Raw genomic sequence first — 55,409 nt, 5'->3', positions numbered from 1 at the left:
TCCTTGAACGCATTCTTGCCGATCCAGCGTGCGGTCTTGTCGTCTGAGGTGGCGAGCCTTTCGGCCAGGGCCAGCGCCGGGCCGTGACACGTCAGGCTGCGTTTGCCGATCTGCCTGAGCGCCCAATTGACGGCCTTTTTGACGAAATTGCGCGGATCGGTGGCGTGGGCTTCGATCAGTGGCAGCAGGGCGATGAAATCTGCGTCGTCGCGTTTCTTCAGGTGCACTGCGCCCCAGGCGATCATGGCGAAGGCCGTGCGCCGGTTAAATTCGCGTTCATCGGCGGCGAATTCGGGCACAAGTGTTTCAAGATGGCCGGCGTCGACAAACAGGTCAGCTGCGTGGTCAACGATCTCCCAGGAGTTGAACTCTTCCGCCATCTGCCAGGCCTGCGACGGGCTGACCCGCATGGGCTCTTCTGTAAACAACGCGAGCAGCCGCGCCTCCCGCCAACCGGTTTGCCACAGTTCTTGAGCCCGCACGTGATTGCGTCCAAGGGTCCGGGCAAACGGCCTCAACATGGTATTGCCGACGCCAAACGCCTTTTGCGTACTGATCGCGAAGCGCGCCATGCCGGCCCGGTTTTCAGCCGAGCCGTGTTCTTCGAGCCAGGTCAGAATGTCGGTCACCGCAAACCCCGCATTTACGGGGGGCTTGCGAGCCTTCGTCTGACGTGTTGCCATACTATTTTTCCAGGCGCGCCAGCAACGCGGAGGTGTCCCAGCGGTTGCCGCCCATGGCCTGCACATCGGCGTAGAACTGGTCGACCAGTGCTGTTACCGGCAGGGTCGCGCCGTTGCGCTTGGCTTCATTGAGCACGATGTCGAGATCCTTGCGCATCCAGTCGATGGCGAAGCCATGTTCGTACTCGCCGGCATTCATGGTCTTGTGGCGGTTTTCCATCTGCCAGGAACCGGCGGCTCCCTTGGAGATCACCTCGACCACCTTCTCGATGTCGAGACCGGCCTTCTTGGCGAAATGAATGCCCTCGGAGAGGCCCTGAACCAGGCCTGCGATGCAGATCTGGTTGATCATCTTGGTCAGCTGCCCGCTGCCCACCGGGCCCATCAGGCCAACCATGCGGGCATAGGCGTCGATCACCGGCTGCGCCTTGGCGAAGGTTGCCTCGTCGCCGCCGACCATGACCGTGAGGACGCCGTTTTCCGCGCCTGCCTGACCGCCCGAGACCGGGGCGTCGAGAAAGCCGCAGCCCTTTTTTGCGCAGGCTTCGGCCAGTTCGCGCGCGACTTCGGCAGATGCGGTGGTGTTGTCGATCAGGATCGCACCCTCTTTCATGCCGTCAAGAGCGCCATTGGCGCCGAGCGTAACGGCGCGAAGGTCATCATCATTGCCCACGCAGGTGAAGACGAAATCTGCGCCTGTGGCAGCCTCTGATGGCAGGGCGCAGGCGGTGCCGCCAAATTCCGCGGCCCATTTCTCGGCCTTGGCCGTGGTGCGGTTGTAGACGCGCACATCATGGCCGCCCTTGGTCTTGAGGTAGCCTGCCATTGGGTAGCCCATTACACCCAGACCGATAAATGCTACTGTCGCCATTTCGCCTATCCTTTTGTCACAAATGCGCTTTACGCCTAACCTGCCGACACGTTACGTAAGGCAGTTCGCGTGTACTGGGGAGGGACATAAACCAATGATGCGCATCCTCAAAGGCCTTATCAAGCTCATTCTCGTCGTGACGCCCTTGTTGGTGATGGCAATTGGCGGTGGAATGCTGTGGTTGTCGCGCTCTCAGGCGCCTGTGGATGGCGAGATGCAGATTGCCGGTCTGAGCGCAGAGGTGAGCATTGCACGCGACGGCAATGGCGTTCCCCACATCAAGGCTGCGACGCGGGCCGATGTGGCCGCGGGGCTCGGATTCGTGCATGCGCAGGAGCGTCTGTGGCAGATGGAAGTCAGCCGCATGGCCGGGCAGGGGCGGCTTTCGGAGATGTTCGGTGCGGCCACCATCGACACCGATATCTGGCTCAGAACCATGGGCATCCATGAAGCCGCGGTTGCGTCACTTGCGGTGATGGATGAGGACACCATGGCAATGCTTGAGGGCTATGCGCGCGGCATCAATGCCTGGATGACGCGCAACCCGCAGGCCTTTTCCTCGAGGCTCCCGCCCGAATATGTGATTCTCGGCTACGAACCCGAACCCTGGTCGCCGGAGCATACGCTGACCGCGATCAAGATGATGTCGATCTCGCTCGCGGCCAATCTGGATGAGGAAGCATTGCGGCTCGGTTTTTACCGGATGGGATTCAGTGAAGCGGAGATGCTCGACCTCTTGCCCTATGTTGATGCGGACAATCCTCCGCCAATGCCCGATCTGCGGATACTTCTGGGGCTCGACAGCGGCGAAATCGGTGCAGATGTGACGACTGCCGCCGTGTCCCGGTTTGGCGAGGTCGAAGCACTGCTTGGCACCGGAGCCTCCAACAACTGGGTGCTTTCGGGGGAGCGTACCGCCTCGGGTCAGCCCATTGTCGCCAATGACCCGCATCTTCTGCTGTCAGCGCCCTCGATCTGGTATCTCGCCCATCTCGAAGTGACCAAAGAGTTCGACGAGCCGCGCCGGCTGATCGGGGTGTCGCTTCCGGGCACGCCCTATGTGCTTCTGGGGCGCGGCAATGACATCGCCTGGGGGTTCACCAACACGGCCACCGACGCACAGGATGTGTTTGTCGAACGCATCAATCCTGACAATCCGGATCAGTATCTTGCACCCACGGGCTGGGTTCAGTTCGGCCAGAAAGAGGAGACGATCAAGGTCAAGGGCGGCGATGCGCGCGTCTTTACGCGGCGCTGGACCCGCCATGGTCCGGTGCTGCCGGCCGGGTTCAAGCATTTTGACAAGCTGTTGCCTGAAAACACGGTTGCAGCACTGCAATGGACCGCTCTGGCGAATGATGACACGACGGCACTTGTCGGCCCGAGGCTCTATGCCATGCAGACGGTCGAGGATTTCCAGAACGGTTTTGACGCCTTTCTGACCCCGATGCAGTCCATGGTGGTGGCGGACCGTTCGGGCAATATCGGGTTTGTGGCGGCTGGCCGGGTCCCGCAACGCGATCCGGCCAACCGGCTTATGGGCAGGGCACCCGCGCCGGGCTGGAACGCGATCTACGACTGGCGTGGATATGCGCCCTATGCCGCATTGCCGCGCCAGACCAATCCCGAAAGCGGTGTGATCGCCACCGCCAACACCAAGATCGTCGGTCCGGATTATCCGTTGCACCTGACCTTTGACTGGGAGGAGGCCTACCGTCAGCAACGGATTGACAGCCTGTTGGCGGAGCCTGGCGAACTCCACAGCATGGCGGCGTCTCACCGGATGCAGGCTGATATCTATTCGCCCGCCTTTGCCGGGCTCAATCCGCGCATGCTGGCACTTCTCGATCAGTCGGCCTTGAGCGCTGAGGAGCAGGGCCTCGCCGCCCAGCTTGCAGACTGGGACGGCATGATGGCGCGCGAGCAGGCCGAGCCGTTGATTTTCATGGCCTGGCTGCGCGCGGCGATGATTGCCACTTTCGAGGACGATCTCGGGATCACTTTCAAGAACTGGATGCGGGCGCGCGGCAAGGTGATGGAGCGGCTCGTCGATGGCCAGACCGCGCGCAATTGGTGCGATGTAACGGACACCTCGGATGAAGAAAGCTGCAGCGAGATCTTCACCCGGTCCTTCTCTTCGGCAATTGCGGATCTGAAAACGCGCTATGGCGATGATGCCTCCAAATGGCGCTGGGGCACAGCACACTATGCCAAGGGCGGGCACCGGCCATTCGGCGAGGTGGGCCTGCTCAGGCGGTTCTTCAATGTCGAAGTGGAGAGCAGTGGCGGACCGTTCACGCTCGACCGCGGCTATACCCAATTTTACAATGACGACGATCCCTACGCCAACACCAATGCCTCGAGCTACCGCGGGATTTTCGATCTCAGTGATCTCGACCGCTCGACCTACATTCAGACCACCGGGCAATCGGGGAATGTGTTCTCCGGCCACTACAGCGACTTTGCCGGGCTTTGGGCCAATGTGCAGTCGATCGAAATTCCCTCAACTGGCGTCGAGGAGCCGGATGGTCTCTGGACGCTCAGTCCGGGGGAATGAGCCGAAGGGGTGTTGGGTAAGAGATGTTTGCAGGGTGCCGGTTCGCAGAATGAGCGGCTTGTTGCCTGTTGAAACCCCTGCATCGCTGCCAAATTTATTCTCATCAAATCAGGATCAGGCCGCTTGACCCAGTCTTTCAAAGCCACAGCCATCGGACTGGCAGCACTTCTGGTGGTGCTGCTGTCGGTGGTCATGCTGGAACGGCCCCGGGCCGGGTTGGAGATTTCGGATTTCAGTGTCGGGACCACACCGGTCACGCTCTATCAGAAGCCCGATTCCGAAGGGCCGGTAGTCGTGGTGGCGCACGGTTTTGCAGGCTCGCGGCAGATCATGCAGGCCTATTCGCTGCATCTGGCCCAGTCGGGCTACCGGGTGTTGGCATTTGATCTGGAAGGCCATGGCCGCAATCCGAAGCCGATGTCGGGCGACGTCACCAGCGTGGATGGCACCACGGCGCTGCTTGTTGCGGAAACCCGTGCGGTTATCGACGCGGCGCGTGGTTTGCCTCGCGCCGGGCCGGTGTCGCTTTTGGGGCATTCGATGGCCACCGACATCATCATCCGTGCAGCGATTGCCGAACGGGAGCAGGGCAGCCCCGTGGCCGCTGTGGTGGCGATCTCGATGTTCTCCGAAGCCGTCAGCGCCAATGAACCCATGCGGCTGCTCGCCATTTCAGGGGAATGGGAAAGCCGGCTCAGACAGGCCGCTCTTGACGCCGTGCATCTGATTGATCCCCAAGCAGGTGAGGGTCAACTGGTGACCTCGGGCGATGTGGCGCGGCTTGCAGTGGTTGCACCCCGGGTGGAACATGTCGGGGTGTTGTTCAGCCCGACTGCGATTGATGCCGCAACAGACTGGCTGGATCAGACCTATGACCGTCAAAGCGGCGCTGGTGCCGGCGCCATGGGGCTCTGGATCCTGGCGCTTCTTGGCGGCATTGTTGCCGGCTTCTATCCACTGGCGGCCCGGTTGCCACAAGCACCGCCGGTGGCCGATTTGCCGGTTCAACGGTTTCTGATGGCCACGATTGCGCCGGCGGTGGTGGCGCCTTTGCTGATCACGCCATTTTACACCAACTTCATGCCTGTGCTGGTGGCGGACTACCTGATGATCCACCTGGCCGTGTTTGGCGTCCTGCAGCTGGCCCTTTCAGGTCACTGGCGATCGATGAAGACCGGCCTGCCGCTGGTCGCTGCAGGGGCGCTCGCTGTTTGGGGAATTCTGGTGTTCGGCCTGGCGCTTGACCGCTACGCGGCGAGTTTCTGGCCGACCGCCGAACGGTTGCCGGTTATCGCCATTCTGGCGCTCGGCACGATTCCGTTCATGCTTGGCGACAGTGTCGTTACCGGTGCCGGACGTGGGGCATTGTGGCGGCGTGTGTTTGCGCGGCTGATCCTGTTTGCTTCACTCATCGCGGCTGCCATGCTTGACCCGGAGCAACTGACCTTCGTGGTGATCGTGCTGCCTGTGTTCGTGCTGTTCTTTGTTGTGCACGGGCTGATGGGACGTTGGGTCGCGCGCCGGTCGGGTGCTCTGGCCGCCGGGATTGGCCTGGGGCTTTGCCTGGCCTGGTCGCTGGGCGTCAGCTTTCCGCTGTTCGCCCGGGGATAAGGCTGGCCCGGTCGGGCTACTCCAAAAGTGAAATGACCTGACAGAGGCATTGGGAAACTGCCGTCTGTCAGGTTGCTTCGAGTGCCTGGAGGTCACTCAGTAGCTGTAGGTTCCGCCTGTCTGGATGGCGCGGCGAAGCGACGTTTCCGGCCAGGTGGATGCGCCGCCGCGGGCCTCGATTTCAGCCAGTTGAACGCGGGCTTTTTCAATCTTGCCGGATGCGACAAGACCCTGTCCCATGTAGGAGCGCGCAAGCAGGTTGTCCGGATCTGCCGTCAGAGCGGCCTGGTAATACTGCATTCCGAGGTCCATGCGGCCAGTCTTGCGATAGATGAAGCCGTAATAGGTCAGCACGCGGCTTTCGCTCTGGTCGGACATCGCGGAAAGCACATAGAGCGCGTCGTCATATCGTCCTGCATAGGCCAGTTCGCGCACGGCGCCATAACGCGTGTCGTCGCCGAGATGGCTTTCCTTGGCATCGACACATTTCCTTCTCCACTTGCTCCATACCTGATTTTTTTCGCAGGTTTTGGTGGTTTTGGTCGGCGGTGGCGGCGAGTCGTCTTCGGACCCGGCAGCGAATGCGGCCATGGGGAAGAGGAGGGCGGTGATGAGGATGAGTGTGCGCATTGTGAGGCTCCATTGTTGTGCGGTGTCGGATGTCTTACGCAGCAGCATCGCAGATTATTCACGCCGTTCACGCTTTTGTGACGAAAATTCACGTTACGGCGATGTTCTTTCAGAAATATGTCAAAATTTTCATGAGCTTACCAGAGGCCTCCATTTTTTTGGGAATAATCAGATCACCACAGGCGTAACCCTTTGGAGAACGTCGCTTATTGCCGTTCCGAACAATTCGCTCAAAAGGAATATCCCGTGAAGGTCTCAACATTTGCCACCATCGCAGTTCTGGTAGCCGGGTGCACCGGAGCCTATGCTGCTGCCCATATGAACCTCACCGCAAAGAACGGCATGACGCTTTACACCTTCGACAAAGACATGGTGGGCGCATCACTCTGCTATGATGAGTGTGCCGTCCAATGGCCTCCTTTTGTTGCGGAAAATGGTACTGACATGCCGGGTTTGAGCGCCATCGAACGCAGGGATGGACGCAAACAGTGGGCCAAGGACGGCAAGCCGCTGTATTTCTGGATTGGTGACACGGAGCCAGGCGAGGCCAATGGCGACGGTGCCGGTGGCGTTTGGCACATTGCGCGTCCTTGATTCAACATTGGCAGCCAGCGAGCATTATGCCTCGTGGGCCTCCACGGCGGCATTCCGCTCGGTGGAAAGGCGGATTGCAACAGCAACAGAAATGTTCGATACACGGAGGCTGACAGAATGCGCCAGCCTTCGAAGCGAATCTGGCTGGAACAGCCGCCATTGGACCAGCCGGGACTGCAAACCGGCTGACAAGTACGAGACAAGTGTGACCACTTCAGAGACGTTCAAAACCGAGATGATCGGGCTTTTGCCACGGCTGCGACGGTTTGCTCTGAGCTTGAGCCGGTCGGCTCCCGATGCTGATGATCTGGTGCAGGATGCCTGCACCACGGCGCTGCAGAAATGGCACCAGTACGACCCGGCCCAACCGCTGGACCGCTGGATGTTCCGCATCATCCGCAACCTGTGGATCAGCGAGCTGCGCAAACGCAAGGTTCGCGACGGGCAGGGGCAGGTTCCTGCCGAGGAGGCGACGGAACTTCAGACCGGAGATGCCGATGAGGCGCTGAACGCAAAGCAGGTGCAGGCCAGGGTGAACGCGCTGCCGGGCGATCTGGCCCGGCCCCTGATGCTGGTCTGTGCGGAGGGGTACAGCTACCGTGAAGTGTCGGAGCTTCTGGAGATACCGGTGGGAACCGTTATGAGCCGCATTCATCGTGCGCGAAAGTTGCTTGCGTCCGGACTAGGCCATGAGGAGGGCATCGCGACATGACTGATCTCTCGATGAAGTTGAGCGCCTATCTGGATGGCGAGCTCGAAGCTGCAGACGCGGAGATGATTGAAGCCTTGCTCGTCTCCGATCCGGCCGTGCAGACGGAGCTGGATGCGCTGCTGGCCGCCGATGCAATGGCTCTGGAACAGTTCGATGCACAGCTGAGCGAGCCGGTTCCGCTGGCGCTTGCGCAGAAGATCAGGTCATCCCCCGTCGGCATGGCGCCCGCGCGCCCGGCCTCGCGCCCTATCTGGGCTGCAATTGCTGCTGGTCTTGTCCTTTTCATCTTTGGCGGGATGGGCGGTTTTTTTGTGAAGGACCGGGTTTCTCCCAGTGGCGCCATGGTCGCAGATGCCGGCTGGTTGAGCGACATTGCTGACTATCACGCGGTCTATTCCGCCCAGAAACGTCATCTCGTCGAGGTCTCTGCCGATGAGTCTGATCACATCGTCAAATGGCTTGGCGGAACTGTTGGCGTTGACTTCTCGATTCCCGACCTGACCAGCTTCGGCCTGAGCTTTGAGGGTGGCCGGCTTCTGGTTGCCAATGGCAAGCCTGTTGCCCAACTGATGTATGTGGACTCTGAAGGCACGGTGATTGCGCTGTGCCTGCAAAGCGGCACCAGCGGCAATGCAGAGTCGGCCCCCGAGTTCAAGGAACAGACCATCAAGGGGTTCGACTTTGTCTCGTGGACCGATGACAACGCCAAATATGTCGTTATCGGCCCTGGCGGCAAACCCGGCCTTGTGGACATCGCAGCCTTGTCGGCCCGCGAGGTCTGAGCCGGTTGGTGTTTTGTGCTGTGAGGCCTGCTACTGGCTGCCAAGCGCGCAGGCGAGATCATCAATGCTGTGCTGGGTCACCAGCCCAAGGGTTCCGAAATTGTAGGTTGCTTCCACAATCTTGGGGTTCTTCTCCACCACCGGATAGATGATTTTCATGAAGGTCCGCAGCAAGGAAAGCACCTCACCCCTTTCGCCGATGCGGTAGATCCGCATACCGATCTTGGTCTGATCCCGGTCGGGCACATCATAAAATCCGGTGACGCTGGATCCGTTGAAGGAATAGACGCGCTTTATGCGGCTGTTGGCGTAACCCGCCTGTTGCGCCAGTCCGCCGCCCAGCGAGTGTCCGGCGGCGATGAACTCCGGCTCTCCCAGTGCCTGCAATTCGGGATGGTCGCTCAGGACGTTGTTCACGACGTGACTTGCCAGGCTGCGCGTGAGATCATACTGATCCCAGCCGGAACTGAGATGTTGGGTGATCCAGCGGGCATTGCTCCACCAGTCGCCCCATGTGTGCGTGCCGCGAAACACCAGCGCGATCTGGACTTTTTCGGGCCCCGCCGAACGATACCAGACACCGTAGACCAATTGACCATCCCAACGTGCCTGATCGCGATCATTGCCGTCGGGCCTGGCCGGATCTGTGTCAGAGGGTGGCAGCAGTGTCCAATCAGAGAGGATCTCGCCGAGATTGCACGCCGATTGTTCCGTCTTGGCGTCGCCGTTGTGGGGCAGCCGATAGACTTCGGCGCTCATCGCGGCGAAATATTTTGCGTCGTAGAGTTCCGAGGCCGTCGTGCCGTTCTTCAAATCGTCAACGGATTCGAGCAAACCGGCGATCCGCGAATACCCCTTTTCGAGGGTGAGGATGTTGTAGGTTCTCACGCCCAGCAACCACAAAATGGCGACGAGCAGAAAGGCGCTCTGATACGGATGGTTCTGGATGGCGGCTAAAATCGCGCGAAATAGACCCAAGATATGCCCTCCCAAGCACGACAACCTGAGGTGTTGAAGCCTTGCCAACTTGAGTGCTATCCTGACCGAATTCGTTGACAGATGTCAAAGCAGGCGCAAATCCCGTGTCGTGATAGCGCGTCACGCGGTCGATAAAGCATCAAAGCCGGGGTTGCGGTGCCAGGATCAGCGATCGCGTGACCGGCCGCTCTGTTTTGCAACGGAGTGCCATTTTCACATCTCGCTGCAGCACCGCAGCGTCTTTTTTGCACCAAGGAACAAGAATGACTGATCAACCGAAGATCGCTTTTCATGACGGACACTCAATCCCGCAGCTCGGGTTCGGCATCTGGCAGATCCCGCAGGACGACACTGCAGCAGCGGTCGAAAGCGCCATCAAGACCGGTTATCGGCTGATCGATGGGGCTTTCATCTATGGCAATGAAGCCGGTCTTGGTGAGGGGCTGAAAAGCTCCGGCGTGCAGCGCGACGATATCTTTGTCACCACCAAGATCTGGAACCGCGATCAGGGCCGGGACAAGGCGCGGGCCTCGGTCGAGCGCAGCCTCAAGAGCATCGATGTCGATCAGCTTGACCTGGTGCTGATCCACTGGCCGGTGCCGGGCCTGGATCTTTATGTCGAGACCTGGAAGGCGCTGATCGAGATGCGCGATGAGGGGCTGATGCGCTCGATCGGCGTGTCGAACTTCAATGCTGATCATCTGGCGCGGATCATCGAGGAGACGGGCGAGGTGCCTGTGCTTAACCAGATCGAAATCAATCCGCTGCTGCAGCAGCCGGAACTGCGGGCGGTCTGTGCCAAGCACAAGATCGTGCCACAGGCCTGGACGCCCCTGGGCAATGCCCGCTCATTTGAGGCCAAGCCAATTCAGGCGGCTGCGGCGCGCACCGGCAAGAGCCCGGCACAGGTGATCCTGCGCTGGCACATGCAGCTCGGTCATGCGGCGATCGCGCGCTCGGTCAATCCGGGCCGCCAGTCCGAGAACCTCAATGTGTTCGATTTCACGCTCACCGACGACGAGATGAAGGCCATCGCCACACTCGATGTGGGCCTGCGCAACGGACCCGATCCGTCAGTGTTCAAGATGATGTAGGCCGGGGCGTTTGACCCGGGTTGGAACCCTGCGGAAATAGCTCAAACTTTGCGCGCAACAAACAGGTGCCCGGCAATCGGCAGGCCCTGTTCGTGGCGGACGGTGATGTCGCCGGCTTCGAGTGTCTCGAAGCCTGCTGCATCAAGCGCTCCGCGCACATAGGCTTGCGTGTGGGCAAAGCGCTGGAAACGGCCGACGGTGTAGGGCCGGCCCTCGAAGTCGGCGTCGGGCAGGGTCTCGCTGGAGAAGCAGAACAGCGCTTTGGGCAGGGCGTTTTTCGCCGCCGCCTCAAACAGCGGCTCGAGCGCGCCGAGATAGGGCAGTACATCGGTGGCGGCGATGAGGTCGAACGGGTCGTCGTCATTGTCTTCGAGGTAGTCGACGGCGTCGGCGACATAAAGCGTGTCGTAGAGGCCTTTCTCATGGGCGATCTCGACCATGTTCTCGGCCAGGTCGAGGCCGGTGGCGTCATCGACCATGTCTTCCAGCGCGCCGCCGGTAAGGCCCGTACCGCAGCCCAGATCAAGCATGCGTTCGAAGCTGGTTTCGGCCAAATCGATCAGCCGTTGTCTCAGCAGCAGCGGCACATGGTAGCCGAGATCCTCGACCAGCACCTTGTCGAACACGTCGGCATGCTGGTCGAACAGGGTGGCAACATAGGCTTCGGGCGCGCGCACCGGAACATCGCCGCGTTTCATCGATGCGAGCCTGACCGCAGCGCCGCCATGATCGTCGGGATCAAGCGCCAACACCTCTGCATAAGCTGCTGCTGCGAGATCAAAATCGCCGGATTTCTCCAGCGATAGCGCACGGTTATAGGCTTCCGCCAGAGCATCATCGTCGGTCTTGGCCATTGCAGGCTCCCAATCAGGTTTTGCGGTCTTCTTATACGATGCTGCTGTCTGGACAAGCGGCTATCAGGCGTTCGGCTTGTTCCAGATCGCCCGGCGTATTGATGTTGAAAAACGGATCCAGCCCGTCAATGACCGGGAAACCGGTTTCGGTGGTTTCGATCTGGCGCAGATAGGCAGCCATGCTCAGATCGCCGGTCTTGGAGAGATAGGCTTCAAGGCCCTTAGCCAGATCCACCGGCCAGAGTGCGACCACTGGCTGGCGGCGTCCCTTGGAGCTGGCGATCCGCGCTGCACCATCTGTATTCTCGACACTGGTGAGGCGGGTTGCAAGGTCGGCCGGCAGGAACGGTGTGTCGGCAGGCACGCTCAGCAGATGGCTGCCGCCGCGCTCGCCCGCTGCCACCATCAGCGCGTGAAGGCCTGCAAGCGGTCCGCGAAAACCGTCAATGCGGTCGGCGATCACATCAAACCCGAATTGATCAAAGCGCTCTGCTTCGCCATTGGCATTTATGATCACTTCGCCGGCCTGCGGCGTCATGCGGCGGATCACATGCGCAATCAACGGTTTGCCATCTAGTTCGGCAAAAGGCTTGTCGATGCCTTCCATGCGGCGGCCGCGTCCGCCGGCAAGAATGCCGCCGATGATGTTCATGGCGCTTCGCCGGGCGTTGGCTTGTCTGAGCCTGCAAGACTGCGTTCCACCTTGATCACGTAGAGGGTGGCCAGAATGCCGATGATGCAGGAGAGCAGCATGACCGTGATCAAGGGGTAAGGGCCGGATTCTGCGGACAGAATGGCGCCTGCCAGAGCCGACAGCGCAGCCCCGCCGCCGATCATCATGGCCCCGCCCAGACCCGAAGCCGAGCCGGCAAGATGCGGGCGCACACTGACAATTCCGGCATTGGCGCTGGGCAGCGTGATGCCATTGCCCAGGCCGACAAAGAAAATCGGACCGAAAAACGACATGGGATGCCAAAGGCCAACCAGGAAAAGGATCAGTGACAGGCTCATGCCTGCCGTGGCGACAATGCATCCGGTCACCATCATCCGGTTGATCCCGACCTGGCGCGAGAAGCGGCCGGACATGTAGTTGCCTGCCATGTAACCCAGTGCCATGAAAATGAAATAGAAGCCCAGCTGGCTTGGTTTCATGCCGAGGATTTCGGTCGCCACGAAGGGGCCGCCGCCGAGAAACGAGAAGAACGCGCCCGATGCGAAGGTGGCGGTGAGGGTGTAGCCCCAGAACCGGCGTGAGCGCAGGAGTTCCGGATAGGCCCCAAACTGCTTTAGCATGCTGGAGGAACGGTTGTGGTTGGTTTCCCCCAGATCCATCCAGCTCAGCACAAAAACGCCGAGGCCGAAAACCAGGAGCAACGCAAAGGTGGATTGCCAGCCGAACACCTCATCGATTATGCCGCCGAGCGCTGGTCCGATCATCGGCGCAAGCGTCATGCCCATGGTCACATAGCCGATCATCGATGCGGCTTCGTCTGTGTCGACCATGTCGCGCACAATCGCGCGCGAAAGCACCATGCCCGAGGCGACACTTGCTTGCACCATACGAATGGCCAGGAAGCTCTCGACGGTCGGAGCAAGTGGAGCGAGGGCAGTGGCGACGAGGAAAATGCCAAGTCCGGTCAGCAATACCGGCCGCCGGCCGTAACGGTCCGAGAGCGGGCCAATGAGCAGTTGCAGCAGGCCTGTGAACGCGAGGTAGCCGGATACGGCCAGCTGCACCAATGCATAATCGGCTGCGTAGTAGCTGGCGATTCCCGGCAGCGACGGAAGCAGCAGGTTCATGGTCAACGCACTCAGCCCGGCGATCATCACCAGCGTGATGATGTGCGGGGGCGTTGTGCGATTGAGGAAAGTGGTCGGTTTCATTGTTGGTGTTGTGTGCCGTTGAGCGCCCGGATGCAAATGGTTTAAGGCCGGTTTGCAAGTTTGAAGATCGGTAATCTGGTGCCGAGTTTGTGCGGTTACATGGTTCTGATTGCCGATCTTAAGAATAAAGTTTAGTTTTACTTAATTTTTGGGGGCAATAATCCGTAGTCTCGGGATTCAGTGGAGGGCAAGTTATGCCCGATTTTCAATTATTGGACAGATGTCCGTTTTGCGATGCCATATGGGGCGATTGTGAGCATGCACGGTTGTTTGAGGAATGGGAAGCCGAAGCCGCGGAACGCGAGGCGGCGGCGACCCGGCTGGTTGACGAAACGGAGGTTTGTCCCAAGGGACTCAAACCCCAAACAGGGCGGCGCAGGAGTGCGCAGTGACGATGTTCGCATTGAGGGGGCTTTCGTTCGAACGGGCAACACGGGCATCTTGCCTCACGGGGAGTGACGCACTGCTGCTCGGCTTGCGGGTTTGGCTTTGCTGCGAACCCGTTCGCGGTAGAGCGTGAAGAGGCCTGAACCGATAACAATCGTACCGCCCACTATCATGAAGATGTCCGGTATCTCGCCAAACAGCAGGTACCCCATGAGGACAGCCCAGAGCAATCCGGTGTAACGGAAAGGGGCAATAAACGAGATTTCGCCTTCGCGCATTGCCATGATGATGAACTGATAGCCGACCAGCAACAGGCAGGCGGCGACCGCAATCATGCTCATCTGGGTGGCATTTACGGGTGCCCAGCCCCCCATTGGCACTATCAGCACAAGCCCGGCCAGGGCCACCGCGGCCGAGGTAACGGTTGAAATCAGCAACGAAGGGATCGTTGCATCGATCTTGCGGGTGGCAATGTCGCGCGTTGCGGCGAGCAGGACCGTTCCCAAGATCATCAGAGAATAGGGCGAAAAGCCCTCAAAGCCGGGACGGATGATGATCAACACCCCGGCAAAGCCGATCAGGATGGCCAGCCAGCGCCGCCAGCCGACGGGCTCCGACAGGAACATCGCCGCCCCCATGGTGACGGCCAGTGGCAGCGCCTGAAGAATGGCCGATGCGTTTGCGATCGGCACCTGGGCAAGGCCGATCAGGAAGGTAATGGTGCCGCCGACCTCGCCGAACACCCTGAGCGCGACCCATTTGTCCTTGAGCAGCCGCAACGGGCGAAGGGCACGTTTTTGCCGCGCGAGCAGATAGATCAGCACCGTGGCGATAGTGCCCCGCAAGAACATCACCTGGGCGACGCTCATCTCATTGGTGAGCAGCTTGACGATCGAATCATTGAGCGTGAAGCCGGCCATGGACAGCGCCATAAACAATGCGCCGCGGATGTTTGGTGTCATTGGCATAAATGTGTCCGGCTGAAAGGTGTCGGCAATCCGCTCCGACGGAATCGCCGATTGTCTGTCGCAAGGTAGCAGGCGTTTGCCTTCTCACACAGTCGTTCAACACAGGTTATCGATCAGCAATTTTGATCAGTCCGCGCCCGGTTCACCAGAATCAGGACGCGGTCAATGTCTTGCAGCCTAGCCGCCGGTGACGCTCATGTGGCGCGAGACGGCGGGCTGCCGGGTGGTGCGATCAATGACGAAATCATGGCCCTTGGGCTTGCGGCCGATGGCCTCGTCGATTGCGGCGGACAACAACTCGTTGCCTTCGGACGCTCTGAGCGGCGCGCGCAGATCGGCGGCGTCGTCCTGCCCTAGGCACATGTAGAGAGTGCCGGTGCAGGTCAGCCGCACCCGGTTGCAGCTTTCGCAGAAATTGTGGGTCATGGGCGTGATGAAGCCGAGCTTGCCGCCGGTCTCTGCCACATTGACATAGCGTGCGGGTCCGCCGGTGCGGAACGGGATGTCCTCAAGGGTAAACTGGCGTTCAATGTTCGCGCGGAGCAGCGACAGCGGCATGTACTGATCGGTGCGGTCTTCATCGATCTCGCCCATCGGCATGGTCTCGATCACGGTCATGTCCATGCCCTGGCCATGCGCCCATTTCATCATGTCTGGGATCTCAGTATCGTTGAAACCCTTGAGCGCCACGGCATTGATCTTGATCTTGAGCCCTGCAGCCTGCGCTGCAGCGACGCCATCTAGCACCTTGGCTAGCTCGCCCCAGCGGGTGATCTGGCGGAATTTGTCCGGGTCGAGTGTATCAATGGAGACATTGATGCGGCGTACGCCGCAATCATAAAGCTCGGATGCAAAGCGGGTCAGCTGGGAGCCATTGGTGGTCAGCGTCACCTCGTCCATGCGCCCCGCATCGATATGCCGGCTGAGGCCGCGGATCAATTGCATGATGTTCTTGCGCACCAGCGGCTCGCCGCCGGTCAGCCGGATCTTGCGCACGCCCTTTTCGACAAAGACCGTGCACAGCCGGTCAAGCTCCTCAAGTGTCAGCAGATCCTTCTTGGGCAGGAAGGTCATGTTTTCGGCCATGCAATAGGTGCAGCGGAAATCACAGCGATCCGTGACGGAAACGCGCAGATAGCTGACCGCCCGGCCGAACGGGTCGATCATGCCTTGGTTTCCGGGCAGACCCGGCGCGTTGTCAGCGGCATTGCTCATCTGCAAGTGTCCTTTGCGTGTCGGCGTCAATGTCGTCATCCATTGTCGCCACGTCAAGTCACGGCAGCGTCAACGTTCAAACCAATTCCGCCATCGCCGCTTGTGCGCTCCGCCAAGGCCGCCTATGTCACCCTCAGCAGCGATGGGCAAACAACAAGCAAGGGCCGTATCGATGGTTGAGCATGAAAAGGCCTGGCCTGAGGAGCTTCGGGTGTCGGCGGATCGCAAAACGCTGAGCGTGAGATTTACCGATGGGCGGGCCTATGGCCTTGAAGCGGAGCTCCTGCGGGTCCGTTCACCGTCTGCCGAGGTTCAGGGCCATTCGCCCGAGCAGCGGGTCACCGTGGGCGGCAAATCCGAGGTGACGATCACCAAAGTGCTGCCGGTCGGCAATTACGCGGTCCGGCTGACCTTCGATGACGGCCATGATACCGGCATCTTCACCTGGAAGTTCCTGTCGGAAACCGGAGCCGACAAGGACGCCCGCTGGGCCGAGTACATTGCCGAACTTGCGGACAAAGGCCTCTCGCGAACCTCTTGATCAGCTGCTCTCGTCGCTCTTGAGTTCTCTTGATTGATCCGCTGCATTCGTCAGTTCGGGCTCGTTTGCAGCGCCGTCGGCGAGGGTGAGTTCCCGGATCATCCGCGTCATGACGCCGCCGACCAGATTGCATTCTTCCAGCGTGGCGGTCTTCATTGTGCGTTCAATCAGCGCTGACTGGATCGTGATGGCCTGTTCGGTCAGCTCGATGCCTTCCGGTGTTAATTCGAGCCTGAGGACCCGCCGGTCGCGCGGATCGCTGCGCCTGACAAGCAGGCCGCGCTTTTCCATCTGTGGCAACAGCATCGACAGGTTGGAGCGGCCCACCAGCAGCTTGTCTGCAAGGTCTTGCTGGGAAATGCCCGGGGTGCGGTAGAGATTGATGAGAATGTCGAGATGCGGCGGCTTGATGTCGAGCGGCTGAAGCTCGCGCGACAGCGTCTGACCCATCACGTGGCAGGCGCGGGCAACGGCAATCCAGTTGCGAAATCGGGGGTTGTCCCAGGGCAGGGCTTGCTTTTTGTTCATACTTGTACAATTCTGTTCATCATTGAACCATTCAGGATTTCCACTATGGCATCTCTCATTGAAAAAATCACCCGTGCGGCGTTTCGCGCGATGAGTGTGACGTCGCCGGAAAGGGCAGGTGAGCTGGCGTTTCGGGTGTTCACCCGGACTGCGTCCATCAAGCCGCAGAGCGAAAAGGAGCGAACCGCGCTCTTGAAGGCCCAGGCGCGGATGGCCGAGTCGGAAACGGTTCGTCTGATGATTCCCGGAAGCGTCGTGGCAACCCATGTGTTCCGGCCCGAACCCGGTCAGGCAACAGGTGGCCGGGTTCTGATTGTGCATGGCTACCGGTCGCGCAGCGACCACATGGTGGCGATGGCTGATGCGCTGGTTGCCAAGGGACAGACCGTCGTCTGTCTTGATCTTCCTGGTCACGGCGCTTCGAGCGGGCGGGTGCTGCATTTGCCCAAGGCGGTTGAGGCGATTGATGCCGCCTGGCGGCAGCATGGGCCGTTCGATGCCTTTGTCGGCCATTCCTTCGGCGGGCCGTCGGTGATGGCCGCCGCAGCCGGTGCGATTCTGCACGTGCCGCAACGTCTGCCTGGCCGGATCGTGACCATCGCAGCCCCCTCCAACATGGAGGATGTGTTTCGCTGGGCAGGGGACTTGATGGGCCTTGGGCCCGCAGCCCAGAACGCGTTCGAGCGGCAGGTTCTGCGGGTTGCCGGACGGCCATTGTCAGAATTCCGGGTGGACCGTCTGTTCCATGATATTCGCGTTCCCATCCTCGCCATTCATGCGGAAGATGACAAGGAAGTGGCGTTCTCCAATGCGGAAGCGATTGCCGCTCTGGGTCCGCATGTTCACCTCATGCGCGCCAATGGCTTCGGCCATCGCCGGATCGTTTCAGCACCGCCGGTGATCAACGCCGTGGCCGCTTATGTCGATCAGCAGCAAGATCAGGCCGAGATACTGGATTTGCCTCTTTCCTGCGCCAGCCAAAACAATAGGATGGTGGTGACCAGGACTGAAGGGAAGCGGAGACTCGCATGACAACCATTACCTCGATTGCCGAGCTTGAGGCGATCTATGGCGAATGCTCCGAAGCGTCGTTGGTAAAGGTTGCCGACCGGCTGACCGAGGGCTACCGCAAGCTTGTCGAAGCGTCGCCACTGGTTGCGCTGGCCACCGTCGGACCTGAAGGACTTGACTGTTCGCCGCGTGGTGATCCCGGACAGGTGATGGTGATCGGTGATGACCGTACATTGATTGTTCCCGACAGGCGCGGCAACAACCGCATCGATTCCCTGCGCAACATCGTCCGCGACAACCGGGTCGCGCTGTTGTTCCTGATTCCGGGCTCCAACAGCACACTCAGAGTGAACGGCAAAGCTGTTGTTTCCGTCGAACCTGCGCTGCTTGCGAGCCTGGCGATGGAAGGCAAGCCGCCGCGCTCGGCGATTGTGATCACCATCGGAGAGATCTACTTCCAGTGTGCGCGGGCCTTGATGCGCGCGAAACTCTGGGATGCAGATGCCTGGCCTGATGTCTCACAGCTTCCCAGTCCCGGCCAGCTAATGCAGGAGCTCAAGCAAGGTTTTGATGGAGCGACCTATGATCAGGAATGGCCTGAACGTGCCAAAACCAGCATGTGGTGACAAAAAAACCGGCACGAAGGCCGGTTTTTTCAATTCAATGGGATTGCTCAGGGGTCAGTTGCGCACGACCACGCGTGTGCCGACTTTGACCTGATCATAGAGGTGTTCAACGTCTTCGTTGGCCATGCGGATGCAGCCGGATGACATTGCCTGGCCGATGGTCCAGGGCTGATTGGTGCCGTGGATGCGGTAAATTGTCGATCCGATGTACATTGCACGAGCGCCGAGCGGATTGTCCGGGCCACCTGGCATATATGCGGGAAGCACGCGGCCTTCCTGACGCTTGACCCGGTCACGCATGACCTGTGGCGGAGTCCAGCCCGGCCATTCGGCCTTGCGGGTGATCTTGTTCTTGCCCTGCCAGGTGAAGCCTTCGCGGCCAACGCCGATGCCATAAGCCATGGCCTTGCCCGGCTTGGTCACGTGATAAAGGCGTCGATCGGAGGTGTCGATGATGATGGTACCGACCGGGTGATTTTCCTTGAAGGAGATCATCTTGCGCTTGATCGGTGATTTATCCGACCGCCGGTACTTGTTGTAGTTGTCCGATGGCGGGAAAAGAATCTGGAGCAAGGATTTGCCGTTGTTGGCGGACTGTCCGGTAGGCTGGGCCTGGACGGTTGCCGGAACCATCAAGCAAAGTGCCAGGAATGCGAGGGTGATCAGGCGTGTCATGAAAGTGTCCCGAAGCTGAAGTTGACGTAAAATTCGGCCCGACGCCCGAGTGCCAAAGCTGTTCGACCGTCCACGACAATCGGTAACTGCTTCGCGGTCGCGTGTCCAGCATTATGGCAAGATTGCGGCGATCATTACCTGCGGTAGCTGGATTTGATTACCACACGTCAACAATATAATTGCAGATCACTTGGTGTAGAGGTTCCAGCTCTTCTCGAATTGCTCGTTCAGTTCTGGCTTATAGACCATGTAGCGGTTGCGGCCGGTGTTCTTGGCAGCATAGAGGGCTATATCCGCCTTGTTGTAGAGCTCTTCGGCGCCGCTCGCTTCGCTGGCCATGCAAATGCCAAGTGAAAGCGTGATCGGGCCGTAATCCAGTCCGGTCTTCTGGTTCTTGAGCGGCGTTGTTTCAATCTTGCGGCGAAGCCGTTCCGCAATCCCGATCGTCGCCTCCTGGCTGGTGCCTTCAAGAATGATTGCGAACTCCTCGCCGCCGGTGCGAGCCAGAAACACGTCCTTGCGCACGGCACTCTTCATCACCGCTGCGACGATGCCGAGAACCCTGTCGCCAACCGGGTGGCCATAGGCATCGTTGAATTTCTTGAAGTGATCGACATCGGCGACGATGAGAGCGTGGTACATCGCAGCGCGCTTGTCGATGTAGAGGTTCGACAGTGTTTCGTCGAACGCCCGGCGGTTTGCCAGCCGGGTGAGGGGATCGGTGTTGGCGATCCGCTTGTACTCGTCGAGCTCGAGCTTGACCTGTTCCATTTCGCGGGCGCGCTCGACCATGTGTTCCACGACGACCTTGCCCTTTTCCATGGTGTCGCCGGTGGCGTTCGAGAGCACACCCAGAACGCTGGTCAGGAATTCGGAACTGGAGGCAGTCTTCGCCGAAATCCGTTTGGATGTTTCGCCGAGCAGTTTTGAATAGCTCTCAAGCGATGACTGCTCCTGTTTGAGCAGCCGGAGCATTGCCGTGACCTCGTCGGTCATCTTGTCGTGGGCGCCTTCAACCACAGTCTGGCGATGGTGATGGGGGAAGTGCTTCTTGCCCAGAAGGTCCAGCTCATCCTGACCAGGAAACCGGCTCAGCGATTCAAATTCCCTTGTCAGCGACTGATTTGACGCGTTGAGCGCTTCGTAGACAAGTTCATAATTTCGGGGCAGGCCTGTAATGCCGCGGCGGCGCATGGTCGCCAGCACCAATGTGGCGGTGTCCATGTTCTGGACCTTGCTTGCTGCTCCTGCCGACATTTTTCGTCCCCAAACCTGGTAATATAGAACCCTTGAGGCTCACTATTACTGTACAATTGTTCGAGAAATGTTAACTGCCAGTAGATAATTAGAATGTGATGATAAGGCCGCAAAAGGCCGATCCGGGCGCTGCTGAACCGGCGCCGCGGCCCTGCCGTTATCCCAGGTTCAGCTCCTTGAAGAAGTCGTTTCCTTTGTCGTCGATCACGATAAATGCGGGGAAGTTTTCGACTTCGATCCGCCAGATCGCTTCCATGCCCAATTCCTCGTATTCGACGACCTCGACCTTCTTGATACAGTCCTGAGCAAGGCGTGCTGCGGGGCCACCGATGGAGCCGAGATAAAAACCGCCATGGCGTTCGCAGGCGTCGCGCACAGCGCGCGAGCGGTTGCCCTTGGCGAGCATCACCATGGAGCCGCCGAAAGACTGGAACTGGTCGACATAGGAGTCCATCCGGCCTGCTGTCGTCGGACCGAAGGAGCCCGAGGCATAGCCTTCCGGCGTCTTGGCCGGACCGGCATAATAAATCGGGTGGTTTTTGAAATAGTCCGGCATGGGTTCGCCAGCCTCGAGCCGGGCGCGGATTTTCGCATGGGCCAGGTCGCGGGCGACGATGATCGAGCCGGTCAGCGAAAGCTGGGTCTTGATCGGATGCTTGGACAGTTCGGCGAGAATGTCGTTCATCGGCTGATTGAGGTCGATGTGCACCACATGGGCCGAGAGCTTCTTCTCATCGATTTCCGGCAGATACTTCGACGGCTCGGTCTCCAGTTGCTCGAGGAAGATCCCGTCCTTTGTGATCTTGCCCTTGGCCTGGCGGTCTGCCGAGCAGGAGACGCCCAGGCCGATCGGCAGCGACGCGCCATGGCGCGGCAGGCGGATGACGCGGACATCGTGACAGAAATACTTGCCGCCGAACTGCGCTCCCACACCCATCTGCTGGGTCAGCTTGTGCACTTCGGCTTCCATTTCGAGGTCGCGGAAAGCGTGGCCTGCTTCCGACCCCTTGGTGGGCAGATCGTCAAGATAACGGGTGGAGGCGAGCTTGACCGTCTTGAGGTTCATTTCCGCCGAGGTGCCGCCGATGACGATCGAGAGATGGTAGGGCGGGCAGGCCGCAGTGCCGAGCGTGAGGATCTTTTCGCGCAGGAACTCGATCATCCGGTCATGGGTGAGCAGCGAGGGCGTGCCCTGATAGAGGAACGTCTTGTTGGCCGAACCGCCACCCTTGGCGATGAACAGGAAGTCGTATTCGTCAGAACCTTCCTCATAGATGTCGATCTGAGCGGGAAGGTTGGTGCGGGTGTTCTTTTCCTCGAACATCGAGATCGGTGCAAGCTGGGAGTAGCGCAGATTGCGGCGCTCATAGGCGTCACGCACACCGGCGGCCAGCGCCTCGTAATCGCCACCCTCGGTCCAGACCCGCCGGCCCTTGCTGGCCATGACGATCGCGGTGCCGGTGTCCTGGCACATGGGAAGCACGCCGCCGGCTGAAATATTGGCGTTCTTCAAAAGATCCACGGCGACAAAGCGGTCGTTCTCGGTCGCTTCCGGATCATCGAGGATGGCTGCGAGCTGCTTGAGATGGCCGGGGCGCAGAAGGTGGTTGATGTCACCAAAAGCGGTTTCGGAGAGCAGCCGCAAACCTTCCGTCTCCACTGTGAGGATGTCCTGGCCGCGAAATGTTTCAACACTGACATATTTGTCTGTCAGTTTGCGCCAGGGAGTGGTGTCGGGGCCGAGGGGGAAGAGATCGTTTGCCACGGGAAGCCTTTCCGGTCGCCTGATGTCACGAATGTAGTTGCCTTGGGTCTTACGGTGAAGGGCGGTCGAATGCAATTGCAGCAGAAGTCGTATGTGCTTCGCTTGCTTCAATCGAAATATCATGATTTATGGAAATTAAATCTGCAAGACTCGGTCTTGCCGTGCCGCACGGGCCGGGTCCCGGTCAGACTTTCAAGCATTGATTCAACAGCCTGCCAATCTGAGTCAGATATGAATTCCAAGCCTTTGAATATTCTCATTCTTTGTACCGCGAACTCTGCGCGGTCGATCCTTTCGGAGGCCATTGCCAATCATTTGGGGGGTGAGCGTGTTCGAGCCTATTCCGCTGGATCGAAACCCGGTGGTGCGCCCAATCCGGCTGCGCTCCGGCTGATTGCGCGCAAGGGGCTTTCCGCCGCCGGCTTCTCGTCCAAGAGCTGGGATGTGTTTGCGCTGGACGACGCACCCCGGATGGATCTGGTGATCACCGTTTGCGACAACGCGGCCGGGGAAAGCTGCCCGGTCTGGCCCGGTGCACCGGTGAAAGCGCATTGGGGCATTCCCGATCCGGCGGGAAAAGGCGAGACGCCTGATGAAGTCGACGCAGCATTTGAAGCAGCTTGGGATTTGCTCGAGGCCCGGTTTTCCGCGCTGATGGCAGTGCCGTTCGAGAAGCTGGAGCCGGCTGAGCTGCAGCAGCGCCTCACGGCAATCGGCGCGATGGACGGCGGCACGGCACTTTCACGCAATCTGAATGAGACGGGAGGCGTGGCATGAGCAAGGCACCGCGTTCAGCCCGACTGCTTGCCGAAGCTGCAGGCACAGCGTTTCTGTTGGCAACAGTCGTCGGCTCCGGAATCATGGCCGAGACGCTTTCGGGGGGCAATGTTGCCCTGGCGCTGTTGGCCAACACCATTGCCACGGGCGCCATCCTTGTGGTGCTGATATCCGCCTTCGGCCCGATTTCGGGCGCTCATTTCAATCCCGCGGTCACGCTGGTTTTCCGGCTGCGCGGTGAAATCGGCAATGGCGAGGCGCTGGCCTTTGTTGCGGTGCAGATCGTTTCGGGGATCATCGGCGTGTGGGTGGCGCATTTAATGTTCGACCAGACGGTGATCCAGACTTCTGTCAATGTGCGAACTGGCCCCGGGCAATGGGTGTCGGAAGCGGTGGCCACTTTCGGGCTGATTGCGACCATTCTGTTCGGCATCCGGGCAAAGGCCAATGTGGCCATGATGGTCGGCTTGTACATCACCGCAGCCTACTGGTTCACCGCCTCCACATCGTTTGCCAATCCTGCAGTCACGATTGCACGCTCCCTGACCGACAGCTTTTCCGGGATCCTTCCGGCACATGCGCCGGGTTTCATTGCCGCCCAGATCGTCGGCGCGGTTGCTGCGCTGGCTTTCTTCCGAATGGTCCGGGAAAACAACTGACGGACAGAGTGCATTGGCCAAGCCCGCCGCCGCCGAAGCCTGATGGTCCCATTCTTCCTTTTGAGCCTGTGATTTGATAGTGTCGCGCCGCAGACGTCATTTGATTCAAACACGGGCCATCTCTGCCCGATAAAGAAATATAGGTTGGGCATGACTATTGGAATGCGTGCGGGTGTGGCGATGATCGCCGTTGCAGTGGCTTTCACGGGCGTGGTTGTTCCAACCCAACCGGTGCAGGCGCAAAGCCTGCTGGATATCTTCAAGAGCCCGGCTCAGCGCCAACGCGAACGCAACGCCCGCGAGCGGGCCCGCGTTAAAGTCGAAGCGCCAAAAGCCAAGCCCGTGAGAATCAGTGGCCCGCGCTATCACACCTACCGCGCCGACAAGCTGGTGCAGGTGGATTTCGGAAAGATTGCCGATCCCGTCGTCACCGGAGCGATCGGTGACATTGGGCTTGCGCCACTGGGGATCGACACCTTCTCGGAAGGCCGGGCTGCGCTTGATACGCTTGATGTTCGTGCGTTGCCCGAGGCAGCCGAGGCGGTGGTCGCGCACTATTCCGAGACCCCCAAATACATCTGGGTCGCCGGCACTTCGGTGACCGACCGGGCGCGCGCAGTCGCCGAAGTGCTCAACGGAGCCGATGCGGTCGGCCTTTCGGCGGATGACTACCGCGTCGAGGTTCCCGCCGACAGCTTTGACCTTTCGCAAAGCACCGAGCGTCAGAAGGAACTGATGGCGTTCGAGATGCGGTTGTCGCTGGCGATTGCCAACTACATTCTCGACGCCAGCCGCGGCCGTGTCGATCCAAACCGGATTTCCGGATATCATGATTTCAAGCGCAAGAACCCGGATCTTGGTTCCCGGCTTGCGGCTCTCTCCAAGTCGGAAGACCCAGCTGCTGCGCTGCTGGCGCACAATCCGCAAGGGGCGCATTTTGAGGCTCTGGCGGCTGAATTGAAGCGTCTGCAAGATCTGGATGAGGGCGACCGGATCGAGATTGCCGAGAACATCCTGCTCAAGCCCGGCCAGTCCAATCCGGAACTGTCCAATGTGATGGCGGCAATTTCGAAAAAGGCCAGCGACGAACTGAAAGCCGAGCATGCGCTGTTGTTTGCCAGCTACGCCGGCAAGCCGGAATATGATGAGGAACTGGTCCAGCTGGTCAAGGATTTCCAGAAGGAGCTCGGTCTCAAGCCCGACGGCGTTGTTGGCCCCGCCACACGCCGCGCGATGGTCGGTATCACCAATGCCGACAAGATCGAGAAAGTCCGCCTTGCCATGGAGCGGGCGCGCTGGTTGCCGGGCGTTCTGGCGTCGCGGCGGGTGTTCATCAACCAGCCGGCCTACACCGCCAGCTACTACAATGGCGGCAAGCAGGAATTGTCGATGCGCGTCGTGGTCGGCAAGCGCTCGAACCAGACCTACTTCTTTGACGATGAAATCGAATTGGTCGAGTTCAACCCCTATTGGGGTGTACCGCAGTCGATCATCTTCAACGAGATGGTGCCCAAGCTGCGCAACGATCCCGGTTATCTCGACCGCTCCGGCTATGAGGTGACCATTGGCGGCAAGCGTGTGTCATCGAGCAACGTGAACTGGTCTGCGGTGGGGGCGGGCAGCCGTGTCGGCGTGCGTCAGCGCCCCGGCAGTTCCAATGCGTTGGGTGAGTTGAAAATCATGTTCCCCAACAGCCATGCCATTTACATGCATGACACGCCGTCCAAATCCCTGTTCGAGCGTGACACCCGTGCGTTCAGCCACGGCTGCATCAGGCTGCAGGATCCGCGCGCCATGGCCGCCAAGGTGCTGGGCACCACGGTGGAGGACATCGGCAGTTATATCGCCGGCGGCCAACACAAACCGGTGGATGTTCCCGAGAACATCCCGGTGCATGTGGCCTATTTCACGGCCTGGCCGAATGAGACGGGTGCGGTGAGCTATTACGCTGATATCTATGGGCGTGACGGCTACCTGCGCAAGGCGATCGACGCGACCGTGTCCGCGCGCACCGGATCCTGACAAAAAACCAGTCTCCAGTTCCGGTTTGATGTGTGTCACATCGCTGACGGATCCTGCTTGCTAAAAAGAGACGCGGCCGTGTTTGACGGGCGCATCTCAGCTTTGGGAGCAAGAACCTCATGAAGATCGGTATTGTTGGAACCGGAATGGTCGGCAGCGCTGCGGGCTATGCCATGGCACTGATGGGAGTCGGCACTGAAATCGTGCTGGTTGACGCCAGCCATGCCCTGGCCCTAGCCCAGGCGCAGGACATTTCTCATGCGACTCCGTTTGCGAGCACCATCGGCGTCCATGCCGGTGAATATGCGGATCTCGACGGTGCCGCGGTGGTGATCATCGCTGCGGGCGTTAGCCAGAAACCTGGCGAAGACCGGCTGGCGCTGCTTGAGCGCAATGTCGCGGTGTTCCGCTCGGTGATATCAGGGGTGATGAAAGCCGCACCGGATGCGATCCTGCTGATCGCGACCAACCCGCTCGATGTCATGACCTTCGCAGCCCAGCGCATTTCCGGCCTGCCGCCCGAGCGGGTGATCGGATCTGGCACCATTCTCGACACGGCAAGGTTCAGAAGCCTGCTTGGCGATCATCTGGGCATCGCGCCCAGCTCCGTGCATGCCTATGTGCTGGGCGAGCATGGTGACAGCGAAGTGGCCGTCTGGTCGAGCGCCATGGCCGGCAGCGTCCCGATCGTGTCTTTCGCCCAGCAGATCGGACGTCCACTGGATGAGGCCACCCGGGTGCGCATCGCCGAAGAAGTGCGCCGCGCTGCCTACACCATCATCGAGGGCAAAGGCGCGACCTGGTACGGCATCGGCGCAGGCCTTGCCTGCATTGTACGCGCCATCATCGATGACGAGCGTGCGGTGCTGAGCGTGTGCCAGGTGAGTGACGAGATTGAGGGCGTCAGAGACATCGCATTGTCGCTGCCGCGCATTGTCGGCCGCGAGGGTATCATTGCCACGCTGATGCCGGATCTTGATCAAGCCGAGCGTGCGGCGCTGAAACACAGTGCGGGAGTGATCTCTGGGTTTTCCTCGAAGCTGAGTTTTTGAGAGCCGCTTAAACCTCTTCCGTCACCACCCGCCCCAGGATCTCGTCCGCTGTCGCCTTCGAGCACAGCTCCGTGGCGGGTGTCAGCACCGCCGATCCGGCGGCGGCGACGCCGTGGCGGACGGCGTCGCGGAAGCTGCCGCCGCGTGAGAGTTCAAGCGCGATGGCCGCCACCATGCTGTCGCCCGCACCCACCGCGCTCAGCGGCTTGATCTTCGGTGGGCGGCAGAAGAAGCGTTCGCCGGCCGATACGCCGGCAGTGCCGACAGCGCCCATCGACATCACCAAGCGCTCGGCGGCGCCCTTTGCAATCAGTTCCGAGCCGTAGTTGGCCAGGTCGCCTGGGGTTTCAAAACGCCGACCAGACACCTCGCTGGCCTCCTGGCCGTCCATCCGCAGGAGGAAGAATGGCGGGCCGGGATTGGTGGCGGCTGCGGTGAGGGCAGCGCCCGAGGTGTCGAGGATCAACCGAGCGCCATGTTCAACCGCCAGCCGGTTGATGGTGGCGGCAATGTCAGCAGACACGCCGGTGGGCGTGCTTCCGGAGAGAACTGCGATGCAGCCCTTGATCAGGTGCGGTTTCAAAGCCTCGATCAGTCTGTCGCTCTGTTCTCCCGGCCAGGCAGGGCAGGGCAATTGGAACCGGAACTGCTGGCCGGTGGATGTCTCGTTGACAGCGAAGGCCTGACGGGTGTTGCCGGTGACCTCAAAAGGCTCGACTGTTATGTCTTCGCCATCAAGCAACGCCTTGAATGCCGCGCCGGTCTCGCCGCCAAGGGCGGCGAAAGCCCGGGAGTTGCCGCCCAGACGCCTGATCGCGCGGCTGACATTGATGCCGCCGCCGCCGGGATCATAGCGCGGCTCGTCGCAGCGCAGTTTGGGGCCGGGCACCACCTTGCCGACCGAGGTCGAGACGTCGAGGGCGGGGTTGAGCGTGATGGTCAGAATGTCAGTCATGGTGCGGACCATCACACAAGCGGCCGGGAGATTTCAATCACCAACGGCTGAGAAAGCCGCTTCAGCAGCGTCAGTTTTTCTCTGCCTCCGCCACGTTGGTCTTGACCGCAACGAAGCTGTCGGGCGTCACCGAGATGGTGTCGATGCCGGCCTTGACCAGGATCTTGGCAAAGGCCGGGTTGTTGGACGGCGCCTGGCCGCACAATCCGACTTTCGCACCGGCCTCATGGGCGCGGGCGACAAGTGTCTCGATCATCCAGATCACCGCCGGATCGGACTCGCTGAAGAGGTCGGCCAGTTCGCCCGAATCCCGGTCGACGCCAAGGGTCAGCTGGGTCAGATCGTTGGAGCCGATGGAAAAGCCGTCGAAACGCTCGGCGAACTCGGCGGCGCGGATCACATTGGACGGGATCTCGCCCATGACATAGACCTGCAAACCGTTCTCGCCGCGCTTGAGGCCGTTGTCGGCCATCACGGCAAGCACCTTGTCGGCCTCGTCCGGCGAACGGCAGAACGGGATCATCACCACCACATTGTCAAAGCCCATCTCTTCGCGCAGCATCTTGATTGCCCTGCATTCGAGCGCAAAGCCCTCGCGGTAGTTGTCCGAATAGTACCGCGACGCCCCGCGGAAGCCGATCATCGGGTTTTCTTCCTTGGGTTCGAAGGCGTGGCCGCCCAGGAGTTCGGCATATTCATTGGTCTTGAAATCGCTCATCCGGATGATCACCGGCTTGGGGTAGGCGACGGCGGCGATGCGCGACAAGCCGCGGGCCAGGGTCTCGACGAAGTAATCGCCCTTGTTGTCATAGCGGTGGGTCAGCGCGGCGATTTCCGCCTTGGCCTCTTCGTCCTTGAGCGTGTCGAAATGCACCAGCGCCATCGGATGGACGCGGACTGCGGAATTGACCACGAATTCCATCCGCGCCAGACCGACGCCATCGGCAGGCAGGCGCCACCAGCGGAATGCGGCGGACGGATCGGCGAGATTGAGCATGATGCGGGTCTTGGTGGCTGGAACGTGATCGAGATGCACATCGTGGACTTCGTATTCGGCAGTGCCCTCGTAGACCACGCCGTCCTCGCCGCCGGCGCAGGAGATTGTCACTTCTTGCTGGTCGTGCAAAACATGGGTGGCGTTGCCGGTGCCGACGATCGCCGGGAGCCCCAATTCGCGGCTGACGATGGCGGCGTGCGACGTGCGTCCGCCATGGTCGGTGATGATGGCCGTGGCGCGTTTCATGATCGGCACCCAGTCGGGGTCGGTGGTCGAGGTCACCAGGATCGAGCCGTCAATGAACTTGTCGATGTCCTTGACATCTTCGATCATGCAGACGCGCCCGGCGCGGACGGCGGCGCCGACGGAAAGACCCGTGATCAGGGTCTTGCCAGTCTTCTTGATGGTGTAGGATTTGAGCGCGGTCACATCGATGCGCGACTGAACTGTCTCGGGCCGGGCCTGGACGATGTAGAGCTTGCCTGTCTCGCCATCCTTGGCCCATTCCATGTCCATCGCCTGGCCGTAGTGTTTCTCGATGGTCGCCGCCTGGCGGGCGAGATTGAGGATTTCCTCGTCGGAGAGCACATAGGCGCCGCGTTCGGCCTTCGAGGTCGGCACGTTCTTCGTCTCGCCGCCTTCTGCGCCGGCATAGATCATCTTGATCTCCTTGGCGCCGCAGGTCTTTTCAACGATGGGCTTGAGGCCCGGTGTGTCGAGCAGCGGCTTGAAGACCTCATATTCGTCGGGTGTCACTGCGCCCTGCACGACGTTTTCGCCCAGGCCCCAGGCGGCGTTGATCAGCACCACCTTGTCAAAGCCGGATTCGGTGTCGATGGAAAACATCACGCCCGATCCGCCTATGTCGGAGCGTACCATCAGCTGCACGCCGATCGACAGCGCCACCTGGTTGTGATCAAACCCCTGGATCTTGCGGTAGGTGATGGCCCGGTCGGTGAACAGCGAGGCGTAGCAACGCCGGCAGGTGGAGAGCAGGGCGGCTTCACCGCGGACATTGAGATAGGTCTCCTGCTGACCGGCGAAGCTGGCGTCGGGCAGGTCTTCGGCGGTGGCAGACGAGCGGACGGCGACCGATAGCTCGGTGTTGCCGGTGCGTTCGGAGAGTTCGCGGTAGGCCTGAAGGATCGCCTCGCGGATATCGTCGGGCCAGTCCCCGGCGACGATTGCCGCGCGGACTGCCTTGCCGGTCTCGGCCAGCGTGCGCTTGCCCGCATCAAGCATCTCCATCGCCTCGGCGATCACCTGGTTGAGATTGTTGGCCTTGATGAAGGCCCGAAAGGCATCGGATGTGGTGGCAAAGCCGGGCGGCACATCAATGCCCTTGCTCCCCAACTGCTGCACCATTTCACCCAATGACGAGTTCTTTCCGCCGACAAGCGCCACATCGCCGCGTGACAGATCCTCGAACCAGATGACATTCTTGTTGGCTGCGGACATGAGGCGCTCCCGTTAAAGCTGTTGAGACAGGACTGAACGAGAGGCCACTCTAGAGCGTGGTGCCGCGCTCGCCTTGATGTCTGTCAACTGGGATGGAAACCGGCTGAAAACTGCCGCCTGCCGGGCAGGTCTATCCGGTGGAGCCGTGTATCAGGGCCGCTCGAGAATGAAGTCGGGCAGGATGCCCGAGCGCTCGATGGCGCTTGAGGGGTCTTCACCGTCGAAGAAGCCGTAGCCCGAAATCAGTGCCGTGCGGAAACCTGCCGCCTGGCCGCCGAGAATGTCGGTGTGCAACGTGTCGCCAACCATCACCACCCGGTGATCGGGCACGCCTGCGCGGATGCGGCTGCGGGCCATATCATAAATCGCCGGGAACGGCTTGCCGAAGAACACCGGTTCGACACCGGTGACGTCCGCGAGCCGGTGGGCATAGTGGCCCGGTTCGCGCGACAAGCCGCTTTCCACCGGTGCCACCAGATCCGGATTGCCAACCAGCACCTCGCGGGGACGCTGCTTGAGTGCCTGCTCGAAAAGCGATTGCCGCGCCGGGCTCCACACCGAGGCCCCGAGCATCAGAAACCCTTCGGCTTGCGCATAGGCAGCGGGATCATCCTCGAGAAATACCGCACCTTCCGGGATTTCCTCATGGCCGTATTGCGGTGACGCCATCACCCCCCATTTGCGGGAAGGGTAGGCCTTTAGGCCAGCGAGCAGCGCCATCCGGCTCGAGACCGCGTCACCGGGGCCGAAGTCGTAACCAAGTCTCTGATAGCGGGCAAAAAGCACCGTTGAGGGGTAGCCGGCCGCATTGGTGACGACGAGCACCTGCTTGCCGCGCGCCTTGAGCCCCGCGACGCGCTCGACCACGCCGGGAATGGCAGTCTCACCGATGTTGAGCACGCCGAAGGCATCGAGCAGAAACACGTCGAACTGATCGGCGATGGCGTCGAGATCGGCGGCATGGGTGCATGATGCGGGTGCTCTGGGCGCGGGCAGGCGGTGGCGCACGGCTTCATAGTCGCGGAACGCCAGCTCCGCGCCGTTGTCTGCAATGACATCAGTTCCTGTGCTCAAATGATTGCTCCGCGGACCTTGGCGGAAATCCATTCTCCGGCGACCACAGCGGCAAGGATCACGATCAGGATCAGCGTGACCTGCGGCCAGGCCAGCGTGTTGAGCGAGGATTGAAGCTGCAGCCCGATGCCTCCGGCGCCCACCAGTCCGAGCACGGTGGACTCGCGGATGTTGATGTCCCAGCGGAACACGCTGATGCCCGCAAAGGCTGGCATGATTTGCGGCACGATGCCGTAGGCCATCACCTGCCAGCGGCTGGCGCCGGTCGCAGTGATTGCCTCGACCTGTTTTTCGTCGATTTCCTCGATCGCCTCGTAGAGCAGCTTGGCGCAGAAGCCGATGGAGCGGAATGCGATCGCCATCAGCCCGGCAAAGACGCCGGGGCCGATGATGGCGACCAGCAGCAGCGCCCAGATCAAAGAGTTGATCGAACGGGTGGCCACGATGATGAACAGCGCGATCGGACGGATGAACACCGCGCTTGGCGTGGTGTTGCGGGCCGCGAGAAAGGCAATCGGCACGGCCATTACCAGAGCCAGAAGCGTGCCAAGCGTCGCCATGTTGAGCGTGTCCCAGAGAGGGGCCCACAGATTGTCCAGATAGGACCAGCGCGGCGGCCAGGCGCGGCCGCCGATGTCGGCGGCGATGCGCGGCGCATCCCAGACGAAGAACCAGGTGGTGGCCTCCGAGATCCGCTGCCAGCACCACATGAACACGGCCACAGCCACGAGATAGCCGCTCCAGCGAATGAGGGTCTGATTGCGGTCGCGCAGTTGCCAGACTTTTGCGCCCTTTGCGTTTTGGGATACCGGCATTACTGCACCTTCGCCCTGATGATGCCGGAGAGATATTCGAGCACCATCACGGTCACAATGATTATCAGCAGGATCGCTGCGGCGGTGTCGAACTCGTAGCGGTCAAAGGCCGTGTTGAGGGTTGCACCGATGCCGCCGGCGCCGACAAGGCCCAGAACCGCGGATTCGCGGAAATTGATGTCGAGACGGTACATCGACAGCCCGATCAAGCGCGGCATCACCTGCGGTTGGACTCCGTAATTGATCCATTGCAGCCAGGAGGCGCCGGTGGCGCGGATCGCTTCCGCCTGCACCTTGCTCATTTCCTCGATGTCCTCGGCAAGCAGCTTCGACAGGAAGCCGATGGTGGCAAAGGACAGGGTCAGGAAGCCGGCGAGCGGCCCGAAGCCGAAAATCGCGACCAGCAGGATGGCGACGATGATTTCGTTGAGCGCGCGCGACAGCGCGACGATGCCACGGCAGATGAGATAGATCGGCAAAGGCGCAATGTTGCGCGCGGCGCCCAGTCCGATCGGAATCGAGATCGCAATGCCGACAATGGTCGAGGTGATGGTGATGATCACGCTTTCGAGGATGCCGTCCCAGATGTCCGAGCCGCGCGAGACGAAATCCGGATTGAAGAACGAGGTTACGAAGGCCCAGCCGCGGCTCAGGCCTTCTGCGACCCGCGCCCAGTTCACATCAAGCGAGGCAATGGCCAGCACCAGATAGATCAGCGCGCCGATCATCAGGCCCCAGCGCAATGTGGAATTGGAGATCAGAGGCGGCTTTTTCCAGCGGGTTCCCAGCCTGTCATCAAGCGTCACAGCGCTCATGTTGCGGCTACCATTTCGTCAGCCTCTTCGTCCTCCACCTGACGGATGGTCGCGTGCCAGTCTTCCTCGCCATAGATGCTGGTCAGCACGGTGTCTGACATGTCGGTGGGCTTGCCGTCGAAGGCCAGTTGCCCGCCCTTGAGGCCGACAATGCGCTCGACGAACATCTGCGCCAGCGCCACATCGTGAATGTTGATCACGGCCGCCAGGTCGCGTTCGGCGCACAATTCGCAAATCAGCCGCATGATCTGCCGCGATGTCTTGGGGTCGAGCGAGGCGGTCGGCTCGTCGACCAGAAGCAGCCGTGGATTCTGGATCAGCGCCCGGGCAATGCCGACGCGCTGGCGCTGGCCCCCCGAGAGTTCGTCGGCGCGCTTGTCGGCCATCGCCAGAAGCCCGACCCGGTCGAGCAGACGGAACGCCTCGTCGACGTCTGACTGCGGGTATTTGCGCAGGAACGACCGCCAGAAGCCGACATATCCGAGCCGGCCGGAAAGCACGTTCTCCATCACGGTCAGCCGTTCGACCAGCGCATATTCCTGAAAAATCATGCCCATCTTGCGGCGCATCTTGCGCAATCCGCCGGAGCTGAGTGCGGTAATGTCTTCGCCATCGAGCAGAACCTTGCCGGAGCTTGGTTCCACCAGGCGGTTGATGCAGCGGATGAGCGTCGACTTGCCAGCGCCTGACGGCCCGATCAAGGCCAGGACCTGACCTTTGGGGATAACCAGGTCAACGTTCTGAAGCGCCTTGTCTCCGGTCCGGTAGGTCTTGGTCAGTTTTTGAAGTTCGAGCATGGCGCCGCTATGAAAGAATGGGATAAAAAAGGGCGCCGCGCAGGTCGCGCGACGCCGTTGGATCGGGGCTTAGCCGCAGGTGTAGGTAACGCCGTTGGCGGTGTCGATCTTGCGGATCACATCCCAGAAATCCTTGTAGTTCATTTCGAGGAACTGGCCTTCGTTTGACTTCTCAAACTCTTCCTTCAATGAGGACCCTTCCCAAGGGAAGGTGAAGAAGGCTTCCTTGATTTTTTCCTGCAATTCCGGCTTGAGATTGTAAACCACGCCGAAGCCGGTGGTCGGGAAGGTCTGCGATTTGTAGATCGACTTGACCTGATCCGGGGTGATCACTTCGCGTTCGATCATCCGGCTCATCACCGAATTGGCGATCGCCGCTGCCGGGTAATCCTTGTTGGCCACGCCTAGGATCGAGTTGTCGTGCTTGCCCGAGAACACCGGATTGAAGTCGGTTCCTGCCGCCATGCCATAATCGGCCTTGAGGATCGCGGATGGGGCCTTGAAACCTGAGTTCGAGGTTTCCGAGGTAAAGGCCAGGTCACCACCCTTGATGTCTTCCACCTTTTCGATGCCCGAGCCCGGGTAGGTGATGATTTCCATCTCGTATCCGAAACCGCCATCAAGCGAGGCCATGATGGTGAAGGGGCGGAAGCCGGCGCAATTGACTGCGAGCGGGTTGGAACCAGTGTTGAAGCCCGAAATGTGCAGCCGGCCGGAGCGCATGGCCTCTATCTGTGCGGCATTGGATTGCACCGGGAAGAACATGGATTTCTTGCCGGTCACCTTGTCGAGGTGGGTCAGGAAGTCCGACCAGGCTTCCTTGTAGACCGCTGGATCCTCGACAGGCGTGTAGGCAAAGATCAGTGTGTCCGGATCAAGCCACTCGGCCGAATCCGTCGGGATGTCGGCGATCAGGTCGCCATCAACATCGCAATAGCGCTCGTCGAGTGTGCCGCGCGGGCAGTCCTGTGCCGAAGCGGCGAGTGGGGCAGCGATCGACAGTGCGACGCCGGCAATGGTGCTCAAAAGAATGGATTTGAGTTTCATGGTCTTCCTCCCAGTAGACGTGATATTCGTTTCTCCGGTCGCGACTATTCTGGGTCTTGGGCCAAATGGCAAGCAATTATGACAGGTCATGTATTTGCATTCACAGGCAAACTGGGCATGTCGGGTCCTCTTGAGCCCCACGGGTCAGGCCTGATTTTGCAGGAAAATCCGAAACATCGTGAAGCAGAATGATCCTGAAATGAAAATGGCGCGGCTAGTTGCCGCGCCAATGTGAGATCAATTTTGAAGAGAGCGAATATCTTTCGCTCTGGCCAGTGAGTGCCGGCCTGATCGGGCAGGGGGTCAGACCGTGCCGCCCAGAGATCCTTCCAATGCCACCAGTTCCTGGCCGCCCGCCATCAGGTCCTGCAACTCGTCCGGCGTGATCTGGCCACGCTGGGCGGTTCCCAGCGTCTTGCCGCGGTTGAGCACTGTGAAGCGGTCGCCTACGGCCATCGCATGACGGACATTATGGGTGATAAAGACCACGCCGATTCCCTGTTTGCGGACCTTGTCGATGGTGGCCAGAACATTGGCGGTCTGACGAACACCGAGCGCCGAGGTCGGCTCATCCAGGATCAGAATCTTGGCGCCGAGATAGACCGCTCGGGCAATCGCCACTGTCTGGCGCTCACCGCCCGAGAGTGTTCCCACCGCCTGGTCGGGGCCGCGCAGGTTGATCCCCATCTTCTTCATTTCTTCCATGGTGACGCGATTGGCGAACTCATGGTCGAAGAACTTGAGCGGTCCGAGCTTTTTGATCGGCTCGTTGCCCATGAAGAAGTTGCGGCTGACCGACATCAGCGGGATCATCGCCAGATGCTGATGCACCGTTGCGATGCCGGCCTCGATGGCATCCCGCGGATCGGCGAACTGCATCGGCTTGCCTTCAAAGAAGATCTCGCCATGGGTGGGCTTGTGCACCCCGGACATGGTCTTGATGAAGGTGGATTTGCCGGCGCCGTTGTCACCTAGCAGGCAGTGGCATTCTCCGGGATAGACATTGACCGAGACGCCTGCGAGCGCGATGACCGAGCCGAAATGCTTCTCGATGTTCTTCATTTCGATGATTGGAGCGTGTTCCGGGTTCATATCATCTCTCCCCCGTGATCATGCGCCGGATGTAGGTGTTGAGCACCACGGCAAACAGCAGGATAACGCCCAGGAACACCCTGAACAGTGAGCTTTCGACATTGGCGAAGAACAGGCCTTGCTGCACGACGCCGAAGATCAGTGCGCCGAGTGCCGCGCCGATAACGGAGCCGTAACCGCCGGTCAGCAATGCGCCGCCGATCACCACCGCGATGATCGCCTCGAACTCCTTGAGCAGTCCGCGGTCCGCACCCGCCGAGCCGAACTCCATAACCTGACAGGTGGCGAAGACACAGGCACAGAAGGCTGTGAACATGAACATCAGCACTTTGACGCGGTTGACCGGAACGCCCGAGTTCCGGGCTGATTCCGCGTCGCCGCCGGAAGCAAAGATCCAGTTGCCGAACTGGGTGCGGGTGAGCAGGATGTGGCCGAACGCCACCAGAACCAACGCCCAGATGATCAGCATCGGGATGCCGTCAACCACCGGCTGTCCGGCGCGATTGCCACGCTCGAAGACCGCGATGATGCCTGCATCACCCAGCCAGGTGAACAGACCGCCGAGGATCTTTCCGCCGAAGAGAACAGCCAGCCAGTCGCCTTCAGCCGCCTTGTCGATCCCGCCGATGATGGTTTTGCGTTCGATCAGCTGGGGCAGATAGATGGTGAAGCCACGAAGGATGAAAAGAAATGCCAGCGTCACGATAAAGCTCGGCAGCCCCGTCCGCACGACAATGATGCCGTTGAGGGCGCCGATTGCGGTGCACAGGACGAATGTGACGATGATGGCCTGCCAGACCGGCCATTCGAGCGTGATTGAAAAGATTGCGATCATCATGCCGGCAAAGCCGATCATGGAGCCGACAGAAAGATCAAACTCGCCGGCGATCATCAAAAGACATGCGCCAACCGCGATAATCATGAACTGGGCCGAAACCACGGACCAGTTGAGAACGCCTTGGGAATTGAACATTCCGCTGTCGCCGGCGAAAATTGCAAAAAGCACGAACACGATCACAGTCCCGCAGATGCCGCCAAGTTCGGGGCGGATCAGTGCTTTGCGCAGGGCGGAAGTTTGCTTGATGCGTTCGTCGCTTGCGGGTGCGTCAGCCGTATTAGACATCATGCCTCACAGACTTTGAATTGGATAAAAAAAGGGCAGCAGTTCTAAGGCGAACTGCTGCCCAAGTGGGAGGATACCTTAGCGGTATTCGCCGGCGAACTTTTCAACCATTTCAAGTCCGTCGGCGGTTACGAAACCAGGGCCGGAGTTGATGTTGTTGCCCGGCAGAACGCCGTAACGGTGATAGTTGGTCATCACCACGACCGGCAGATAGGCCTGCAGGAAGGGCTGCTGGTCGATGCCCCAGTTGATGGTGCCGGCCTTGATGCCTTCAACGATGTTGGTGCCGAGGTCAAAGGTGCCGAAGTAGATGTCGCCGGCCATGCCGTTTTCATCCAGCGCGAGCAGGGTCGGATCGGCACTTGTCGGGCCGAGCGTCAGCACAGCATCGGTGTCCGGGTTTGAGTTGAGATAGGCGAGAACGCGGTTTTTGATTTCAGCCGGGTCCTGACCCGAATCGATCATCTGGTTGCCCAGATCAACACCCAGACCATCTGCAAAGCCCTGGCAGCGCTCGGTCGAAGCCGGCGAGGAGATGTAGTGGTTGACGCAGAGGAACGAGCCGATGCCGTCGCCCTTGGCGCGCAGACCGGCTGCGAAACCGGCATCATATTCGGGCTGGCCGACATACATCAGGGCGCCGACCTCGCGGGCCTGGTCAGGTGTGCCGGAGTTCATGATGATCACGTCCACGCCGGACTCGACAGCGGCCTTGATCGGACCGGAAAGCACGTCGTAATCGGCGAGTGTTGTGATGATGCCGTTGGGCGAGGAGGCTGCTGCCTGCTCAATGATACGGGCCATGTCGGCGAGGTCGCCGGTCGGCGGATTGCGGTACTCGACTTCAACATTCATTTGCTCGCCGGCAAGTGCGATGCCGTTCTTGATGGTGTTCCACCAGCTGTCGCTGTCGGGGGCATGGCTGACGAGCACATAGCGCTCGCCTTCGGCGGATGCGGTGGCTGCGGTGAGCACCGGTGCTGCGAACACCGCAACGGCCAGAGCGAGCTTCTTGGTCAATGACATATGGGTCTCCTCCCAGAGTGTTTTGCCTAAAAGACAACGGAAAGGACGGTCTCCCTTCCGTCTCTCGATTGTCAGGAAACCACGTTTCAAATCATTTTGCAACCGGTTGCAAAACCAAAATTGAAATTCTTGCTTTCATAGGCTTTTCTGGGCACTAATGCGTCATCGTGTACCGGGGGGAACGAAGATGAGAGAACAATGCCGCCAACCTTGAAGGATGTCGCAGAGCGCGCCGGCGTATCCCGCGCGGCGGTGTCCCGCACCTTCACCGATGGTGCGTCGGTGTCTCTCAAGATGCGCAAAAAGGTGGAAAAAGCCGCTGATGAGCTGGGTTACAGCCCGAATGCGCTGGCTTCGAGCCTGACCACCGGGCGGACCAAGCTGATCGGTCTGGTGTCGAACAACTTTCACAACCCGATCTTTCTCGAGGTTTTCGACCTGTTCACCCGTGGTCTGCAGGACCGGGGGCTGCGGCCGCTGCTCGTCAATCTGTCTGATGAAACCGATCCCGCAAATTCGGTCCGGATGCTGCGGCAATATTCGGTTGATGCAGTGGTGGTGGCATCCTCGACCTTGCCGCCGGGCTTCGCCAAGGCATTTCGCGATGCCGGTGTTCCGGTGGTCCACAGTTTCGGCCGCTACGCCAGTTCGCCGGAAGTGCATGTGGTCGGGATCGACAATGTCGAATGCGGGCGAATGGCGGCGCGCGAACTGATCCGGCGCGGCTACCACGATGTTGCGTTTCTGGGCGGGCCGGAAAGCGCGACCTCGACGCAAGACCGGTTTCGGGGCTTCATGGAAGAACTGGCGCAGCACCCCGACATTTCGGTGCGGCACACCTTTGCCGAAGCCTATTCGTTCAATGCGGGGCGCAAGGAAATGCTGGCGCGGCTCCAGGACAAGCCGGCCCAGGCCTATTTCTGCGGCGATGACGTGCTCTCCATCGGGGCACTGAGCGCGATCAGTGATTCGGACCTTAAAGTGCCGGATGACATTGGCCTGATCGGGCTCAATGACATGGAAATGGCGGGCTGGGAGAACATCGACCTCACCACCATTCACCAGCCGATCAAGCAGATCATTGCCTCCTCGATCGAGCTGATTGTCTCGATGCTCGACACGCCGGAGCGCTACCCTGAAGCCAGGCTGTTTCCCTGCCGGGTCGTAGAGCGGGGAACTTTGAGACCGGTCAACTGACCGACTATCTCATCTGGATTTCAATAAATCCGGGGACAGCCGCCCCAGCCTGAACAGGTGCTGCAGCGTATAGGCGACGGCGCGGGCGTCGTCCGTGGCGTCATGGGCCTTGAGTGGCGGATGATCGACCTCGAAGTAGGCGGGCAGGGTGTTGCTCCGCGTGGTGCGGAGATCGTCATATGGCATGCCGGCTGCGAGCAGCAGGTCGCAGGCATTGCTGAAGCGGGTGACGGGAATGGGCGGTGCTATGCCCGTCACATAGGTGCTGATGGCGATCAGATTGAACTCGTCCTTGCCCCAGGAAAAGATCCTGTCGCCGTTTGTGAAACGGTCGAACGCGCCGAGCGCCTCCTCAAGAGCCAGACCATTGTCCTTGATCGCATCTTCATTGATTCCCGTTAGGCGGGTGAAAAACGGATCAATCGGGTAGGGCCGGCCATGCCGGTCGAGCGGTTTGACCAGGACCGAGAAGCTCTCAGTCAGCGGAAAGTCGCCTTCAAGCCCGAGCCGCACAGCGCCGATCTGCGCAATGACCGGATCAGGATCATAAGGCCCGCACCAGAAACGCTGCGGCGAGCCCTCGATGGTGAGGAATTCGCAATCGAAAATGATGGCTGATTTCATCGGTCCGCCCTCTGTTCGGGCCAACAATGCACCGGGGCGTCTGCGTTGGCTACTGGCCGGCCACAGAACCGGTTGCAGCCGGTTCGCGGGCCGAAAGCCGCGACACCCGCCACCAGGCGAGCCCGGTCAGCGCAAGGAAGGCCGCCAGCAGGATGACGCTGCCTGCGGCCCAGTTCGATGCCACCGCCCGCTCGATCTGTTGTCCGAAAACATAGCCGGCGCCGACGAGAAGCCCTGCCCAAAGGGTGGCTGACGCGCCGTTCAGCGCTGTGAACACCGGCCAGCGCATATCCGTCAGCCCAAGGGGCAGCGCGCCGATGGTGCGCATGCCCTTGGGATAGCGGTAGAGAAACACATAGGCCACGCCGTACTGCGCCAGCAGCCGCTTGCCATTCTCCATGATCCGCGCGAGCCGGGGCCGCCCCTTTGCAAGACCATCGCCATAGCGGCGGGCCAGGGCGAAGCGCGCCTCGTCACCGAGGTAACCGCCGGCAAAGCTGGCTGCGGCAACGCCTGCCACATCCAGCGCACCGGCTTGTGCGGCATAGCCTGCAAACAGCGGCAGCGACCCACTCTTGAGCGCGCAATAGCCAAACAGCAGGACATAAACCGCCATGCCGTAGTCGCGCACAAGCGCCAGAATTGTTTCCATGCCGTTTGGTCCCCGTCAGGCCGAAGCGGCCTTTCGTATTCGGAGGTAGGGCATGGTGCCCGCATGGCAAGCTTGGAAGCGCTGGCACGTCCTTGCCCATTAATCTGTGCAACGGATCTCTTTACTGTGCCCAAACAAAAATATTGATCTCATTGCCATTAGCTGGGAGTAGGGTAGGTGAAAGCGTGTTTGAGCAGTCGCCCGGTCTGCTTGTTTGATTTGCGTGAGCTGACGGAGCCGGTTTTGACCATCACCCATCTCGTCACCCATTCCGGCGGTTTTCATGCGGATGAGCTGTTGTCGTCTGTGGTTCTTACCCGGCTTTTTCCCGCTGCTGCATTGCTGCGCACCCGTGAGAGAGAGTGGCTGGAACCGGCTGAGGGCAGGATCATTTTCGATGTCGGCGGGGACTATGATGCCAGCCGGCAGATCTATGACCACCATCAGCGCCCCAGCCCGTTGCGGGATGATGGCCAGCCGTTCAGTTCCTTTGGTTTGATCTGGGCGCATTACGGGCGCGACTATCTGGCGGCGCTTGACGTGCCCGGCGCTGATCTGGACGCAATTCACAGCGCCTTTGATGAAGAATTTGTGCTGCCGGTCGACCTTCTCGACAATGGCGCGATCCAGCCATCGGTGGCGGGGCCATTGGCGGAATTGACGCTGCCAGCTCTTCTGGGAAGTCTCAAGCCGGTGTTTGACGACACGTCGCCCACCGCTGATGATGATGCCTTCCTGGCTGCCCTGCCGGTCGCGCGCAGTTTCGTCGAGGCCAGTGTGCGCAATCTCGCAGCCAAGGCCCGGGCGCGGGGCGTCGTGCTGGAGGCGATCGCCAAGGCCGGTGCGTCGCCGATTCTCGAATTGCCGATGGGCATGCCCTATCTCTCCGTGCTCAACGCGGCGGACGCCGGTCACATGATGTTCATGGTCGCTCCACGCGGAGAAGACTGGACGCTCAACGGAATCAAGCTGTCCAATGACACCTTCGACCAGCGCGCCGATCTGCCCGCCGCCTGGGCCGGCCTGAGCGATGCAGCGCTTGAAGCCGCCTGCGGCGTCAAAGGCGCCAAGTTCTGCCACAATGGCCGTTTCATCGCCGTTGCCAGCTCCCGCGAAGCCATCATGGAAATGGCCGAGCTTGCGGTGAAGGCGGTTCAGTAGGGGCCGTCACCTGGCGCGGCTTGTTCCGCCTGTCGGTTTTCTCCGTGCACCGGTCCGTTCAGTCAGTGTACCGCGTCATCGCATCATTGGTGGCCGCGCATCGACCCACTTGCCGTCTGCCTTGCCCGATTCCGCCACTGCGAAAACCGCAGCCATGGAGCGCAGGCCGTCTTCGGCGCGGGGATAGAGATTGGCGGCTGGGTCCATCGCCCGGCCTTCCTTTTCAGCCCGGATGGCCTCGGCGAGATCGTGATAGATGTTGGCAAAGGCCAGTGGCATGCCTTCGGCGTGACCGATGGTGACGCGGGTGGTGCGGTCGGCTTCGGGGGAAAGGTTTGCCTCGCCGCGCTCGATGGTCTGAAGGCGTTCGCCGAGCGGCATCCAGTAGAGCTGGTTGGGCTGTTCCTGGGCCCATCTGAGCCCGCCTTTCTCGCCAAACACCTGAAGCGTCAGACCGTGCTGGCGGCCAATGGCGATGGACGAAGTCCAGAGCCTGCCGACGGCGCCGCCGTTCATCCGGAAATTGACCATGGCATCGTCTTCGAGCTCGCGGCTTGCGATGCAGGAGACGGTGTCAGCCGAGAGTTTTTCGACTTCCTGACCGGTCACGAAACTCGCCATATGCAGCGCATGAATGCCGCAATCGGCGAATTGTGCCGAGACGCCGGCCTGGGCGGGATCATAGCGCCAGCGCACCCGCGGATTGTCGGCATCGGCCGCATCGGCATGGTGGCCATGGGCGAATTCGGCCTTGACCAGGCGAATCTGGCCCAGATCGCCGCGCGCGACCATCGCCTTCATGTGGCGCACCAGCGAATAGCCGGTGTAGCCGTAATTGACGGCGCAGATCTTTCCTGCCGCCTGAGCGATGCGGACAATGTCCTCGCCTTGCTCGACGGTCATGGTCATCGGCTTTTCGCACAGCACGTGAAAACCCGCCTCGAGATAGGCCTTGGTGATCTCGTAGTGGGTGGCGTTCGGGGTTGCCACGGTCACCAGGTCGACACGGTCGTCGCGCGCCTTCTCGCCGTCCAGCATCTCGCGCCAGTCGCCATAGGCGCGGTCGGCTTCAAGGCCCAGCCGCTGACCATAGCCACGTCCGGCCTCGGGGCGGTGGTCAAGTGCACCGGCGGTGAATTCGAATTCGCCGTCAAGACCTGCGCCGAGCCGGTGCGCCGGGCCAATCTGGCTGCCTTCGCCGCCGCCGATCATGCCCCATTTGAGTTTTGTCATGATGGTATGCCTCCCAATTGATGTGAAACCGCGTCCCGATTTCCGTCACCCCGGACTTGATCCGGGGTCCAGCCACCGCGCGTCCGCGCGGTGAGAGACTCTTTCAGATGATCGCTGACCAGAGAGTCTTCCGGCTCGCGGACGCTCGCCTGCTGGATGCCGGATCAAGTCCGGCATGACGGCGCCTGGTGAGTGGTCCTCCGCTCAAAAGCCGATGGATTTGAGATAGGTGCGGTTGGCGGTGGCGTCACCCAGCGTGTCGGGATCGAGCAGGGGATCGCAATCCTGCTCCACCGTGCACCAGCCTTCAAAGCCATTGTCCAGCAGGATCTGCCGCACGGCGGGGAAATCGACGTCACCCTGGCCGAGATTGCAGAAAATGCCCTGGCCGCAAGCGTCATAGAAACCGGTGCGGCTGGCGATTACATCCGCTTTCACTTTCGGGTCGATGTCCTTGAAATGCATGTAGGAAATGCGATCGATGTGGCGCTTCATGAAGGCGACCGGATCGAAACCGGCATAAGAATGATGGCCGGTGTCGAAGCAGATCTTCAGGATCTTGTCATCCACCTCGTCAAGCAGGCGCTCGAGTTCCGGTTCGAAATCGATGAAGCCGGCGGCATGAGCGTGCATGCCCACCGTCAGGCCGTATTCCTCCGCGCCGAGCTTGGCCACGGTGGCGATGCGGTCGCGGAAGGCGGACCACTCAGCCTGGTCCATCTGCTCGGCCTCATCGGCGCGGCCGGCGGTGGGCGCGCGGCGCGGCGAGATCGAATCGATCAGCACCAGGTGCTTGGCGCCATGGGCGACCAGCGCCTTGCAGGTGCGGACCGCGCCATCCATCACATCGTCCCATTGGGCCGCATCATGGAAGGCGCGGAACACCACGCCGCCGATCAGTTCCAGCCCGTGCTCATCGAGCGCTTCTGCGAGGATCGCGGGGTCCTCGGGCATGAAGCCCACGGGGCCCAGCTCGATGCCGGTGTATCCCGCGTCAGCGCATTGCTGGAGCACGGTGCGCCATGCCGGGTTGCGCGGGTCATTTGGAAATTCGACGCCCCAGGAGCAGGGCGCATTGCCGATTTGGATGGTCATGTCCTAAGCCTTCAGAGCGTTTGGATGGTTTGCCAGGATTTGGTGTTTGATGATGTCAGCGCGGCGGCCACGATTGTGTTGACTGCAAGGCCGTCGCGAAAAGTCGGCCATACAGGCTTGCCGGTTTCGATTGCAAGCAGGAAATCGCGTGCCTCGATGATGATCTGGTCCTGATAACCGGTTCCGTGTCCCGGCCCCTGGCAGAAGGGCAGGTAATCGGGATGCGCCGGGCCGGTCAGGATCTTGGTGAAGCCGCGGGTCGCCTCCGGCCCTTCCATCTCGTAGAGCCAGAGCGCGTTCTGGTCTTCCTGATCGAAGCGGATCGCGCCCTTGGTGCCAGTGATCTCGTAGGCGTAACCCATCTTGCGGCCGGTGGCGATGCGGCTGAAGAACAGATGCCCCATGGCGCCGTTTTCGAACCGGCACATCATCTGGCCCTGATCATCATTGTCGACGGTACCGCCGGGGCGTGTCTGGTGGACGGTTTCCACCTCGGCCGTCAAAGACGTGATCGGACCAGCCAGGGCGAGAGCCGCATTGATCATGTGCGGTGCGAGATCGCCCATCGCGCCATTGGCCATGCCTGTCGTGCGCCAGCTGGCGGAGGCTTGCGGGTCTGCGTAGAAATCCTCGGTGTGTTCGCCGCGAAACCAGGTGATGTCGCCGATGGCGCCATCGGCAATCAGTTTCCGCGCGAACTGGCTCGCGGGCGTGCGGATATAGTTGAAGCCGACCATGTTCACCGCGCCCGAGGCCTCTGCCGCTTTCACCATCGCCAGGCTGTCGTCCACAGATTCGCCGAGCGGTTTTTCACAGAACACAGGTTTCTTGAGCGCGAAGGCGGCCTCGGCAATGGCGCGGTGGGTCGATTGCGGGGAGGCGATGATGACAGCTTCCACCTTCGGGTCTGCCACCAGTTCACGCCAGTCGGCGGCTGCACGCAGGAAACCAAAGGCATTGCGGTAGCGTTCAGCCGATTCGGGCGAGCCTGCGGCAACCATTTCAAGGCGGGGTCTGAGCGGGGTGTCAAAAACGGCTCCAACGGCAGCCATGGCCACTGCATGAGCCTTGCCCATGTAGCCGCCGCCGACGATGCCGACGCCAATCTCCCTCATGTCAGTTCCTCCCAACTGAAATTCAGTTTGCAACCGGTTGCAAAATCAGTATCCTCGGAATAGGAGTTTCGCAAGCGGCATTTTGCCAACCGGAAAAAATCCGGATCGCGTGCCGCTGCTATTGGGAGGTATCAGCGTTCATGAGTGATGAGACCGTTCGGCTGACAACAGCGCAGGCCATTGTCCGTTATCTGGCCAACCAGTTCATCGAGATCGATGGTCAGGAATGGCGTCTGTGCGGTGGTGGTTTTGGCATTTTCGGCCATGGCAACGTCACCTGTCTGGGTGAGGCGCTGTATGATCACCGCGAAGAGCTGCCGCTCTATCGTGGCCAGAACGAGCAGAGCATGGGCTTTGCCGCCGCCGGTTACACCAAGCAATGGCTCAGACAGCGTTTCATGTTCTGCACCGCGTCGGCCGGACCGGGAACCGCCAATCTTCTCACCGCTTCCGCGCTGGCGCATGCCAACCGGCTGCCGATGCTGATGCTGTGCGGCGATATCTTTTTGACCAGGCTGCCGGACCCGGTGCTCCAGCAGCTTGAGCACTACGGCAATCCGGCCATGGGTCTCAATGATGCCTTCAAGCCTGTCAGCCGCTACTGGGACCGGATCACACACCCGGCACAGATCATCCAGTCGCTGCCCGCGGCGATTGCCACCATGCTCGATCCGGCTGACTGCGGCCCGGCGTTTCTGGGGCTGCCGCAGGATGTGCAGGGCTGGGCCTATGACTACCCGGTCGAGCTGTTTGCCAAGAAAGTGCACCGGATCCGCCGTCAGGCGCCCGACACCAATGAAATCGCCGATGCCGCTGCGTTGCTCAAAACCGCCGAGCGGCCGATGCTGATTGCCGGTGGCGGGGTGCAGTATTCGCGTGCGGTTGCTGAACTCACCGCTTTTGCCGAAGCGCATCAGATCCCGGTGGTCGAAACCATCGCCGGGCGTGCCAATCTGCTGGCAGAACACCCGCTCAACACTGGTCCGATTGGCGTCACCGGCTCCGACAGCGCCAATGCAATCGCTGAAAAGGCCGATGTGATCGTCGCCGTTGGCACCCGGTTGCAGGATTTCACCACCGGGTCGTGGACCGCGTTCGACAAGGCCGCGAAATTCATCTCGCTCAATGCTGCCCGGCATGATGCGATCAAGCATCTGTCGTTGCCGGTGGTTGGCGACGCTAAATTGGGTCTTGAAGCGCTTGGCGCTGCTCTTGACGGCTACAAGGCACCTTCCTTGTGGACCGGCTTTGCCCAGGATCAGCGCAAGGCCTGGGACACATATGTCGCCGAGAACGTGGCATCCGGAAACCGGCCCAATTCCTATGCCCAGGCCATTGGTGCGGTCAACGCGCTGTGTGATCCGCGCGACCGCGTGGTGACAGCGGCGGGCGGATTGCCTGCGGAAGTCACCGCCAACTGGCGCACGCTCGATATCGGCACCGTCGATGTCGAATTCGGCTTTTCCTGCATGGGGTACGAGATTGCCGGCGGCTGGGGGGCACGCATTGCCCAGGCCGAACGCGAAGCTGACAAGGACACCATCGTCTTTGTCGGTGACGGCTCCTATCTGCTGATGAATTCTGACATCTATTCCTCGGTTCTGAGCAACAAGAAGCTGATCATCCTGGTGCTCGACAATGGCGGCTTTGCCGTCATCAACAAGCTGCAGAACAACACCGGCAATGAGAGCTTCAACAACCTGATCGCCGATTGCCCGACGGTCACCGAACCCTTCGCCGTGGATTTCGAAGCCCATGCCTTGTCGATGGGCGCGTTTGCCGAAACGGTTGCCAATCAGGCCGAACTGGCCAGCGCATTCAATCGCGCCAAGGCGAGCAAGAGGACCCATGTGATCGTCATGAAGGTCGATCCCTACGAGGGCTGGACCACACAGGGCCATGCCTGGTGGGAAGTTGGCACGCCGCATATCACGGACAACGCAAAGGTCCGCGCCGCCCATGAAGACGTCGAATCCTCCCGTTCCAAGCAGCGCAAGGGTGTCTGAGATGCCGCGTTGCAATGAACCTCTGGGTAAGGGGGCAGGCCGGACATGAGTGTTCTTGATGGCATCAGGGCCCGGAATTTTCTGGTGATCGGCCGGGTCGGCATGGATCTGTCGCCGGATCCTGCCGGAACACGAACCCGGGAGGCGTCCTCGATGATGGTTGCCATGGGCGGTTCGAGCGCAAACATTGCGGCCGGTCTGGTCAAGTTCGGCTGCAAGGCGGCACTTGTGACCAAGGTGTCCGATGATGCTGTTGGCTGGTACTGTCTTGGCCAGCTCGACCATTACGGCATCGAGCGGGCCCATGTGCAGCCGATCAAGGGCGAATGCCGCACCTCGCTGGCGATCTACGAGACTCGCGTCGAAGAGCACCAGAGCGTGATCTACCGCAACAATGCGGCCGACTTCCAGCTCGGGATCGATGATGTCGAGGCGATCGATTACAAGAGCTACGGCGCGCTGATCACGGCGGGCACCGTGTTTGCCGCCGAACCGTCGCGTTCGGCCACGTTCCGCGCCTTTGAGCTGGCGCGCGCCGCGGGCCTGCCGATCATTTTTGATGTCGATTACCGGCCCTATTCCTGGCCTTCGCCCGAGGTGGCGGAAGAGGTGTTGTCGCGCGCAGGAAGCCTGGCCGATGTCATTGTCGGCAATGACGAGGAATTCGGATTCATGGCCGGCGGTATCGACAAGGGGCTGGCCAAGGCGCGTGAACTGGCGCATTCAAGCGCCGCGATCGTGGTCTACAAGATGGGCCCCGAGGGTGCGATCACGTTTTTCGACGGCCAGGAAACCCGCACCGGGATCTATCCGGTCGAGGCACTCAAACCCACCGGCGCGGGTGACAGTTTCATGGCGGGCCTGCTTGCGGGGCTGTCGGAGGGCCGTGATATGCGCGACGCCGTGCTGCGCGGTTCGGCCTGCGCCTCCATCGTCGTTTCCAGGCCCGGCTGCGCGCCGGCAATGCCAGACACCCAACAGCTTGAGGCCTTCCTCACATCCCATTCCGGCCCGACCCATGGTTGAGCCACGGATATCTCGAAAGGACCAGTACCATGCATATCGCGCCCTATGATAACGCCAACAAACCCATTGTGGATGTCGACAATGCCTGCGTGCCGCTCAACTATTTCAACATCGTCAAGCTCAAGAAGGGCGAGGCGTTCGAGTATCAGGTGCCCGGCTATGAGACCTGCATCGTGCCTGCCACCGGCTCGGTCGATGTCAATGTCGAGGGTGTTTCCTACGCCAAGCTCGGCAATCGCGGCTTTGATGTCTGGGATGGCGAACCCGAAGGCGTTTATGTGCCTGTCGGCGCCAAGGTGACAATCGTCTGCGTTTCGGATGAGACCGAGACCTTCATTGCGGGCGCCAAATACGACAAGGTGCTCGAGCCTTTCGATGTGCGTGCGGCTGAACTCGATCTGGTGCAGTACGGCTCCGACGACACCAAGACCCATCGCAAGATCAAGCACATTCTCGGCCAGAAGCATCACGGCAAGGTTGGCCGGCTGCTGGTCAGCGAGCTGTTCACTGTCGGGCAGGGCGGCTGGTCCGGGTTCCCGAGCCACAAGCATGACACTGACCGTCTGCCCGATGAAACCCGTCATGACGAGACCTACAATTTCCGCTTCCGGCCCAATCATGGCTCCGGCGTGCAGATGCTGCAGCGTGAGGACAACAAGCCTGGCGACGCCTACCACATCGTCGACGGCTCGACGATCTGCCTCGACAAGGGATATCACCCCTGTGCGGTGCTGCCGGGCTACGAGATGTACTACTTCACCATTCTGGGCGGATTGAGTCAGCGCTCGCTGATCCAGTATTTCCAGCCCACCCATGCCTATCAGATCGAGACGATCCCGGGCATCAAGGACATGGTGGCCAAGTTCAAATGAGCATCGCGACACTCGCCAACGTGCTTCAGCCGGCGCTCAAGGGTGGCTATGCCGTTGCCGGGCTGGTCACGCTCGGCTGGGAAGATATGCGCGCCTATGTGGCCGCGGCTGAAGCCGAGAACCTGCCGGTGATCCTGCAGGCCGGTCCGTCCTGCCGGGCACACACCCCGCTGCCGGTTCTTGGCAAGATGTTCCGGCACCTGGCCGAGAATGCCAGCGTCCCGGTCGTGGCCCATCTCGATCACGGCTACACATTCGAGGAATGCAAGGAAGCACTCGAGAGCGGCTTCACCTCGCTGATGTTTGACGGATCACGCAAGCCGCTCGGCCAGAACATCGAGGAAACCGCCCGGATCGCCGAGATGGCGCACAAGGCAGGCATTTCCTGCGAGGGTGAAATCGGTTTTGTCGGCTATTCCGGCGGCGAGAATTCCGCCGGAACCGATCCGGAAGAGGCAGCCCGTTTTGCGCGAGAGAGCGGGGTCGACGCGATGGCGATTTCGGTCGGCAATGTGCATCTGCAGCAGGATAAGGAAGGCGGGCTGGATGAACCGCGCATCCGGGCCATCGAGGCCTTGACCGACGTGCCGCTGGTCATCCATGGCGGCTCCGGCGTGCCGGTCGCGCAGCGAACCGCGCTGGCCCGCGGCTCGCGGATCTGCAAGTTCAACATCGGAACCGAACTCAGAATGGCCTTTGGTGCGGCCATGCGCGAGGCGGTGAACCGGGACCCGGACCGTTTTGACCGGGTGACAATTCTCAAGGAAACCCACGACCCGGTTGTGGCGGCGGCACGGCAGGTGATCCGCGCGCTTGGACCGGTGCAATAGGACGGCACATCATGCTCAATATCGGAATTCTGGGTTGCGGCCGCATCGGCCAGGTTCATGCCGGGAGTATCGCTCATGTCGATGGCGCGAGCGTGGCCGCCGTCGCCGATGCGTTTCCCGAAGCGGCCAATGCGCTTGCCGGAAAGACCGGCGCGTCGGTGATGAGTGCGGACGAGATCATCGCCAGCGACGGCATTGATGCGATCGTCATCGGCACGCCGACAGACACGCATTTCGACCTGATCCAGGCCGGTGCGAAAGCCGGCAAGGCGATCTTCTGCGAAAAACCGGTTGATATGTCATCAGACCGGATCCGCCAGTGTATCGAGACCGTGGACGCTCATGGCGTGATGTTCCTGACCGGCTTCAACCGCCGTTTCGACCCCGGCTTTGCCGCGATCCAGGCACGGATTGCCGCCGGCGACATCGGCAATGTCGAACTGGTCACCATTCTTTCGCGTGACCCGAGCCCTCCGCCTGTCTCCTATATCAAGAGCTCCGGTGGTCTGTTCCGTGACATGATGATCCATGATTTCGATATGTCGCGGTTTCTGCTCGGTGAAGAGGTGGTTCAGGTCTACGCCACCGGCTCGGCGCTGGTCGATCCGGCGATTGGCGAAGCCGGCGATGTCGACACCGCAGTCGCGGTGCTGACCACCGCCTCGGGCAAGATCTGCCAGATCTCCAACTCGCGTCGCGCCACCTATGGCTACGACCAGCGCGTTGAGGTGCACGGCGCGGGCGGTTTGCTGCGCGCCGAGAATATGCGCGAGAACAATGTCGAGATCGCAACGGAGCAGGGCTTCCGCTCCGCGCCGGCACAGAACTTCTTCCTCGAGCGCTATGCCGGAGCCTATGTTGCCGAGATGAAGCACTTCGTTGAGTGCGTCGCTAGCGGCACGAGCCCGTCGCCCAATATCCGTGACGGATTGGCCGCGCAGATGATCGCCGATGCGGCGGCGCAGTCGCTGGAAACCGGAGTACCGGTCAAGCTGGGGTAACGCGCTTAACTTCATCGGGCGGCGGGGTTTCACGTTGAGGCTTGTCCGGGAGCGTCAGGGTGAAGACAGTGCCTTCACCTTGGCCTGGGCTGTCCAAGCGTATGCTGCCGCCATGGGCGTCGGCAATGGCCTTGACGATTGCCAAGCCAAGCCCGGTTGATGTTTCCCCGGCCGTGGGTTTTGCGGAAAGCCGCTGAAAGTGCTGGAACGCGAAGGTGCGGTCCGATTCGGTCATCCCAAGCCCCTGATCGCGTACGGTAATTTCCGTGCATTCGGCAAATTTCCGAGCGTCGATGAACACCGACTGACCGGGATGGGAATACTTTATGGCATTGCTGATCAAATTGTCCAATGCCTCGACCAGCCGGTCCTCGTCGCCTCTCACCGACAAACCTGTGGGTGGCGTGTAGACGAGGCTTATGGATTTTTTTGCGGCAGTTCTTGCGTTGAGCGCGATTGCTAGGTCGCATGCGCGATCCAGTGGCAGGTCCTGCACATCAAGCTTCAGCAACGCTGCGTCGCAGCTGGCCCGGTCAAGGCAGGAAACGATTAGGCGGTCCATCCTTTCCACCGTTTCCGCAATAATCCTGCTGCTGTTGTTGATGGTCTTGGCGAGGTCGCCATCTATGCCTTGTTTTTCCAGCACACCCGCGATCAGCTCCGATCTGCTAAGGATGACGGCCAACGGATTTCTCAGGTCATGCGCCATCGTGCCAAGCAATGCTGTCTTCGCCTCATTGCTTTTGTGCAGGGCCTTGTGGCGACTTGCCAGTCGCCGTGTGGTCTGTGAGAGTGTTTCAACAAGTTCTTCCATTTCCCGCTGCAGTTCCATGCGCTGCAACTCGGCCTCGGCCCGCATGGCAAAAATCCGGATCACGGCCAAGGCTTCGTCCGGGTTGGCGATCGGCTGTTTGGAGAGCACGGCAAAATGTCCTATCAGGCTGCCATCGGCACGTTTCAAAGGAATGCCGACATATCCATCAAACCCCTCTTCTTTGGGAAAGCGCTTGTAGAGCCCTTCGCTGATGATCAGTGTTTGCCCTCTGTAGACCAGTCGACAGGGTGTCTCATCTAGATCATACTCGAAGCTTGAATTGTCTCCATCTTTCTCCCAGCTGGAGAGTGATTGGGCCTTTTGCACCGGTTTCCCAACGCCAACTGCGATGAATACCAGCGAGGCGTCCATCGTCTTACGGATCGTCTTGACGAGTTCTGCAAGGAACGGCGTTCCGATCGACTGAGCGGTTCTTGAGGCGATTTCGCTGAGAATGTCTTTCATAAGCGAGTTCTATCAAACGCGCCGAATCGTCTCCAGCCAATTGTTAGCAAGTTAGAATATTCTCTCGTCGAATCTCAATGGCGCAACGAATGTGCCTCTAAAGCAACTCAATCTGCCATGGGTGCTGATGCCCTCTGTGTGGACATCTGCCAATCCAGCGCCACATCGCGCGCGAGCATGGCTGCGCGGTGGGCGAGCGCGTTCATCGGTTCGGCGGTGTAGGATGCGGTGAAGATCAGTTCTGGCGGGGTCCACTCGCAATTGACCTGGTGCAATTGGCCTGTTGCGAGATGCTCGCGCACCATGGTGTGCGGCAACACTGCAATGCCAACCCCATCAAGCGCCATGCGCAAAGATGCGGCCAGTGTGGAGACCGGAAAGATTCTTGGCAGCGGGCCGTTGAGGTCACTGAATTTCTGCCGCAGTTCCGCATAGGGCCGGGTGGTTCTGGCATAGGTGATGACCGGATGTGCGAGCAGGGCGGTCAGTGGCACCTCTTTTGTCTCTGGCATGGCAAGCTCCGGCGCGGCCGTCCAGATCAGCGGAAAGGCTGGCAAATCGACATTGCCGATGCGGTATTCGGACACCGGGCCCATCAGGAATGCGAGGTCGAGACGGTGGTCGATCAGCTCGTTGCGCAGATTCACCGTGACATCGACCAGAACGTCCACATCAACCAGCGGAAACCGGCGGCTCAACGCCTTGAGAAAATCCGGCAACCAAGAATGGACGATGGTTTCGGCAACACCCAGCCGCAAGATTCCGCGTTGTTTTTCAGAGCCTTCGCCGGTCGAAATATCGTCGGCAATGCTGATCAGCCGGCGGGCCTTGGGCAGCAACATTTGTCCCGCCGAGGTGAGTTGCACCTGACCTGCGTCGCGGACAAACAACTGCTGGCCCAACTGGTCTTCCAGAGTTGCGATCCGCGTTGAAATCGCCGGCTGGGTGGTGTTGAGTTTGGTTGCAGCCTTGCGGAAGGACTCCAGTGCTGCAACCCAGACAAAGGCTTCCATTTGCCGCAAAGTGAAGTTGGCCATCAATCTCGCCTCATAAGAAAAATTTATCGCATTCAATCGAAAAGCATAATTTGACGCAATGTTTTTCTGTCCCCATGGTTGCTGCAACACGGGGAACAAGAAGAGCCATGACGGTCAAAACCTCTTATCATGAATTGCTGGGCCTGCCGGTGGATGCGGTGCGTGCCGCCATTCGCAGCGGCGCTTATGGCGGCCATACGGCTGGCCTCGCGCCCGGGAAACTGCAGACCAATCTGGTGATCCTGCCCGCCGCCGATGCGCTGGATTTCGCCGAGTATTGCCGGCTCAACCCGCGGCCTTGCCCGCTGGTGGCGCAGGGAGAGGCGGGGAACCCGCGCCTTGATGCGCTGGGTGACATCGACATCCGAACCGATGTTCCTGCCTACAATGTCTACCGGAACGGCGTGCTCGATGAGACGGTGCATGATCTCATCTCGCTGTGGCGTGATGATCTGGTGATTTTTGCGCTTGGCTGCTCGTTCACCTTCGAACGTGCGCTGATCGAAGACGGCATCCCCATGCGTCACATCTCTCAGGACAAGACTGTACCGATGTTCCGCACCACGGTGGAAACACAGCCCGCGGGTGCCTTCCGCGGAGGCCTGGTGGTGTCGATGCGGCCGATCCGGCGAGAGCTTGTCGAACGGGCTTCGGCAATCACCGCCCGCTATCCTCAGGCTCACGGAGCGCCGCTTCATGCCGGCGATCCCGCCGTGCTCGGCATCAAGGACCTTAACAGCCCCGACTGGGGCGACGCGATAGAGGTGCGTGACGGCGAGGTTCCGGTGTTCTGGGCCTGCGGGGTGACCCCGCAAAATGCCATCCGTCAGGCGCGTCCTGCCTTCTGCATCACCCATGCGCCGGGCCATATGCTGATTGCCGACACCGACGAATATGCGCCGGTCGGCGCGTTCTCCGCTTCCCAAGTACCAGAATCCGATTTTTCAACCACTGAAAGGACTTCTCAATGATCCGTACTCTTGCAGCCGCAGCGCTTGCCGCAACGGTGTTTGCCGCTCCGGTCCTGGCCGCCGACAAGCCCGTCACCATCCGCGCGGTGGGAACCTGGGGCAATCTGTCGAATTACTTCAAGCATGAAGGCCCGTTCTTCAACGAGAAGCTCTCCGAGGCTTCGGGCGGTTCGATCATCGGTGAGATCAAGCCGCAGACCGAACTGGGTCTCAAGGGTTTTGAGATCATGCGTCTGGTCAAGAATGGCGTGTTCGATTTCGCCTTCGGCCTTCCCGGCTATGTCGCACAGGAAACCGCCGCCTTTGACGGCGCGGATCTTGCCACGCTGACCCAGGACATCGGCACCCAGCGCAAGGTCGCCGAGGCCTATTTCCCAACGCTCGAAACACTGTTTGCCGATGTCTACAATGCCAAGCTGATGATGCTCTACCCGTTCCCAAGTCAGACCTTGTGGTGCAAGGACGAGGTGACCGGGATCGAGGACCTTAATGGCAAGAAGATCCGCACCTATTCCGCAACGCTGGGCGACTTCGTCGAGGCGGTTGGCGGCACCAGCGTGACGGTTGCCTTTGCCGAAGTCATTCCGGCGCTTGAGAAGGGTGTTGTCGATTGCGGCATTACCGGCACCATGTCGGCCTACACTGCCAAATGGAACCAGGTGGCAAATTATGCCTACACCCTGCGCGTCGGCTGGGGCCTCGCCTTCGGTGCGATCAACATGGACAAGTGGAATGCCATGAGCCCGGAGCAGCAGGAACTGATGAGCAAGGAAATCGCTGCGCTCAATGAGCGGATGTGGGCGGAGACCGCCACCGAAGACGAGGTTGCGATTGCCTGCATCACCGGCGGCGAGTGCGCCATCGGCGAAAAGGGCAGCATGACGCTGGTGACTCCGTCCGAGGCCGATATCGCGGCGCTCAAGCCGATTGGTCAGCAGGTTCTCGACAAATGGGCCGGACGTTGCGGCAAGGACTGCGTCGACAACTGGAACAGCTCGGTTGGAACCGTGCTTGGCCTGACCGCGACCGTGGAATAATCTGGGGAACAATCTCGATCATCACCTTGATGGTGGATCGCGGCGCGGGCGAAAACTGAAACTTTCGCCCCGCGCCGTTTTCATTGGGGACCTGCGCCATGATAGAAAAACTCATAAGCATCTCACACGGCACAGCGCGGCGGCTGGCATGGTTTGGCGGCACGCTGCTGATCGCAGCATCGGTTCTGGTGACGATCGATGTCATCTGCCGGAAGCTGTTCAACATCAGCCTGGGCGGCGCGGATGAATTCACCGGCTACTGCTTCGCGGTGGCGACAAGTCTTTCGCTCTCATTTGCGCTGTTCGAGCGGGTTCATATCCGCATCGACGCGCTCTATGGC

At 60.5% G+C, this 55,409-nt stretch carries 53 protein-coding genes (2 of these 53 cut by a window edge); 23 read left to right on the top strand and 30 right to left on the bottom strand.

Features of this window, described 5'->3' with window-relative positions:
* Together HPDFL43_RS12990 and HPDFL43_RS12985 are read right to left on the bottom strand one after the other, a co-directional pair.
* Positions 1-683: the 5' portion of a DNA alkylation repair protein gene (locus HPDFL43_RS12990; protein WP_052093196.1), read on the bottom strand. Its footprint begins 82 nt before the window's first position; the window shows 683 of its 765 coding nt (coding positions 1-683); its start codon is at positions 681-683; the stop codon falls past the left edge of the window.
* A 1-nt stretch (position 684) separates the two neighbouring features.
* Positions 685-1,554 (bottom strand): NAD(P)-dependent oxidoreductase, encoded by an 870-nt coding sequence (locus tag HPDFL43_RS12985; protein ID WP_007197808.1) that lies wholly within the window; start codon positions 1,552-1,554, stop codon positions 685-687.
* A gap of 94 nt (positions 1,555-1,648) precedes the next feature.
* Between HPDFL43_RS12985 and HPDFL43_RS12980 the strand changes: the two genes are divergently transcribed.
* On the top strand, positions 1,649-4,111 hold the full coding sequence (locus HPDFL43_RS12980) for a penicillin acylase family protein (protein WP_007197807.1): 2,463 nt from the start codon (positions 1,649-1,651) through the stop codon (positions 4,109-4,111).
* Between the two features lie 123 nt (positions 4,112-4,234).
* Positions 4,235-5,722: an alpha/beta hydrolase gene (locus HPDFL43_RS12975; RefSeq protein ID WP_007197806.1), complete on the top strand. Its 1,488-nt coding sequence runs from the start codon at positions 4,235-4,237 to the stop codon at positions 5,720-5,722.
* Between the two features lie 96 nt (positions 5,723-5,818).
* On the opposite strand, the gene HPDFL43_RS12970 is transcribed toward HPDFL43_RS12975, so the two are convergent.
* Positions 5,819-6,352 carry a tetratricopeptide repeat protein gene (locus HPDFL43_RS12970; protein ID WP_052093308.1) on the bottom strand — a complete coding sequence of 178 codons (534 nt, stop codon included), beginning with the start codon at positions 6,350-6,352 and terminating at the stop codon, positions 5,819-5,821.
* A 246-nt stretch (positions 6,353-6,598) separates the two neighbouring features.
* Here HPDFL43_RS12970 and HPDFL43_RS12965 point away from each other — a divergent pair, with 246 nt between their 5' ends.
* The 3 genes from HPDFL43_RS12965 (at position 6,599) to HPDFL43_RS12955 (ending at position 8,440) form a co-directional block, all read left to right on the top strand.
* Complete coding sequence (locus tag HPDFL43_RS12965; RefSeq protein WP_040450180.1) at positions 6,599-6,946, top strand: COG4315 family predicted lipoprotein; 348 nt, start codon at positions 6,599-6,601, stop codon at positions 6,944-6,946.
* A gap of 205 nt (positions 6,947-7,151) precedes the next feature.
* The gene (locus HPDFL43_RS12960; protein WP_040450179.1) at positions 7,152-7,658 is read left to right on the top strand and encodes an RNA polymerase sigma factor; all 507 of its coding nucleotides are present in this window, start codon (positions 7,152-7,154) and stop codon (positions 7,656-7,658) included.
* Positions 7,655-8,440 carry an anti-sigma factor family protein gene (locus HPDFL43_RS12955; RefSeq protein WP_007197802.1) on the top strand — a complete coding sequence of 262 codons (786 nt, stop codon included), beginning with the start codon at positions 7,655-7,657 and terminating at the stop codon, positions 8,438-8,440. Before HPDFL43_RS12960 ends, HPDFL43_RS12955 begins: the two co-directional genes overlap by 4 nt.
* Positions 8,441-8,470: 30 nt before the next feature.
* On the opposite strand, the gene HPDFL43_RS21415 is transcribed toward HPDFL43_RS12955, so the two are convergent.
* On the bottom strand, positions 8,471-9,418 hold the full coding sequence (locus tag HPDFL43_RS21415; protein ID WP_052093195.1) for a Tle-like phospholipase domain-containing protein: 948 nt from the start codon (positions 9,416-9,418) through the stop codon (positions 8,471-8,473).
* A 263-nt stretch (positions 9,419-9,681) separates the two neighbouring features.
* Here HPDFL43_RS21415 and HPDFL43_RS12945 point away from each other — a divergent pair, with 263 nt between their 5' ends.
* The gene (locus HPDFL43_RS12945) at positions 9,682-10,512 is read left to right on the top strand and encodes an aldo/keto reductase (RefSeq protein WP_007197800.1); all 831 of its coding nucleotides are present in this window, start codon (positions 9,682-9,684) and stop codon (positions 10,510-10,512) included.
* Positions 10,513-10,553: 41 nt separating this feature from the next.
* Here the strand turns inward: HPDFL43_RS12945 and HPDFL43_RS12940 are convergent, their stop codons facing one another.
* From HPDFL43_RS12940 to moaA, 5 genes are all read right to left on the bottom strand, one after another.
* A complete protein-coding gene (locus tag HPDFL43_RS12940; RefSeq protein WP_007197799.1) occupies positions 10,554-11,366 on the bottom strand; it encodes a class I SAM-dependent DNA methyltransferase in 813 nt (270 codons plus the stop codon).
* A 31-nt stretch (positions 11,367-11,397) separates the two neighbouring features.
* Positions 11,398-12,018, bottom strand: coding sequence for a molybdenum cofactor guanylyltransferase MobA (mobA, locus tag HPDFL43_RS12935; RefSeq protein ID WP_007197798.1), 621 nt, complete (start codon positions 12,016-12,018; stop codon positions 11,398-11,400).
* Positions 12,015-13,250 carry a multidrug effflux MFS transporter gene (locus HPDFL43_RS12930; protein ID WP_007197797.1) on the bottom strand — a complete coding sequence of 412 codons (1,236 nt, stop codon included), beginning with the start codon at positions 13,248-13,250 and terminating at the stop codon, positions 12,015-12,017. Before HPDFL43_RS12930 ends, mobA begins: the two co-directional genes overlap by 4 nt.
* Before the next feature lie 446 nt (positions 13,251-13,696).
* Positions 13,697-14,605 (bottom strand): DMT family transporter, encoded by a 909-nt coding sequence (locus tag HPDFL43_RS12925; RefSeq protein ID WP_040449224.1) that lies wholly within the window; start codon positions 14,603-14,605, stop codon positions 13,697-13,699.
* A 177-nt stretch (positions 14,606-14,782) separates the two neighbouring features.
* Positions 14,783-15,820 carry a GTP 3',8-cyclase MoaA gene (moaA, locus tag HPDFL43_RS12920; RefSeq protein ID WP_007197795.1) on the bottom strand — a complete coding sequence of 346 codons (1,038 nt, stop codon included), beginning with the start codon at positions 15,818-15,820 and terminating at the stop codon, positions 14,783-14,785.
* Between the two features lie 172 nt (positions 15,821-15,992).
* Between moaA and HPDFL43_RS12915 the strand changes: the two genes are divergently transcribed.
* Positions 15,993-16,361 carry a gamma-butyrobetaine hydroxylase family protein gene (locus HPDFL43_RS12915; protein WP_007197794.1) on the top strand — a complete coding sequence of 123 codons (369 nt, stop codon included), beginning with the start codon at positions 15,993-15,995 and terminating at the stop codon, positions 16,359-16,361.
* On the opposite strand, the gene HPDFL43_RS12910 is transcribed toward HPDFL43_RS12915, so the two are convergent.
* Positions 16,362-16,889, bottom strand: a complete 528-nt coding sequence (locus tag HPDFL43_RS12910) for a MarR family winged helix-turn-helix transcriptional regulator (RefSeq protein ID WP_007197793.1) — start codon at positions 16,887-16,889, stop codon at positions 16,362-16,364.
* Between the two features lie 45 nt (positions 16,890-16,934).
* On the opposite strand from HPDFL43_RS12910, the gene HPDFL43_RS12905 reads away from it, so the two are divergent.
* Both HPDFL43_RS12905 and HPDFL43_RS12900 read left to right on the top strand, forming a co-directional pair.
* Positions 16,935-17,921 carry an alpha/beta hydrolase gene (locus tag HPDFL43_RS12905; RefSeq protein ID WP_007197792.1) on the top strand — a complete coding sequence of 329 codons (987 nt, stop codon included), beginning with the start codon at positions 16,935-16,937 and terminating at the stop codon, positions 17,919-17,921.
* Positions 17,918-18,526 (top strand): pyridoxamine 5'-phosphate oxidase family protein, encoded by a 609-nt coding sequence (locus tag HPDFL43_RS12900; protein WP_007197791.1) that lies wholly within the window; start codon positions 17,918-17,920, stop codon positions 18,524-18,526. Before HPDFL43_RS12905 ends, HPDFL43_RS12900 begins: the two co-directional genes overlap by 4 nt.
* A gap of 54 nt (positions 18,527-18,580) precedes the next feature.
* On the opposite strand, the gene HPDFL43_RS12895 is transcribed toward HPDFL43_RS12900, so the two are convergent.
* The 3 genes from HPDFL43_RS12895 to HPDFL43_RS12885 all read right to left on the bottom strand — a co-directional run bounded on the left by HPDFL43_RS12895 (position 18,581) and on the right by HPDFL43_RS12885 (position 22,223).
* Positions 18,581-19,201: a L,D-transpeptidase gene (locus HPDFL43_RS12895; protein ID WP_007197790.1), complete on the bottom strand. Its 621-nt coding sequence runs from the start codon at positions 19,199-19,201 to the stop codon at positions 18,581-18,583.
* Between the two features lie 186 nt (positions 19,202-19,387).
* Positions 19,388-20,458, bottom strand: a complete 1,071-nt coding sequence (locus tag HPDFL43_RS12890; protein ID WP_007197789.1) for a GGDEF domain-containing protein — start codon at positions 20,456-20,458, stop codon at positions 19,388-19,390.
* A 157-nt stretch (positions 20,459-20,615) separates the two neighbouring features.
* The gene (locus HPDFL43_RS12885) at positions 20,616-22,223 is read right to left on the bottom strand and encodes a fumarate hydratase (protein WP_040450173.1); all 1,608 of its coding nucleotides are present in this window, start codon (positions 22,221-22,223) and stop codon (positions 20,616-20,618) included.
* 231 nt (positions 22,224-22,454) lie between these two features.
* On the opposite strand from HPDFL43_RS12885, the gene HPDFL43_RS12880 reads away from it, so the two are divergent.
* The 4 genes from HPDFL43_RS12880 (at position 22,455) to HPDFL43_RS12865 (ending at position 26,733) form a co-directional block, all read left to right on the top strand.
* Entirely contained in the window at positions 22,455-23,000 is a 546-nt protein-coding gene (locus HPDFL43_RS12880; protein WP_007197787.1) for an arsenate reductase ArsC, read from the top strand.
* Positions 22,997-23,659 carry an aquaporin gene (locus HPDFL43_RS12875; protein WP_007197786.1) on the top strand — a complete coding sequence of 221 codons (663 nt, stop codon included), beginning with the start codon at positions 22,997-22,999 and terminating at the stop codon, positions 23,657-23,659. Before HPDFL43_RS12880 ends, HPDFL43_RS12875 begins: the two co-directional genes overlap by 4 nt.
* 150 nt (positions 23,660-23,809) lie before the next feature.
* Complete coding sequence (locus HPDFL43_RS12870; protein ID WP_156970272.1) at positions 23,810-25,681, top strand: L,D-transpeptidase family protein; 1,872 nt, start codon at positions 23,810-23,812, stop codon at positions 25,679-25,681.
* Positions 25,682-25,800: 119 nt separating this feature from the next.
* Positions 25,801-26,733 carry an L-lactate dehydrogenase gene (locus tag HPDFL43_RS12865; RefSeq protein ID WP_007197784.1) on the top strand — a complete coding sequence of 311 codons (933 nt, stop codon included), beginning with the start codon at positions 25,801-25,803 and terminating at the stop codon, positions 26,731-26,733.
* Positions 26,734-26,740: 7 nt separating this feature from the next.
* Here HPDFL43_RS12865 and HPDFL43_RS12860 read toward each other — a convergent pair whose 3' ends face one another.
* The 10 genes from HPDFL43_RS12860 to HPDFL43_RS12815 form a co-directional block, all read right to left on the bottom strand.
* Entirely contained in the window at positions 26,741-27,688 is a 948-nt protein-coding gene (locus tag HPDFL43_RS12860) for a 1-phosphofructokinase family hexose kinase (RefSeq protein WP_040450171.1), read from the bottom strand.
* A gap of 70 nt (positions 27,689-27,758) precedes the next feature.
* Positions 27,759-30,143, bottom strand: coding sequence for a phosphoenolpyruvate synthase (gene ppsA, locus HPDFL43_RS12855; protein ID WP_007197782.1), 2,385 nt, complete (start codon positions 30,141-30,143; stop codon positions 27,759-27,761).
* Between the two features lie 150 nt (positions 30,144-30,293).
* Positions 30,294-31,217, bottom strand: a complete 924-nt coding sequence (locus HPDFL43_RS12850) for an HAD-IIA family hydrolase (protein ID WP_007197781.1) — start codon at positions 31,215-31,217, stop codon at positions 30,294-30,296.
* Positions 31,214-32,032, bottom strand: a complete 819-nt coding sequence (phnE, locus tag HPDFL43_RS12845) for a phosphonate ABC transporter, permease protein PhnE (protein ID WP_007197780.1) — start codon at positions 32,030-32,032, stop codon at positions 31,214-31,216. The genes HPDFL43_RS12850 and phnE (HPDFL43_RS12845) overlap by 4 nt, the downstream gene beginning before the upstream one ends.
* Complete coding sequence (gene phnE / locus HPDFL43_RS12840) at positions 32,032-32,847, bottom strand: phosphonate ABC transporter, permease protein PhnE (protein ID WP_007197779.1); 816 nt, start codon at positions 32,845-32,847, stop codon at positions 32,032-32,034. The genes phnE (HPDFL43_RS12845) and phnE (HPDFL43_RS12840) overlap by 1 nt, the downstream gene beginning before the upstream one ends.
* Positions 32,844-33,644, bottom strand: a complete 801-nt coding sequence (gene phnC / locus HPDFL43_RS12835) for a phosphonate ABC transporter ATP-binding protein (RefSeq protein ID WP_007197778.1) — start codon at positions 33,642-33,644, stop codon at positions 32,844-32,846. Before phnC ends, phnE (HPDFL43_RS12840) begins: the two co-directional genes overlap by 4 nt.
* A gap of 69 nt (positions 33,645-33,713) precedes the next feature.
* Positions 33,714-34,691: a phosphate/phosphite/phosphonate ABC transporter substrate-binding protein gene (gene phnD, locus HPDFL43_RS12830; RefSeq protein WP_007197777.1), complete on the bottom strand. Its 978-nt coding sequence runs from the start codon at positions 34,689-34,691 to the stop codon at positions 33,714-33,716.
* A gap of 303 nt (positions 34,692-34,994) precedes the next feature.
* Complete coding sequence (locus HPDFL43_RS12825; RefSeq protein ID WP_007197776.1) at positions 34,995-35,753, bottom strand: ATP-binding cassette domain-containing protein; 759 nt, start codon at positions 35,751-35,753, stop codon at positions 34,995-34,997.
* 31 nt (positions 35,754-35,784) lie between these two features.
* Positions 35,785-36,909 carry an ABC transporter permease gene (locus HPDFL43_RS12820; protein ID WP_007197775.1) on the bottom strand — a complete coding sequence of 375 codons (1,125 nt, stop codon included), beginning with the start codon at positions 36,907-36,909 and terminating at the stop codon, positions 35,785-35,787.
* 75 nt (positions 36,910-36,984) lie between these two features.
* Entirely contained in the window at positions 36,985-37,932 is a 948-nt protein-coding gene (locus HPDFL43_RS12815) for a sugar ABC transporter substrate-binding protein (protein ID WP_007197774.1), read from the bottom strand.
* A 198-nt stretch (positions 37,933-38,130) separates the two neighbouring features.
* Between HPDFL43_RS12815 and HPDFL43_RS12810 the strand changes: the two genes are divergently transcribed.
* Positions 38,131-39,129, top strand: a complete 999-nt coding sequence (locus tag HPDFL43_RS12810; RefSeq protein ID WP_007197773.1) for a LacI family DNA-binding transcriptional regulator — start codon at positions 38,131-38,133, stop codon at positions 39,127-39,129.
* A gap of 9 nt (positions 39,130-39,138) precedes the next feature.
* On the opposite strand, the gene HPDFL43_RS12805 is transcribed toward HPDFL43_RS12810, so the two are convergent.
* Both HPDFL43_RS12805 and HPDFL43_RS12800 read right to left on the bottom strand, forming a co-directional pair.
* On the bottom strand, positions 39,139-39,753 hold the full coding sequence (locus tag HPDFL43_RS12805) for an exonuclease domain-containing protein (RefSeq protein ID WP_007197772.1): 615 nt from the start codon (positions 39,751-39,753) through the stop codon (positions 39,139-39,141).
* A 49-nt stretch (positions 39,754-39,802) separates the two neighbouring features.
* Entirely contained in the window at positions 39,803-40,405 is a 603-nt protein-coding gene (locus HPDFL43_RS12800) for a DedA family protein (RefSeq protein WP_007197771.1), read from the bottom strand.
* A 243-nt stretch (positions 40,406-40,648) separates the two neighbouring features.
* Here HPDFL43_RS12800 and HPDFL43_RS12795 point away from each other — a divergent pair, with 243 nt between their 5' ends.
* Positions 40,649-41,566 (top strand): MYG1 family protein, encoded by a 918-nt coding sequence (locus tag HPDFL43_RS12795; RefSeq protein WP_040450169.1) that lies wholly within the window; start codon positions 40,649-40,651, stop codon positions 41,564-41,566.
* A 75-nt stretch (positions 41,567-41,641) separates the two neighbouring features.
* Here HPDFL43_RS12795 and HPDFL43_RS12790 read toward each other — a convergent pair whose 3' ends face one another.
* From HPDFL43_RS12790 to HPDFL43_RS12780, 3 genes are all read right to left on the bottom strand, one after another.
* Positions 41,642-42,799: a Gfo/Idh/MocA family protein gene (locus HPDFL43_RS12790; protein WP_007197769.1), complete on the bottom strand. Its 1,158-nt coding sequence runs from the start codon at positions 42,797-42,799 to the stop codon at positions 41,642-41,644.
* Between the two features lie 204 nt (positions 42,800-43,003).
* On the bottom strand, positions 43,004-43,894 hold the full coding sequence (locus HPDFL43_RS12785; RefSeq protein ID WP_007197768.1) for a sugar phosphate isomerase/epimerase family protein: 891 nt from the start codon (positions 43,892-43,894) through the stop codon (positions 43,004-43,006).
* A gap of 11 nt (positions 43,895-43,905) precedes the next feature.
* Positions 43,906-45,009, bottom strand: coding sequence for a Gfo/Idh/MocA family protein (locus tag HPDFL43_RS12780; protein WP_007197767.1), 1,104 nt, complete (start codon positions 45,007-45,009; stop codon positions 43,906-43,908).
* 140 nt (positions 45,010-45,149) lie between these two features.
* Between HPDFL43_RS12780 and iolD the strand changes: the two genes are divergently transcribed.
* Genes iolD through iolG form a run of 5 tightly spaced genes read left to right on the top strand, consistent with a single transcriptional unit; the run spans position 45,150 to position 50,744 of the window.
* Positions 45,150-47,015, top strand: coding sequence for a 3D-(3,5/4)-trihydroxycyclohexane-1,2-dione acylhydrolase (decyclizing) (gene iolD, locus HPDFL43_RS12775; RefSeq protein ID WP_007197766.1), 1,866 nt, complete (start codon positions 45,150-45,152; stop codon positions 47,013-47,015).
* 45 nt (positions 47,016-47,060) lie between these two features.
* The gene (gene iolC, locus HPDFL43_RS12770; protein WP_007197765.1) at positions 47,061-48,041 is read left to right on the top strand and encodes a 5-dehydro-2-deoxygluconokinase; all 981 of its coding nucleotides are present in this window, start codon (positions 47,061-47,063) and stop codon (positions 48,039-48,041) included.
* A 29-nt stretch (positions 48,042-48,070) separates the two neighbouring features.
* Entirely contained in the window at positions 48,071-48,913 is an 843-nt protein-coding gene (locus HPDFL43_RS12765; protein WP_007197764.1) for a 5-deoxy-glucuronate isomerase, read from the top strand.
* Complete coding sequence (locus HPDFL43_RS12760; protein WP_007197763.1) at positions 48,910-49,743, top strand: class II fructose-bisphosphate aldolase; 834 nt, start codon at positions 48,910-48,912, stop codon at positions 49,741-49,743. The genes HPDFL43_RS12765 and HPDFL43_RS12760 overlap by 4 nt, the downstream gene beginning before the upstream one ends.
* Positions 49,744-49,754: 11 nt before the next feature.
* Entirely contained in the window at positions 49,755-50,744 is a 990-nt protein-coding gene (gene iolG / locus HPDFL43_RS12755) for an inositol 2-dehydrogenase (RefSeq protein ID WP_007197762.1), read from the top strand.
* Here the strand turns inward: iolG and HPDFL43_RS21410 are convergent.
* The gene (locus HPDFL43_RS21410; protein ID WP_169743248.1) at positions 50,731-51,930 is read right to left on the bottom strand and encodes a GAF domain-containing sensor histidine kinase; all 1,200 of its coding nucleotides are present in this window, start codon (positions 51,928-51,930) and stop codon (positions 50,731-50,733) included. The two genes, iolG and HPDFL43_RS21410, sit on opposite strands and share 14 nt — an antisense overlap.
* Before the next feature lie 200 nt (positions 51,931-52,130).
* Positions 52,131-53,060 (bottom strand): LysR family transcriptional regulator, encoded by a 930-nt coding sequence (locus HPDFL43_RS12745; RefSeq protein WP_007197760.1) that lies wholly within the window; start codon positions 53,058-53,060, stop codon positions 52,131-52,133.
* A 107-nt stretch (positions 53,061-53,167) separates the two neighbouring features.
* Here HPDFL43_RS12745 and HPDFL43_RS12740 point away from each other — a divergent pair, with 107 nt between their 5' ends.
* From HPDFL43_RS12740 to HPDFL43_RS12730, 3 genes are all read left to right on the top strand, one after another.
* On the top strand, positions 53,168-54,031 hold the full coding sequence (locus HPDFL43_RS12740; protein WP_007197759.1) for a putative hydro-lyase: 864 nt from the start codon (positions 53,168-53,170) through the stop codon (positions 54,029-54,031).
* On the top strand, positions 54,028-55,068 hold the full coding sequence (locus tag HPDFL43_RS12735) for a TRAP transporter substrate-binding protein (protein ID WP_007197758.1): 1,041 nt from the start codon (positions 54,028-54,030) through the stop codon (positions 55,066-55,068). Before HPDFL43_RS12740 ends, HPDFL43_RS12735 begins: the two co-directional genes overlap by 4 nt.
* A gap of 98 nt (positions 55,069-55,166) precedes the next feature.
* Positions 55,167-55,409: the beginning of a TRAP transporter small permease subunit gene (locus HPDFL43_RS12730; RefSeq protein WP_007197757.1), read on the top strand. Its footprint extends 330 nt past the window's final position; 243 of the gene's 573 nt are visible here — the first part of the coding sequence; the start codon lies at positions 55,167-55,169; its stop codon lies beyond the right edge, outside the window.

Source organism: Hoeflea phototrophica DFL-43 (assembly GCF_000154705.2).
GTDB classification, from domain to species: domain Bacteria; phylum Pseudomonadota; class Alphaproteobacteria; order Rhizobiales; family Rhizobiaceae; genus Hoeflea; species Hoeflea phototrophica.
The sequence above is the reverse complement of the archived record's forward strand: the minus strand, read 5'-3'. Positions and strand labels throughout refer to the sequence as shown.

What these genes read in the sequence shown, in the direction of transcription:
- HPDFL43_RS12810 (WP_007197773.1), top strand. Translation starts at nt 38,131, where the DNA reads ATGCCGCCAACCTTGAAGGATGTCGCAGAGCGCGCCGGCGTATCCCGC.
- HPDFL43_RS12895 (WP_007197790.1), bottom strand. Translation starts at nt 19,201, where the DNA reads ATGACACGCCTGATCACCCTCGCATTCCTGGCACTTTGCTTGATGGTT.
- HPDFL43_RS12740 (WP_007197759.1), top strand. Translation starts at nt 53,168, where the DNA reads ATGACGGTCAAAACCTCTTATCATGAATTGCTGGGCCTGCCGGTGGAT.
- HPDFL43_RS12780 (WP_007197767.1), bottom strand. Translation starts at nt 45,009, where the DNA reads ATGAGGGAGATTGGCGTCGGCATCGTCGGCGGCGGCTACATGGGCAAG.
- HPDFL43_RS12765 (WP_007197764.1), top strand. Translation starts at nt 48,071, where the DNA reads ATGCATATCGCGCCCTATGATAACGCCAACAAACCCATTGTGGATGTC.
- phnE (WP_007197780.1), bottom strand. Translation starts at nt 32,032, where the DNA reads ATGCCGGTATCCCAAAACGCAAAGGGCGCAAAAGTCTGGCAACTGCGC.
- HPDFL43_RS12860 (WP_040450171.1), bottom strand. Translation starts at nt 27,688, where the DNA reads ATGACTGACATTCTGACCATCACGCTCAACCCCGCCCTCGACGTCTCG.
- HPDFL43_RS12790 (WP_007197769.1), bottom strand. Translation starts at nt 42,799, where the DNA reads ATGACAAAACTCAAATGGGGCATGATCGGCGGCGGCGAAGGCAGCCAG.
- phnE (WP_007197779.1), bottom strand. Translation starts at nt 32,847, where the DNA reads ATGAGCGCTGTGACGCTTGATGACAGGCTGGGAACCCGCTGGAAAAAG.
- HPDFL43_RS12825 (WP_007197776.1), bottom strand. Translation starts at nt 35,753, where the DNA reads ATGAAGAACATCGAGAAGCATTTCGGCTCGGTCATCGCGCTCGCAGGC.
- HPDFL43_RS12970 (WP_052093308.1), bottom strand. Translation starts at nt 6,352, where the DNA reads ATGCGCACACTCATCCTCATCACCGCCCTCCTCTTCCCCATGGCCGCA.
- HPDFL43_RS12985 (WP_007197808.1), bottom strand. Translation starts at nt 1,554, where the DNA reads ATGGCGACAGTAGCATTTATCGGTCTGGGTGTAATGGGCTACCCAATG.
- HPDFL43_RS12915 (WP_007197794.1), top strand. Translation starts at nt 15,993, where the DNA reads ATGGTTGAGCATGAAAAGGCCTGGCCTGAGGAGCTTCGGGTGTCGGCG.
- HPDFL43_RS12940 (WP_007197799.1), bottom strand. Translation starts at nt 11,366, where the DNA reads ATGGCCAAGACCGACGATGATGCTCTGGCGGAAGCCTATAACCGTGCG.
- HPDFL43_RS12785 (WP_007197768.1), bottom strand. Translation starts at nt 43,894, where the DNA reads ATGACCATCCAAATCGGCAATGCGCCCTGCTCCTGGGGCGTCGAATTT.
- phnC (WP_007197778.1), bottom strand. Translation starts at nt 33,644, where the DNA reads ATGCTCGAACTTCAAAAACTGACCAAGACCTACCGGACCGGAGACAAG.
- HPDFL43_RS12900 (WP_007197791.1), top strand. Translation starts at nt 17,918, where the DNA reads ATGACAACCATTACCTCGATTGCCGAGCTTGAGGCGATCTATGGCGAA.
- iolD (WP_007197766.1), top strand. Translation starts at nt 45,150, where the DNA reads ATGAGTGATGAGACCGTTCGGCTGACAACAGCGCAGGCCATTGTCCGT.
- HPDFL43_RS12735 (WP_007197758.1), top strand. Translation starts at nt 54,028, where the DNA reads ATGATCCGTACTCTTGCAGCCGCAGCGCTTGCCGCAACGGTGTTTGCC.
- HPDFL43_RS12945 (WP_007197800.1), top strand. Translation starts at nt 9,682, where the DNA reads ATGACTGATCAACCGAAGATCGCTTTTCATGACGGACACTCAATCCCG.
- mobA (WP_007197798.1), bottom strand. Translation starts at nt 12,018, where the DNA reads ATGAACATCATCGGCGGCATTCTTGCCGGCGGACGCGGCCGCCGCATG.
- HPDFL43_RS12820 (WP_007197775.1), bottom strand. Translation starts at nt 36,909, where the DNA reads ATGATGTCTAATACGGCTGACGCACCCGCAAGCGACGAACGCATCAAG.
- HPDFL43_RS12955 (WP_007197802.1), top strand. Translation starts at nt 7,655, where the DNA reads ATGACTGATCTCTCGATGAAGTTGAGCGCCTATCTGGATGGCGAGCTC.
- HPDFL43_RS12870 (WP_156970272.1), top strand. Translation starts at nt 23,810, where the DNA reads ATGACTATTGGAATGCGTGCGGGTGTGGCGATGATCGCCGTTGCAGTG.
- iolC (WP_007197765.1), top strand. Translation starts at nt 47,061, where the DNA reads ATGAGTGTTCTTGATGGCATCAGGGCCCGGAATTTTCTGGTGATCGGC.
- HPDFL43_RS21410 (WP_169743248.1), bottom strand. Translation starts at nt 51,930, where the DNA reads ATGGACGCCTCGCTGGTATTCATCGCAGTTGGCGTTGGGAAACCGGTG.
- phnD (WP_007197777.1), bottom strand. Translation starts at nt 34,691, where the DNA reads ATGAAACTCAAATCCATTCTTTTGAGCACCATTGCCGGCGTCGCACTG.
- HPDFL43_RS12815 (WP_007197774.1), bottom strand. Translation starts at nt 37,932, where the DNA reads ATGTCATTGACCAAGAAGCTCGCTCTGGCCGTTGCGGTGTTCGCAGCA.
- HPDFL43_RS12925 (WP_040449224.1), bottom strand. Translation starts at nt 14,605, where the DNA reads ATGCCAATGACACCAAACATCCGCGGCGCATTGTTTATGGCGCTGTCC.
- HPDFL43_RS12760 (WP_007197763.1), top strand. Translation starts at nt 48,910, where the DNA reads ATGAGCATCGCGACACTCGCCAACGTGCTTCAGCCGGCGCTCAAGGGT.
- HPDFL43_RS12910 (WP_007197793.1), bottom strand. Translation starts at nt 16,889, where the DNA reads ATGAACAAAAAGCAAGCCCTGCCCTGGGACAACCCCCGATTTCGCAAC.
- HPDFL43_RS12875 (WP_007197786.1), top strand. Translation starts at nt 22,997, where the DNA reads ATGAGCAAGGCACCGCGTTCAGCCCGACTGCTTGCCGAAGCTGCAGGC.
- HPDFL43_RS12805 (WP_007197772.1), bottom strand. Translation starts at nt 39,753, where the DNA reads ATGAAATCAGCCATCATTTTCGATTGCGAATTCCTCACCATCGAGGGC.
- HPDFL43_RS12890 (WP_007197789.1), bottom strand. Translation starts at nt 20,458, where the DNA reads ATGTCGGCAGGAGCAGCAAGCAAGGTCCAGAACATGGACACCGCCACA.
- iolG (WP_007197762.1), top strand. Translation starts at nt 49,755, where the DNA reads ATGCTCAATATCGGAATTCTGGGTTGCGGCCGCATCGGCCAGGTTCAT.
- HPDFL43_RS12880 (WP_007197787.1), top strand. Translation starts at nt 22,455, where the DNA reads ATGAATTCCAAGCCTTTGAATATTCTCATTCTTTGTACCGCGAACTCT.
- moaA (WP_007197795.1), bottom strand. Translation starts at nt 15,820, where the DNA reads ATGAGCAATGCCGCTGACAACGCGCCGGGTCTGCCCGGAAACCAAGGC.
- HPDFL43_RS12905 (WP_007197792.1), top strand. Translation starts at nt 16,935, where the DNA reads ATGGCATCTCTCATTGAAAAAATCACCCGTGCGGCGTTTCGCGCGATG.
- HPDFL43_RS12800 (WP_007197771.1), bottom strand. Translation starts at nt 40,405, where the DNA reads ATGGAAACAATTCTGGCGCTTGTGCGCGACTACGGCATGGCGGTTTAT.
- ppsA (WP_007197782.1), bottom strand. Translation starts at nt 30,143, where the DNA reads ATGTCCGCAGCCAACAAGAATGTCATCTGGTTCGAGGATCTGTCACGC.
- HPDFL43_RS12745 (WP_007197760.1), bottom strand. Translation starts at nt 53,060, where the DNA reads ATGGCCAACTTCACTTTGCGGCAAATGGAAGCCTTTGTCTGGGTTGCA.
- HPDFL43_RS12980 (WP_007197807.1), top strand. Translation starts at nt 1,649, where the DNA reads ATGATGCGCATCCTCAAAGGCCTTATCAAGCTCATTCTCGTCGTGACG.
- HPDFL43_RS12930 (WP_007197797.1), bottom strand. Translation starts at nt 13,250, where the DNA reads ATGAAACCGACCACTTTCCTCAATCGCACAACGCCCCCGCACATCATC.
- HPDFL43_RS12865 (WP_007197784.1), top strand. Translation starts at nt 25,801, where the DNA reads ATGAAGATCGGTATTGTTGGAACCGGAATGGTCGGCAGCGCTGCGGGC.